This window comes from Pseudoclavibacter sp. RFBJ3 (genome assembly GCF_002931375.1).
Taxonomy (GTDB): Bacteria; Actinomycetota; Actinomycetes; order Actinomycetales; family Microbacteriaceae; genus Pseudoclavibacter.
Genome location: NZ_PSXZ01000015.1, coordinates 280,635 through 335,693, shown reverse-complemented (window position 1 = coordinate 335,693; position 55,059 = coordinate 280,635). Strand labels below are relative to the sequence as shown.

Annotated in this window: 53 protein-coding genes, 3 tRNA genes and 1 pseudogene (2 of these 57 running past the window's edge); 24 read left to right on the top strand and 33 right to left on the bottom strand. The window is 68.3% G+C overall.

Features of this window, described 5'->3' with window-relative positions:
- The 11 genes from hemL to hemE form a co-directional block, all read right to left on the bottom strand.
- Positions 1-1,296, bottom strand: partial view of a glutamate-1-semialdehyde 2,1-aminomutase gene (gene hemL, locus C5E07_RS15400; RefSeq protein ID WP_104244133.1) — the 5' portion only. Its footprint begins 57 nt before the window's first position; only the first 1,296 of its 1,353 coding nucleotides appear in the window; it begins with the start codon at positions 1,294-1,296; its stop codon lies beyond the left edge, outside the window.
- Complete coding sequence (gene hemB / locus C5E07_RS15395; protein WP_104244131.1) at positions 1,293-2,318, bottom strand: porphobilinogen synthase; 1,026 nt, start codon at positions 2,316-2,318, stop codon at positions 1,293-1,295. The genes hemL and hemB overlap by 4 nt, the downstream gene beginning before the upstream one ends.
- Before the next feature lie 96 nt (positions 2,319-2,414).
- Complete coding sequence (locus C5E07_RS15390; RefSeq protein WP_104300403.1) at positions 2,415-3,329, bottom strand: uroporphyrinogen-III synthase; 915 nt, start codon at positions 3,327-3,329, stop codon at positions 2,415-2,417.
- Positions 3,330-3,362: 33 nt separating this feature from the next.
- Positions 3,363-4,286 (bottom strand): hydroxymethylbilane synthase, encoded by a 924-nt coding sequence (gene hemC, locus C5E07_RS15385; protein WP_258063983.1) that lies wholly within the window; start codon positions 4,284-4,286, stop codon positions 3,363-3,365.
- Positions 4,283-5,476 (bottom strand): ferrochelatase, encoded by a 1,194-nt coding sequence (locus tag C5E07_RS15380; protein ID WP_258063994.1) that lies wholly within the window; start codon positions 5,474-5,476, stop codon positions 4,283-4,285. The genes hemC and C5E07_RS15380 overlap by 4 nt, the downstream gene beginning before the upstream one ends.
- A gap of 89 nt (positions 5,477-5,565) precedes the next feature.
- Entirely contained in the window at positions 5,566-6,378 is an 813-nt protein-coding gene (hemQ, locus tag C5E07_RS15375; RefSeq protein WP_104244123.1) for a hydrogen peroxide-dependent heme synthase, read from the bottom strand.
- Positions 6,379-6,438: 60 nt separating this feature from the next.
- Positions 6,439-6,735 (bottom strand): DUF3618 domain-containing protein, encoded by a 297-nt coding sequence (locus C5E07_RS15370; protein WP_104244121.1) that lies wholly within the window; start codon positions 6,733-6,735, stop codon positions 6,439-6,441.
- Positions 6,728-7,189, bottom strand: coding sequence for a phage holin family protein (locus tag C5E07_RS15365; protein WP_104244119.1), 462 nt, complete (start codon positions 7,187-7,189; stop codon positions 6,728-6,730). The genes C5E07_RS15370 and C5E07_RS15365 overlap by 8 nt, the downstream gene beginning before the upstream one ends.
- 30 nt (positions 7,190-7,219) lie before the next feature.
- Entirely contained in the window at positions 7,220-7,543 is a 324-nt protein-coding gene (locus C5E07_RS15360) for a hypothetical protein (protein ID WP_104244117.1), read from the bottom strand.
- A 97-nt stretch (positions 7,544-7,640) separates the two neighbouring features.
- A complete protein-coding gene (locus C5E07_RS15355) occupies positions 7,641-9,110 on the bottom strand; it encodes an NAD(P)/FAD-dependent oxidoreductase (RefSeq protein WP_104300399.1) in 1,470 nt (489 codons plus the stop codon).
- Positions 9,107-10,240, bottom strand: a complete 1,134-nt coding sequence (gene hemE / locus C5E07_RS15350; RefSeq protein ID WP_258063484.1) for a uroporphyrinogen decarboxylase — start codon at positions 10,238-10,240, stop codon at positions 9,107-9,109. The genes C5E07_RS15355 and hemE overlap by 4 nt, the downstream gene beginning before the upstream one ends.
- Before the next feature lie 143 nt (positions 10,241-10,383).
- Here hemE and C5E07_RS15345 point away from each other — a divergent pair, with 143 nt between their 5' ends.
- Positions 10,384-11,739, top strand: a complete 1,356-nt coding sequence (locus C5E07_RS15345; RefSeq protein WP_104300397.1) for a glutamyl-tRNA reductase — start codon at positions 10,384-10,386, stop codon at positions 11,737-11,739.
- Positions 11,740-11,816: 77 nt separating this feature from the next.
- Complete coding sequence (locus C5E07_RS15340) at positions 11,817-12,416, top strand: hypothetical protein (RefSeq protein WP_104300395.1); 600 nt, start codon at positions 11,817-11,819, stop codon at positions 12,414-12,416.
- Positions 12,417-12,497: 81 nt separating this feature from the next.
- Here C5E07_RS15340 and C5E07_RS15335 read toward each other — a convergent pair whose 3' ends face one another.
- A complete protein-coding gene (locus C5E07_RS15335) occupies positions 12,498-14,510 on the bottom strand; it encodes a M13 family metallopeptidase (protein WP_104300393.1) in 2,013 nt (670 codons plus the stop codon).
- A 142-nt stretch (positions 14,511-14,652) separates the two neighbouring features.
- On the opposite strand from C5E07_RS15335, the gene C5E07_RS15330 reads away from it, so the two are divergent.
- The 3 genes from C5E07_RS15330 (at position 14,653) to C5E07_RS15320 (ending at position 18,067) form a co-directional block, all read left to right on the top strand.
- A complete protein-coding gene (locus tag C5E07_RS15330) occupies positions 14,653-16,014 on the top strand; it encodes an MATE family efflux transporter (RefSeq protein ID WP_258063982.1) in 1,362 nt (453 codons plus the stop codon).
- A 176-nt stretch (positions 16,015-16,190) separates the two neighbouring features.
- Positions 16,191-17,309 (top strand): hypothetical protein, encoded by a 1,119-nt coding sequence (locus C5E07_RS15325; RefSeq protein ID WP_104300389.1) that lies wholly within the window; start codon positions 16,191-16,193, stop codon positions 17,307-17,309.
- A gap of 125 nt (positions 17,310-17,434) precedes the next feature.
- Positions 17,435-18,067, top strand: coding sequence for a LysE family translocator (locus tag C5E07_RS15320; protein WP_104300387.1), 633 nt, complete (start codon positions 17,435-17,437; stop codon positions 18,065-18,067).
- A 107-nt stretch (positions 18,068-18,174) separates the two neighbouring features.
- Here C5E07_RS15320 and C5E07_RS15310 read toward each other — a convergent pair whose 3' ends face one another.
- On the bottom strand, positions 18,175-19,851 hold the full coding sequence (locus tag C5E07_RS15310; protein WP_219820102.1) for an alkaline phosphatase: 1,677 nt from the start codon (positions 19,849-19,851) through the stop codon (positions 18,175-18,177).
- A 178-nt stretch (positions 19,852-20,029) separates the two neighbouring features.
- Between C5E07_RS15310 and nucS the strand changes: the two genes are divergently transcribed.
- From nucS to C5E07_RS15290, 4 genes are all read left to right on the top strand, one after another.
- Complete coding sequence (nucS, locus tag C5E07_RS15305; RefSeq protein ID WP_104244101.1) at positions 20,030-20,725, top strand: endonuclease NucS; 696 nt, start codon at positions 20,030-20,032, stop codon at positions 20,723-20,725.
- 71 nt (positions 20,726-20,796) lie between these two features.
- A complete protein-coding gene (locus C5E07_RS15300) occupies positions 20,797-21,564 on the top strand; it encodes an HAD hydrolase-like protein (RefSeq protein ID WP_104244099.1) in 768 nt (255 codons plus the stop codon).
- A gap of 51 nt (positions 21,565-21,615) precedes the next feature.
- Positions 21,616-22,098 carry a DUF3224 domain-containing protein gene (locus C5E07_RS15295; protein ID WP_104300385.1) on the top strand — a complete coding sequence of 161 codons (483 nt, stop codon included), beginning with the start codon at positions 21,616-21,618 and terminating at the stop codon, positions 22,096-22,098.
- A 17-nt stretch (positions 22,099-22,115) separates the two neighbouring features.
- On the top strand, positions 22,116-23,324 hold the full coding sequence (locus tag C5E07_RS15290) for an ATP-binding protein (protein ID WP_219819524.1): 1,209 nt from the start codon (positions 22,116-22,118) through the stop codon (positions 23,322-23,324).
- A 45-nt stretch (positions 23,325-23,369) separates the two neighbouring features.
- Here C5E07_RS15290 and C5E07_RS15285 read toward each other — a convergent pair whose 3' ends face one another.
- The 4 genes from C5E07_RS15285 to C5E07_RS15270 all read right to left on the bottom strand — a co-directional run bounded on the left by C5E07_RS15285 (position 23,370) and on the right by C5E07_RS15270 (position 26,513).
- Positions 23,370-24,068 (bottom strand): GNAT family N-acetyltransferase, encoded by a 699-nt coding sequence (locus tag C5E07_RS15285; RefSeq protein WP_104300383.1) that lies wholly within the window; start codon positions 24,066-24,068, stop codon positions 23,370-23,372.
- 101 nt (positions 24,069-24,169) lie between these two features.
- On the bottom strand, positions 24,170-24,634 hold the full coding sequence (locus C5E07_RS15280; RefSeq protein WP_219820101.1) for a peroxiredoxin: 465 nt from the start codon (positions 24,632-24,634) through the stop codon (positions 24,170-24,172).
- A 162-nt stretch (positions 24,635-24,796) separates the two neighbouring features.
- Positions 24,797-25,681 (bottom strand): CoA ester lyase, encoded by an 885-nt coding sequence (locus C5E07_RS15275; RefSeq protein WP_104300380.1) that lies wholly within the window; start codon positions 25,679-25,681, stop codon positions 24,797-24,799.
- A 124-nt stretch (positions 25,682-25,805) separates the two neighbouring features.
- Complete coding sequence (locus C5E07_RS15270) at positions 25,806-26,513, bottom strand: hypothetical protein (protein ID WP_104300378.1); 708 nt, start codon at positions 26,511-26,513, stop codon at positions 25,806-25,808.
- Positions 26,514-26,591: 78 nt separating this feature from the next.
- On the opposite strand from C5E07_RS15270, the gene C5E07_RS15265 reads away from it, so the two are divergent.
- The gene (locus C5E07_RS15265) at positions 26,592-27,521 is read left to right on the top strand and encodes an N-acetylglucosamine kinase (protein WP_104300376.1); all 930 of its coding nucleotides are present in this window, start codon (positions 26,592-26,594) and stop codon (positions 27,519-27,521) included.
- A gap of 67 nt (positions 27,522-27,588) precedes the next feature.
- Here C5E07_RS15265 and C5E07_RS15260 read toward each other — a convergent pair whose 3' ends face one another.
- Positions 27,589-28,509 carry an aldose 1-epimerase family protein gene (locus tag C5E07_RS15260; RefSeq protein WP_104300375.1) on the bottom strand — a complete coding sequence of 307 codons (921 nt, stop codon included), beginning with the start codon at positions 28,507-28,509 and terminating at the stop codon, positions 27,589-27,591.
- Positions 28,510-28,630: 121 nt separating this feature from the next.
- Here C5E07_RS15260 and C5E07_RS15255 point away from each other — a divergent pair, with 121 nt between their 5' ends.
- Positions 28,631-29,905 carry an alpha-amylase family glycosyl hydrolase gene (locus C5E07_RS15255; RefSeq protein WP_104300372.1) on the top strand — a complete coding sequence of 425 codons (1,275 nt, stop codon included), beginning with the start codon at positions 28,631-28,633 and terminating at the stop codon, positions 29,903-29,905.
- A gap of 97 nt (positions 29,906-30,002) precedes the next feature.
- On the opposite strand, the gene C5E07_RS15250 is transcribed toward C5E07_RS15255, so the two are convergent.
- Positions 30,003-31,484 (bottom strand): MFS transporter, encoded by a 1,482-nt coding sequence (locus C5E07_RS15250; protein WP_258063981.1) that lies wholly within the window; start codon positions 31,482-31,484, stop codon positions 30,003-30,005.
- Between the two features lie 230 nt (positions 31,485-31,714).
- A tRNA-Leu gene (locus C5E07_RS15245) sits at positions 31,715-31,796 on the bottom strand.
- Between the two features lie 222 nt (positions 31,797-32,018).
- Between C5E07_RS15245 and C5E07_RS15240 the strand changes: the two genes are divergently transcribed.
- The 7 genes from C5E07_RS15240 (at position 32,019) to pknB (ending at position 41,160) form a co-directional block, all read left to right on the top strand.
- The gene (locus C5E07_RS15240) at positions 32,019-32,729 is read left to right on the top strand and encodes a DUF3662 and FHA domain-containing protein (RefSeq protein ID WP_104244082.1); all 711 of its coding nucleotides are present in this window, start codon (positions 32,019-32,021) and stop codon (positions 32,727-32,729) included.
- Positions 32,726-33,316, top strand: coding sequence for an FHA domain-containing protein (locus C5E07_RS15235; protein ID WP_104300370.1), 591 nt, complete (start codon positions 32,726-32,728; stop codon positions 33,314-33,316). Before C5E07_RS15240 ends, C5E07_RS15235 begins: the two co-directional genes overlap by 4 nt.
- A 2-nt stretch (positions 33,317-33,318) precedes the next feature.
- Complete coding sequence (locus C5E07_RS15230; RefSeq protein ID WP_181058074.1) at positions 33,319-34,569, top strand: Stp1/IreP family PP2C-type Ser/Thr phosphatase; 1,251 nt, start codon at positions 33,319-33,321, stop codon at positions 34,567-34,569.
- Complete coding sequence (locus C5E07_RS15225) at positions 34,553-35,947, top strand: FtsW/RodA/SpoVE family cell cycle protein (protein ID WP_104300368.1); 1,395 nt, start codon at positions 34,553-34,555, stop codon at positions 35,945-35,947. Before C5E07_RS15230 ends, C5E07_RS15225 begins: the two co-directional genes overlap by 17 nt.
- Entirely contained in the window at positions 35,944-37,404 is a 1,461-nt protein-coding gene (locus tag C5E07_RS15220) for a penicillin-binding protein 2 (RefSeq protein ID WP_104244076.1), read from the top strand. The genes C5E07_RS15225 and C5E07_RS15220 overlap by 4 nt, the downstream gene beginning before the upstream one ends.
- A complete protein-coding gene (locus C5E07_RS15215; protein WP_104244074.1) occupies positions 37,401-39,200 on the top strand; it encodes a protein kinase in 1,800 nt (599 codons plus the stop codon). Before C5E07_RS15220 ends, C5E07_RS15215 begins: the two co-directional genes overlap by 4 nt.
- 184 nt (positions 39,201-39,384) lie before the next feature.
- On the top strand, positions 39,385-41,160 hold the full coding sequence (pknB, locus tag C5E07_RS15210; protein WP_104244186.1) for a Stk1 family PASTA domain-containing Ser/Thr kinase: 1,776 nt from the start codon (positions 39,385-39,387) through the stop codon (positions 41,158-41,160).
- Between the two features lie 85 nt (positions 41,161-41,245).
- On the opposite strand, the gene C5E07_RS15205 is transcribed toward pknB, so the two are convergent.
- Entirely contained in the window at positions 41,246-41,440 is a 195-nt protein-coding gene (locus C5E07_RS15205) for a hypothetical protein (RefSeq protein ID WP_104300366.1), read from the bottom strand.
- On the bottom strand, positions 41,440-42,330 hold the full coding sequence (locus C5E07_RS15200) for a class E sortase (protein WP_181058072.1): 891 nt from the start codon (positions 42,328-42,330) through the stop codon (positions 41,440-41,442). The genes C5E07_RS15205 and C5E07_RS15200 overlap by 1 nt, the downstream gene beginning before the upstream one ends.
- Before the next feature lie 151 nt (positions 42,331-42,481).
- Between C5E07_RS15200 and C5E07_RS15195 the strand changes: the two are divergent.
- Positions 42,482-42,715, top strand: a pseudogene (locus tag C5E07_RS15195) (cell division protein CrgA); the annotation flags it as partial.
- 154 nt (positions 42,716-42,869) lie between these two features.
- On the opposite strand, the gene C5E07_RS15190 reads toward C5E07_RS15195, so the two are convergent.
- The gene (locus tag C5E07_RS15190; RefSeq protein WP_104300362.1) at positions 42,870-43,745 is read right to left on the bottom strand and encodes a rhomboid family intramembrane serine protease; all 876 of its coding nucleotides are present in this window, start codon (positions 43,743-43,745) and stop codon (positions 42,870-42,872) included.
- Positions 43,746-43,766: 21 nt separating this feature from the next.
- The gene (locus C5E07_RS15185; protein WP_104244184.1) at positions 43,767-44,306 is read right to left on the bottom strand and encodes a peptidylprolyl isomerase; all 540 of its coding nucleotides are present in this window, start codon (positions 44,304-44,306) and stop codon (positions 43,767-43,769) included.
- 131 nt (positions 44,307-44,437) lie between these two features.
- On the opposite strand from C5E07_RS15185, the gene C5E07_RS15180 reads away from it, so the two are divergent.
- Positions 44,438-45,043: a hypothetical protein gene (locus C5E07_RS15180; RefSeq protein ID WP_104341950.1), complete on the top strand. Its 606-nt coding sequence runs from the start codon at positions 44,438-44,440 to the stop codon at positions 45,041-45,043.
- 34 nt (positions 45,044-45,077) lie between these two features.
- Here the strand turns inward: C5E07_RS15180 and C5E07_RS15175 are convergent, their stop codons facing one another.
- A complete protein-coding gene (locus C5E07_RS15175) occupies positions 45,078-45,947 on the bottom strand; it encodes a LysR family transcriptional regulator (protein ID WP_104300360.1) in 870 nt (289 codons plus the stop codon).
- Positions 45,948-46,015: 68 nt separating this feature from the next.
- Here C5E07_RS15175 and C5E07_RS15170 point away from each other — a divergent pair, with 68 nt between their 5' ends.
- Positions 46,016-46,936 carry a DMT family transporter gene (locus C5E07_RS15170; RefSeq protein WP_104300358.1) on the top strand — a complete coding sequence of 307 codons (921 nt, stop codon included), beginning with the start codon at positions 46,016-46,018 and terminating at the stop codon, positions 46,934-46,936.
- Here C5E07_RS15170 and C5E07_RS15165 read toward each other — a convergent pair.
- The 5 genes from C5E07_RS15165 to C5E07_RS15145 all read right to left on the bottom strand — a co-directional run bounded on the left by C5E07_RS15165 (position 46,933) and on the right by C5E07_RS15145 (position 51,376).
- The gene (locus C5E07_RS15165; RefSeq protein WP_104244059.1) at positions 46,933-47,391 is read right to left on the bottom strand and encodes an NUDIX hydrolase; all 459 of its coding nucleotides are present in this window, start codon (positions 47,389-47,391) and stop codon (positions 46,933-46,935) included. The genes C5E07_RS15170 and C5E07_RS15165 overlap by 4 nt on opposite strands.
- 157 nt (positions 47,392-47,548) lie before the next feature.
- Positions 47,549-48,208: a methionine ABC transporter permease gene (locus C5E07_RS15160; protein ID WP_104244057.1), complete on the bottom strand. Its 660-nt coding sequence runs from the start codon at positions 48,206-48,208 to the stop codon at positions 47,549-47,551.
- Positions 48,205-49,257: a methionine ABC transporter ATP-binding protein gene (locus tag C5E07_RS15155; protein ID WP_104300356.1), complete on the bottom strand. Its 1,053-nt coding sequence runs from the start codon at positions 49,255-49,257 to the stop codon at positions 48,205-48,207. The genes C5E07_RS15160 and C5E07_RS15155 overlap by 4 nt, the downstream gene beginning before the upstream one ends.
- A 151-nt stretch (positions 49,258-49,408) precedes the next feature.
- Positions 49,409-50,284 carry a MetQ/NlpA family ABC transporter substrate-binding protein gene (locus tag C5E07_RS15150; protein ID WP_104244053.1) on the bottom strand — a complete coding sequence of 292 codons (876 nt, stop codon included), beginning with the start codon at positions 50,282-50,284 and terminating at the stop codon, positions 49,409-49,411.
- 198 nt (positions 50,285-50,482) lie between these two features.
- Positions 50,483-51,376 (bottom strand): LuxR C-terminal-related transcriptional regulator, encoded by an 894-nt coding sequence (locus C5E07_RS15145; protein WP_181058070.1) that lies wholly within the window; start codon positions 51,374-51,376, stop codon positions 50,483-50,485.
- Between the two features lie 181 nt (positions 51,377-51,557).
- On the opposite strand from C5E07_RS15145, the gene C5E07_RS15140 reads away from it, so the two are divergent.
- From C5E07_RS15140 to C5E07_RS15130, 3 genes are all read left to right on the top strand, one after another.
- Positions 51,558-51,902: a DUF485 domain-containing protein gene (locus tag C5E07_RS15140; RefSeq protein WP_104300354.1), complete on the top strand. Its 345-nt coding sequence runs from the start codon at positions 51,558-51,560 to the stop codon at positions 51,900-51,902.
- Positions 51,899-53,530, top strand: a complete 1,632-nt coding sequence (locus C5E07_RS15135) for a cation acetate symporter (protein ID WP_104300352.1) — start codon at positions 51,899-51,901, stop codon at positions 53,528-53,530. The genes C5E07_RS15140 and C5E07_RS15135 overlap by 4 nt, the downstream gene beginning before the upstream one ends.
- 170 nt (positions 53,531-53,700) lie before the next feature.
- Positions 53,701-54,546, top strand: coding sequence for an NAD(P)-dependent oxidoreductase (locus C5E07_RS15130; RefSeq protein WP_258063980.1), 846 nt, complete (start codon positions 53,701-53,703; stop codon positions 54,544-54,546).
- A gap of 54 nt (positions 54,547-54,600) precedes the next feature.
- On the opposite strand, the gene C5E07_RS15125 is transcribed toward C5E07_RS15130, so the two are convergent.
- From C5E07_RS15125 to C5E07_RS15115, 3 genes are all read right to left on the bottom strand, one after another.
- Positions 54,601-54,673, bottom strand: a tRNA-Ala gene (locus tag C5E07_RS15125).
- Positions 54,674-54,712: 39 nt separating this feature from the next.
- Positions 54,713-54,786 (bottom strand) — tRNA-Ile (locus C5E07_RS15120).
- A 54-nt stretch (positions 54,787-54,840) separates the two neighbouring features.
- A protein-coding gene (locus C5E07_RS15115; RefSeq protein ID WP_104244042.1) for a DUF3566 domain-containing protein crosses the window boundary here: on the bottom strand, positions 54,841-55,059 show its 3' portion. The gene runs 189 nt beyond the window's last position; the window shows 219 of its 408 coding nt (coding positions 190-408); its start codon lies off the right edge, out of view; its stop codon occupies positions 54,841-54,843.

The window sequence follows — 55,059 nt, the reverse complement described above, 5'->3', positions numbered from 1 at the left end:
AACGCGGTCGATGGCCGCATCGTCGTGGGCAGCCGAGACGAACCAGGCCTCGAAGACGCTCGGCGGCAGGTTGACACCGGCGTCGAGCATCGCGGCGAAGAACGGCGGGTAGCGCCAGGCCTCCTGGCGCTTGACCTCGTCCTCGTTCCGCGGCCCGCCGCCGGTTCCGGTCCAGCCGAGCGCCGCGCCATCGCCGAAGGTGAAGCTGAAGAGGTTGCCGACGTTCTGCACCGAGTGGGCGACGCCCGCGGCGGTGAGCGCCTCGGAGGTCGCGGTGCGGATGCGCTCGGCAGCCGCGTCGACGCGAGCGTAGACGGCGTCGTCGGCGTGCGAGAGCGTCGCGATGCCTGCGGCGACCGCGACGGGGTTCCCCGAGAGCGTGCCAGCCTGGTAGACGGGGCCCTGCGGGGCGAGGTGGCTCATGATCTCGCGCGGACCGCCCAGGGCCGCGACGGGCATGCCGCCGCCGATGACCTTGCCGAACGTGTACAGGTCGGCCTGCCATCCGCTCGAGGACTCGGTCTTCTGCTCCTCGCCCCACCAACCTGCTGGCCCGGTGCGGAACCCGGTGAGCACCTCGTCGCAGACGAGCAGGGCACCCTCGGACGAGCACAGCTGGGCGAGCTCGCGATTGAAGCCAGGCTCGGGAGGGACGACGCCCATGTTCGCGGGTGACGCCTCGGTGATGACAGCGGCGATCTCGCCGGGATGCTCGGCGAACGCGGCGCGCACGGCGTCGAGGTCGTTGAACGGGACGACGATGGTCTGCGAGGTGATGGCTTCCGGCACACCGGCAGAGCCCGGGAGCGCGAGCGTGGCGAGGCCCGAGCCCGCGGCCGCGAGGAGGCCGTCGGAGTGTCCGTGATAGCAGCCCGCGAACTTCACGATGAGGTCGCGGCCCGTGTAGCCGCGTGCGAGCCGCAGGGCCGTCATGGTCGCCTCGGTTCCCGTGGAGACGAGGCGCACCTGCTCGATGGGGGCGATGCGATCGACGACGAGCTCCGCGAGCTGCGTCTCAGCGGGGGTGGGGGCTCCGAACGAGAGTCCGCGAGCCGCCGCGTCTTGGACTGCCTCGACGACGGCGGGATGCGCGTGCCCGAGCAACATGGGGCCCCACCCACTGACGAGGTCGACGTACTCGTTGCCGTCGACGTCGGTCAGGTACGGACCCGTCGCGGAGGCAGCGAAGGGAGGCGTGCCCCCAACCGAGCCGTACGCGCGGACCGGCGAGTTCACACCCCCGGGCGTGACCTCGAGCGAGCGGGCGAAGAGCGAGGCGGAGACGTCGTGGTTCATCGTGCATCCACTCTGCCATGGGCCGCCGACACTGGCGTGCCCGACTGCGACGCCAGGGTGCGCGCGAGCTCACTCGCGTAGTAGGTCAGCACGGCATCGGCGCCAGCGCGTCGAATCGACGTGATGGACTCCGCGATCGCGCGATCGCGGTCGATCCAGCCATTCGCCGCGGCGGCCTCGATCATGGCGTACTCGCCGCTGACCTGGTAGGCCCACACGGGAACGATCGATTCCGCGGCGACATCGGCGAGCACGTCGAGGTACGAGCCAGCCGGCTTCACCATGACGACGTCGGCGCCCTCATCGATGTCGATGAGCGCCTCCCGCATGCCCTCGCGGCGGTTGGCCGGGTCGAGCTGGTAGGTGCGACGGTCTCCCTGGAGCTGCGAGTCCACAGCCTCCCGGAACGGGCCGTAGAACGCCGACGCGTACTTCGCGGAGTAGGCGACGATCGCGACGTCGGTGTGCCCGGCTGCGTCGAGGGCGGCCCTCGCACTCGCGACCTGGCCGTCCATCATCCCCGACATCCCGAGCATCGCAGCACCGGAGTCGGCTTGGGCGATCGCCATCGCGTCGTACCGCTCGAGCGTCGCGTCGTTGTCGACACGACCGGCCGCATCCAGCACGCCGCAGTGGCCGTGGTCGGTGAACTCGTCGAGGCAGAGGTCGGTCTGCACGACGATGTCCTCGCCGAATTCCTCCGCGAGCTTGCGGGCCGCGACGTTGAGGATGCCGTTCGGATCGGTCGCGCCCGAGCCCACGGCGTCGCGAGTCTCCGGCACGCCGAAGAGCATCACCCCGCCGACTCCGAGCGTCGCCGCCTCCTCGACCGCGCGGCGCAGCGAGTCGAGCGAGTGCTGCTGCACGCCGGGCATCGACGAGATCGCGATCGGCTCGCTCACGCCCTCACGGACGAACAGCGGCAGGATGAGGTCGTTCGGGTGCACGCGCACCTCGCGGACCTGGCGGCGCACGGCGTCGCTCTGGCGCAGGCGACGAGGCCTGCGGCTCGGGGAGATCATGCGATCGTGTCCTTCCTCAGGAGTTCTGCGCCGGCGGTCGCGGACGCGGCCCGGCTTGTCGGCGTGTGGGTCCGATCCGCCCAGCAGGCGGCGAACTCAGCGGTCATTGGGGGCTTGACCGCGTCCCTCGTCGAGGGCCGGGATGTCTTCCTTCGGCACCGGTCGACTGTCGTGCTCGGCCTGCAGCTCGCTCGCCTCGAACGCGCGGAGCGCCTTCAGATCGATGGCCTCGGTCACCGGCATGTCGCTGCCGCTCGCAAGCCACTCGAGGCCGTCGAGCAGCGATGCGACCGAGCGCTGCTTGGCGACGACATCGACGCGGAGACCCAGCTGCCTGGCGTCCTTCGCGGTGCGGGGGCCGATCGCGGCGATGGAGATCTCATCAGGGATCGGCGAGAACTGCTTGTGCACCTGCTCCGCCACGGAGCCGCTCGTCACGAGGATCGCTCGGATCCGGCTGTTGCGGATGTCGTACTGGATGCTCTCCGCCGCCGGCACACCCACCGTGCGGTACGCGACGACCGAGTCGACGAGGTGCCCGCGCCTGGCGAGCCCTTCCGCGAGCGTCGGTCGAGCGACCTCCGATCGCAGCCACAGCACCGAGATGGGCGGCTGGCGGCGAGCCGCCTCGGCCCACTCCAGGAGCAGCCCCTTGGCGGAGTTGTCGTGCGTGGGAACGAAGTCCACCCGGTACCCGGCCGTCGTCAGCGAGGCCGCGGTCGTCTCGCCGACCGCCGCGATGAGCGTGTGGTCCGGCACCTTCACGCCGAGCGAGTGCATGACATCGGCAGCCGTGGCGCTCGTGACCGCGATCCAGTTGTAGTGCCCGCTCTCGAGCAGGCGGATCTTGTCGCTCAGCACCCGGGAGTCGTCCTCGTTCGGGCTCGCGAAGTTGATGAGCGGGGCCGTGATGGGGAACGCCGAACGGGCGCGAACGGCCTCCGCGACGTCGCCACCCCAGACGCCTCCACGGGGTACGAGGATCTTCCAGCCCTTCAGCGGTGCATCCATCGTGGTTCCTCCGTTCACGTCCGGACCCTCCGTTCAGGCCATCAGCGCGACAGCACCCTGATCGAAGAGGTCCGTCGAGATGAGCGAGACCAGTTCTGCCTGGGCGGCATCGAATGCGCCGGGGTCGGAGACCTCCACGGCACGCCTACTGGAGACCCGCGAAGATCCGTCTACTGCATACACGGTAGCCCACGCCTCGAGTTTTCCGTCGGCGTACCGGGCTGCAGCGCCGACGGGAGCCGCGCATCCGGCTTCGAGCGTCGCGAGAATGCCGCGTTCGACGAGCACCGCCGCACGCGCTTCTCGGTCGTCGAGTTCGGCGACGCCCGCTGGTGCGTCGTCGTCGCGCACCTCGATGGCCAAGCAGCCCTGACCGGGAGCGTTGGGGAAGTCGGCGAGGTCGAAGCGCTCGGTGATGGCATCCGCGAAGCCGAGCCGCTCAAGCCCGGCAGCAGCGAGCACGACGGCGTCGAGCTCGCCGTCCGTGACGAAGCGGAGACGACGCTCGACGTTGCCGCGGATATCGCGGATCTCGAGGTCGGGCCGCAGCGTCAGGAGCTGCGCCACGCGCCGTGGCGAACCGGTGCCGACCTTCGCGCCGTGCGGAAGCTCCGCGAGGGAGAGTCCGGAGGCTCCGCCGAGCGAGCAGAGCGCGTCACGCGCATCTTCCCGCACGGGGTACGCGGCCACCGTGAGGCCGGGAGCCTTCGCGGTCGGGAGATCCTTGAGCGAATGCACGACGAGGTCGCACTCCCCCGCGAGCAGCGCATCCCGCAGCTCGCTCGCGAACACACCGGTGCCGCCGAGCGACGACAGTGCGGCGCGCGTCACGTCGCCATGGGTCGTCACTCGCACCAGCTCGGTCTGCTCGCCCGTGATGCGCTCGAGCGCCCGAGCCATCGTCGACGTCTGCGCGACCGCGAGCGCGCTGCCTCGCGTGCCGATCCGCAGGGTCACGGCAGCAGTCCGGAGACCGCCGGCTTGAAGCCCAGTCGCTTGTTCGCGCAGCACCCTGGGCGGCACACGTCGAACCACGGTCCGATCGAGGTCATCGCAGGACGCTCTTCGACGGGGAGCGCGTCGCGGCGCTCCAGGACGAGGTCGACGAGCCCTTCGACGTACTTGGCGTGGATGCCGGGGGTCGGGGTGCGGCGGAACGCGAGTCCCGCATCCGCTGCCGAGTCCTTCGCCTCGTTGTCGAGGTCCCAGAGCACCTCCATGTGGTCGGAGACGAAGCCGATCGGCACGACGACGACCGCCTGGGCGCCCTTCGAGGGGAGCTCGGCGATGACGTCGTTGATGTCGGGCTCGAGCCACGGCTGCGAGGGCGGGCCGGAGCGCGACTGGTAGACGAGCTGCCAGGAGAGCTGCTCTGGCACTCGGCCTGAGATGGTCGTGTCCTCCGCGAGCTCCTGCAGGGCCGCGAGGGCCACGACTTCCGCGACGGCGAGATGCTGGGCGGCGTATGCGCCGCTCTCACCGAAGCCCGCGCCAGGAGGGCCCGAGTTCGCGGCGTCCGCCATCGGCACCGAGTGCGTCGTGAAGAGCACCTCGACCTCGGTGGCCAGGTCGAGTTCGGCGTCTTCCCGAGCGAGGCTGAGCACGGCGTCGCGAACACCCTCGATGAAGGGGGCGATGAAGCCAGGGTGGTCGAAGAAGGCGCGCACCTTGTCGATCGTGAGCTGCCCGCCGAGCCCCGTGTCCTCGAGCGCATCAGCGAAGTCCTCGCGGTACTGACGGCAGCTGGAGAACGACGAGTAGGCGCTCGTGGCGACTGCGATGAGCGTCGAGCAGCCCGCTTCGCGGGCGTCGAGCAGCACGTCGTTGAAGTACGGCTCGGAGTTGCGGTTGCCCCAGAAGACGGGCAGGTCGATGCCGCGCCGCTCGAGCTCCCGCTCGATGGAGGCCTTCAGCTGACGGTTCTGCTCGTTGATGGGGCTCACGCCGCCGTAGTGCCGGTAGTGGTGGGCCACCTCCTCGAGCCGTTCGTCGGGGATGCCACGGCCTGCCGTGACGTTGCGCAGGAACGGGATGACCTCGTCCTGTCCTTCCGGGCCACCGAAGGAAGCGAGCAGGATGCCGTCGTAGGCGACCGGCTCGGTCGTGTGCTCGGGGCCGAACTTGGCGGCGTCGGAGGCGGCGCTCACGGCAGCATTGACCTCGACGCGGGTGAAGGTCGCCGGGCCGGGCTTGCGGCCCTGCGGCTTCGAACCGGTCTGCTGTGCGGCGACGTCGGTCACTGCAGCACCTCGACGATCTCGGAGGTCTGCAGGAAGCGACCCGTGTAGAACGGCACCTCCTCGCGCACGTGGCGCCGAGCGTCGGTCTGTCGCAGGTCACGCATCATGTCGACCAGGTTGAGGAGGTTGTCGTCCTCGAGCGCGAGGAGCCACTCGTAGTCGCTGATACCGAAGGATGCGACGGTGTTGGTGAGCGTCGACGTGTACGCCGATCCGGCTCGGCCGTGCTCGGCGAGCATCTGACGACGCTCGTCCTCTGGCAGCAGGTACCACTCGTAGGAGCGCACGAACGGGTAGACGGTGACCCACTGGCGCGGCTCCTTGCCGAGCATGTACGCCGGCATGTGGCGCGCGCTGAACTCGGCGGCGCGATGCACCCCGACGATCTGCCAGGACGGCGTGAGCGGCGCGATGAGCTCGCTTCGGCGGATCTGGCGCAGGCCCCACTGCAGGCTCTCGGGCACTTCACCGTGCAGCCAGACCATGAGCTCGCCGTCGTGCCGGAACCCGGAGACGTCGTAGAAGCCGCGCACCTTGACGCCGTTCTCCGCCAGCTCCGCGACGATGCCGTCGAGTTCGTCGACGGCCTTGATGGCGTCGCGCCCGGACAGGACGAGCTCGTTGAGCGTCTCTCGTCGGAAGACCGAGATCATCGTGTACTCGGTGAGCGTCGCGCCTCCCCCCTGCTCCTCAGCGCCATGGTGGGCCTCTGGGGCGCCCTGCTGAGCAGCCGATGCGTGCTCTGCGGGGACTGCGGACGTTGCGTTGGGCTCGGCGGCGAAAGCCGGGACCTCATTCGAGTGGGTCATGGTCCTATTCTACGAAATGTCGAGGAGTGTTTGGGGTGCGGCGCACAGCCGACCACGAGCTCAGCGGGAGCGGCGGTACAGGGCAACGGCGGCGGTCACGCCACCGGCCACGACGACCGCGGCACCAGTTGCGATGCCCGCGAGCAGGAGCGGATTGTCTTCCTTCAGGCGCTGGATGCTGTGACGCGTTGATTCGAGGAGTTCGCGGCCGCGGATGCGCGGGTCGACCTTCACCTCGATCGCGTCGAGCGTCGCCGCGAGCTCACGTCGGGTGCGCTCGATGTCGGCCTTCAGCTGGCCGTCGTTGCGCTTGTCTTCCTTCTTCGCGAGGGTCGCCTCGCCGTTCTGCTCACTCATACTGTCCGAGCCCCTTCACTGCGTTGACATCCTGCTTGACGCTGGCGATCGTGCGCTCCGGCGCGAGCTTGCCCGCGCGCTTCAGCGCGAGGTAGCCGGCGAGGCCGAGCACGATGACCAACAGCAGGAACGCGCCTGCCACGATGAGCGCGGAGAGCCACGGCGCGAACACCGTGTTGAGTCCGAGGACGGCGGCGGTCACGAGCACAGCCCACAGCGTGAGCGCGAAGAACGCCGCGGCGGCGAAGAGACCGACCGCGATGCCGTACTTCGTGCCGGTCGAGATGAGCTCTCGCTTGCCCTGCTCGACCTCGTCGCGCACGAGCTTCGTGAGGAGCTTGGGGACGTCGGTCACGAGCGTGCCGAGGCTCGACCGTGACTTCGGGTTGGCCCTCGTGCGGCCGATGCCGGGGAAGGGCCCGCGGATCGGCGTCTTTTCTGACGACTCAGACATGGGTGTGTCGCTCTCTGCTGGGAGTGCTGGTTAGGACGCGTCGCTGCTCGGGTTGCCGACGGTTCCGGAGGGAGCAGGCGGGTTCGACTTGCCGGACGAGCTCTTCTTGCCGTTGTCCTTGACCGCCTTCGTGACCTGGGCCGTCACGAGCTTCGCACCGCTGACGGCCGCGTCGGCGACCTTCGGAGCCAGCTTGCGGGAGAACTCGTCGACCTCAGCGCGCTTGGAGCGGACGAGCTTCGTGTCCCACACCGTCTGCGCGACGGAGGAGATCTGCTCGTAGCGCTTGCGCCCCGCGCGAGCACCAAGGACGTACCCGGCACCGAGGCCAAGCACAAACACGAACTTCTTCATGAAAACTCCTATCGTTCGCCGGTACGCCAGCGATCGGTCAATCGGGCGCGATCAAGCCACGGAGCAAGCCTAGCCCCGCGAGGCATCTCAACTCGCGCTAAGCCTGTGCATCCTCGGGGAAGAGCTCATCCACGGCGCGCAGCACCCCTGGGATGACGCTCGCGAGCCCCGTTCCGTCGATCCAGGTGCCGGCGAGCGCGACCCCAGCCGTCCGCCGCGCCTCGTCCCGCGCACCCCGGAGCTCTGTGGATCGTCCGATGCGCGCGGCCGGGGCCGGGATGCGCCAGACGTGCCTGGCCATCGCGATGACGTCCTCGCGCTCGATGGTCGTGCCGAGCAGGCGCCCGGCATCGCCGCGCGCGAGCTCGGTCGTCTCGTCGTCGCTGAGCGAATGCGTGAGCGGCTCGCTGCCCCCGCGAGCGTGTGGACCGTAGGAGAGCCGGAGCACGTGCATCCCGTCGGCTGCCGCCTCCTGCCAGGCCCATTTCGCGGTGACGTGAGTCAGGGCCTTCGCCCGGATGGTCGTACTCGGGTCGCCGACGAGCACGCCAGTGCCTCGCGGGTGAGCGTCGAGCTGCGGGGCTCGCACGAGCAGCGCGACGACCTCGGCGGGGACTGCGGCAGCGCCGCCGATCGCAACCGCCTCGCCGGATGGCCCCTCGGAGTCGTCACCGCGGGCGGAGACGGAGCGCGGCACGGCGACGGTCGACAGGATGCGCTTCGCGAAGAGCGACCCAGCGCCCTCGAGCTCGACGCGCCAGGCCTGCTCGAGGGCGGAGCCGTCTTCGAGCACTGAGGCGACGCGAGTGGAGAGCCGGACATCGACGCCGAGCTCGGCGAGCTCGTGCTCGAGCCGCGCCACCACGCGATGCATGCCTCCCTCGACGGTGCGAACTGCGGCGCCAGGGGGCGCGCTCTTCCTGAGCGCCGCGACGGCGGCCGACAGGGAGCCGTGCTCGTGGACGCGCTCGGCGAGACCGGGGATGAGCACTCGGTGGTCGAGCTCCGCCGGGTCGAGCGAGTACACGCCCCGCGTGACCGGCGCGACGAGCCGGCCGAGCACCGCCGGCCCCATGCGCGCGAGCACCAGCGATTCGAGGTCGGAGGCGTCGGCGCCGACACGCGGGTCGAGCGTCCGGTCGCGTTCGAGCTCCGCGATGCCCTCATCGCCGATCGCGGCGTGCACCGCGGCGCGGGACTCCACATCACGCAGAGCCGCCTCCCCGGGTATGCCGAGCATCCCCCCAGCCGGCATCGGAGCAGCAGTCGCATCGGTCACGACCCAGGACCCCAGTGCTCGTGGCTCGACGATGTCATCGTGCATCCCGAGCTCGTGCAGCAGGGCCGCGAACGCGCCACCGCGCGTGGCGAACGCCTCCGCACCGATGTCGATCGGCAGCCCGCCCAGGTCTGCGCGGCAGATCATCCCGCCGAGCCGATCTCCCGCCTCGACGACCACCACGCTGGCACCGCGGCCCGCTGCCCGTCTGGCGGCGAGCATGCCCGCGATGCCCCCGCCGACGACGACGAGGTCGGGCGTCGACTGGCCGAGGGACGATCGGTTCACTCGACCCGACCGCCGTCCGGCAGCGAGTGGGCGAACTCCACGAGGCCGGTCAGCACCGCTGGATCGGCGGACGGCGGGACGCCGTGGCCGAGGTTGAGGATGTGCGCGGGCGCCGAGTTCCCCCGGCGAACGACATCTCGCACGTGCTCCTGCAGCACCGCGGCGCCCGCTCCGAGCACAGCAGGGTCGACGTTGCCCTGCAGCGGCACTCCGCCGCCGAGGCGCCGCGAGGCCTCGTCGAGCGTGATGCGGTCATCGACCCCCATGACGTCGGCCCCGATCGCGTGCATGTCCGGCAGCAGCTCGGCAGTGCCCACGCCGAAGTGGATCGTGCGGACCCGCTCGCCACCCGGCGTGCGCAGGGCCCGTACCCGCTCGAGCGCCAGGCCGCTCGAGGCGGCGATCGACTTCTGGTAGCGATCGCGACTGAGCGAGCCAGCCCACGAGTCGAAGAGCTGCACGATGCTCGCTCCCGCGCGCACCTGCGCCTCCAGGAACGCGGCCGAGAGCTCCGCGATCGCGCCGGAGAGGTCGGCCCACGCCTCGGGGTCGGCCTGCATGAGCGTGCGCGTGCGGAGGTGGTCCTTCGAGGGACCGCCCTCGACGACGTACGCGGCGACCGTGAACGGCGCCCCGGCGAAGCCGATGAGCGGCGTGGAGCCGAGCTCCGCCACCGTCAGCGAGACGGCCTCGGTGATGGGAGCGAAGAGCTCCGGGCTGATGCGGGCCCTGATGCGCGCGGCGAACTCGTGTGCCTCCTGCGAGGAGCGCACCGGGTTGTCGAAGACCGGGCCTGTGCCTGGAACGATATCGACGGCCTCGCCGATGAGCTTGAGCGGAACCACGATGTCGCTGAAGAAGACCGCCGCGTCGACGCCGTGACGGCGCACGGGCTGCAGCGTGATCTCCGCGGCGAGCTCCGGGCGCAGGCAGGAGTCGAGCATCTCGATGCCCTTGCGCAGCTCGCGGTACTCGGGCAGCGAACGGCCAGCCTGTCGCATGAACCACACCGGGAGCGTCTCAGGCCGGTCCCCGCGTGCCGCGCGGATGAGCGGAGCATCGGCGGTGAGGCCGGAGGAGAGTGGATGCGAGTCGCTGAGCGGCAGGGGTGCAGGAGCTGTTTCGGTCACCCGCCCATTCTCCACCCGGCGCCCGGACGGGGCCGTACAGCGGGCATCCGACGACGGATTCCCGGCTCTGGCGGACCGCAAGAGGTTTAAGGGAAGGTATGGCTCAGAAGCGGAAACGCGGAGAACTTCTACAATAAGTAATCGTGTTGCTGTGTCTGAGTGCCAATCACCGCACCGCGAGCTTCCCAGTCCTTGAAAAGCTCGCGGCCCGCGAAGATGGCGGACTTGAGTCCGCGCTCCGCGACGCCCCAGGCGTCGACGGAGCCATTGTGCTCGCCACCTGCAACCGCTTCGAGATCTACCTCGACATCGACACGGCTCAGCCGGTCGCTCCCGAGCTCATGCCGACCATCGCGACGGCACTCGACGTCTCCGTCGAGACGCTCCGCGCCAACATGGCCGTCATCCACGACACGCAGGTGCCCGAGTACCTCTTCGCCGTCTCGAGCGGCCTCGAGTCCGTGGTCGTGGGCGAGGGCGAGATCTCCGGTCAGGTGCGCCGCGCGCTCGAGGAATCACGTGCGGCCGGCATGTCGACCTCGCAGCTCGAGCGTCTCTTCCAGTCGGCGTCCACCACATCGCGTGGCATCAAGTCGGGCACGAAGCTCCAGAGCGCTGGCCGATCGCTCGTGCGCCTCTCGCTCGAGCTCGCCGCATCCCAGATCGCCGACTGGAGCACCGCGCAGGTCGTGCTCGTCGGCACCGGCTCGTACGCGGCAGCCTCGCTCAAGGCCCTGCAGGACCGCGGCGTGACCCGCGTCGGCGTGTACTCCCCCTCGGGTCGCGCCCACAAGTTCGCCGAGCGCGACGGCGTCTTCGTCATCGACGGCCAGAACCTGCCAGAGCACCTCTCGAACGCCGACCTCGTCGTCACCTGCTCGAGCGCCGACACGGTGGTCATCGACTACGACCTCATGCTCGGCGCGCGACTCGCGCCCGGATGCGCCGAGGCCACGCTCATCATCGACCTCGGCATGCCGCGCAACGTCGACCCGGCCGTGGGCCGCCTCGACGGCATCTCGGTGCTCGACCTCGAGACCATCCGCATCCACGCTCCCCTCGAGGAGCTCGGGGCCGCCGATGAGGCTCGCTGCATCGTGTCCCGCGCAGCCAGCGAGTTCGTCGAGCAGCAGGCTGAGACGAGCGTCGCGGAGGGCATCGCAGCGCTCCGCTCGCACATCACCGACATCGCGCGCGCGGAGACGGAGCGCGTCGCGAACAAGGACGAATCGGGCGTCGCCGAGGCTGCTCTGCGTCGCCTCGCGAACACGCTCCTGCACAGCCCGTCGGTGCGCGCGAAGGAACTCGCCCGCGCTGGTCGCGGCGACGAGTACCTCGACGCGATCGAGCTGCTCTTCGGCATCACCGTCGAGCGCGAGACCCCCGCGACGAAGCCGGCGGCCCCGGCGGCGGCATCCGTCGTGCCCACCGCCCTCCCCCGCGTCGTCACGCAGGCGGAAGACGACGGGGCGCTCGAGTGCCCCGTGCACACCTCCTAGCAGCCCGCCACCCGACGCCGAATGCGCGGCACTGCGGTCAGGCTCACCCGAATCCTCGAGCACACGGGGCAGAATCGATGCGCGCCGGCGATCTCGGGAACCGCACCTTCTCGCCCTGGGCTGAGCATCCCGAGATGACCGCCGAGTGCACGCTCCGTCGATGGGAACCCCTGCGAATGCTCCGCGAACACCGCTCCAAGCTGCTTGTCGGCACCGTTGCTGCGACCGCGCTCCTCGCGCTGAGCGGATGCTCGGGCTCCGGGCAGACCGATGGCGCCGTCCCCGAGGAGGGCATGCAGCCGCCAGGTACGTCGATCACGGATGCCCTGAGCGAGAACGAGATGGGGGCCACCCTCGATTTCGCCGCGCTTCTGCCGAGCGGCGCGACCGGCGCGGTCATCGCCTGCCCCGGCGATACGGTCGAGTCGCTTGCTGAGAGCACTGGCATCGACGCGGGGAACTACGAGCTCGCGGATGGAACCCTGCCGGTCGCCGATGGCTCGTTCGCCCTGCTCTTCGGCGATGCGGAAGACAGGATCACGACGTCGACCCTGTACACGGGGGAAGGCGTCGACCTGTGTGCAGGTGACGCCGTCGCGTCGACGTACCTGGGTTCAGGCGCCCGCATCATGCTGACGGGGTCGACCGGGGCCTGGGCACCGATCGGCGTCGAGTAGCGGCGCAGCGACGAGACGACGCCTCCCGGAGCCGTCTTGCGTCCCGGGAGGCGTCGAGGTGATGCCTGGCTCAGCGCTCGGCTACCAGATGGTGACCCGGGATTCCGGGGCGAGCCAGAGGGCATCGCTTTCGGTGACGTCGAAGGCGTCGTAGAAGGCATCGACGTTGCGGACGATCTGATTGCATCGGAATTCGGCGGGCGAATGCGGGTCGACCGCGAGGAGCAGCTTCGCGTACTCGGGGCGCGCCTTCTGCTGCCACGCCTGCGCCCAGCTGAGGAAGAACCGCTGCGCCGCGGTGAGCCCGTCGATGACGTTCTCGTCGTCTGCGTCGAAGCCGGCGTCTGCGCGGTAGGCGCGGTACGCCTTCCAGGCGATGCCGAGTCCGCCGAGGTCGCCGATGTTCTCGCCGATGGTGAGCTCGCCGTTGACCTTCTGGCCCTCGGTGCCCTCAGGTGAGAGTTCGTTGTACTGGTCGATGAGCGCCCGGGTGCGCTGCTCGAAGGCGGTGCGGTCGGTCGCGGTCCACCAGTCCTCGAGGCGCCCGTCTCCGTCGTACTTGGACCCCTGGTCGTCGAAGCCGTGCCCGATCTCGTGGCCGATGACGGCGCCGATGGCGCCGAAGTTCGCGGCGGGGTCGCGGTGCTCGTCGAAGAATGGCAGCTGGAGGATCGCGGCGGGGAAGACGATCTCATTCTCGCCTGGCGAGTAGTAGGCGTTGACGGTCTGTGGCGGCATCATCCACTCGTCGCGTCGCACGGGCGTGCCGAGCTTGGCGAATTCGTAGGCCGCCTCGTAGACGGAGGCCCGGCGCGAGTTGCCGACCACGTCGTCGTCCCTGATCTCCAGGTCGGAGTAGTCGCGCCAGCGGTCGGGGTACCCGATCTTGGTGACGAACTTCTCGAGCTTGTCGAGGGCTCGCTCACGGGTCTCTGGGCTCATCCACTCGAGTTCGGCGATGGATGCGCGGTAGGCCCCGGTGAGGTAGCCGACGAGCTCGAGCATCTTGGCCTTCGCGGTCGGCGAGAAGTGCCGCTCGACGTAGGCCTTGCCGATGGCCTCGGGGAGCTTGCCCTCAGCGTGGCCCGTGCCCCGCTTCCAACGCTCGCGCTGCTCTGGCGTGCCCTGGAGGGTCTTGCCGTAGAAGTCGAAGTTGGCCGCGGAGACCGACGGGGCGAGGATGCCCGAGTACTGCGAGACGATGCCCCAGACGAGCCAGTCCTGCCAGGCCTGGAGCCGCTCGTGCGTGAGCAGGTCAGCTGCACCCTCGAAGAAGTCCGGCTGACGGACGATGACGCGATCGAGTGCGCCGGCCGGTGCACCCCAGCGTGCGGTCCAGCCCGCGAAGTCGACGTTCGCGTAGGCCGCGCTGAGTTCCGCGAAGGTGCGCGGGTTGTACGCGAGCTCCGCCTCGCGCGACTTGACGACGTCCCAGTGGAGCTTGGCGATCTCGGTCTCGAGCGCGAAGACGCGCGCGGCCCGAGCCTCCGCGTCCGGCAGTCCGGCGAGGCCGAGCATGCGGGCGATGTGCGCCGTGTACTGCTCGCGGATCTCGGCGTACTGCTCCTCGCGGTAGTAGCTCTCGTCAGGCAGGCCGAGGCCCGACTGCTCGAAGTAGAGGGCGTACTCTGCGGGCGACTTGAGGTCGGGGTAGACGTAGGCCGAGACGAACGAGCCGAGGCCGGTGCGCTCGAGGTCGCCGAGCACGTGGAGGAACTCGTCGATCGTCGATGCGGCGAGTGCGCGGTCGATGTCGGGGCGAACGGGGTCGAAGCCGAGGGCCTCGAGCTTCTCCTCGTCCATGAACGCCGCGTAGGCGTCTGCCGCCTTGCGCAGCTCCGACCCGGGCTCCGCGTCCGTGCCGCTCTTCAGGATGTCGAGGACCGCCTTCTCGGCGTCTTCGCGCAACTGGATGAAGCTGCCGTAGGCGGGCAGGTACGCGGGCACCTCCGTGGCAGCGATCCACTTGCCGTTGGTGTGCCTGAACAGGTCGTCTGCGGGGCGGACCGAGGCGTCGAGCGCCTCCAGGTCGATGCCCGAGGGGAGCTGCTCGGTTGCGGGAGCGGTGGAGGCGAGGTCGTCCGTCTGTGACATGTCCCTCAGGCTAGAACACGCCACCGACACAGGCGCTGAGATCACCTCAGGGCGAACACGCGAGGGGACGCGGGGTCACCCACCGTGCACCTGCCCGCGTCTGGGCAACGGGCTTCGCGCTGACTCCTGGGAGGATGGATCCGTGCGCGCATCTCGGAACCCCCAACCCGCTGGACGCGCCGATGCACGCGCGCTCGACCGCAGCATCCTGACCCTCGCGGTTCCGGCGTTCGGGGCGCTCGTCGCCGAGCCGCTGTTCCTGCTCACCGACACGGCCCTCGTCGGCCACCTCGGCGATACGGCGCTCGCTGGCCTCGGGGTCGCGGCGACGATCCTGCACACGATCGTCGGCATCATGGTGTTCCTGGCCTACACGACGACCCCGGTCGTGGCGCGGCTGCTCGGCTCCGGCAACCGGCCAGGGGCCATCCGCGCCGGTATCGAGGGCATGTGGCTGGCGGCCTTCTGCGGGCTCGTGCTCCTCATCGTCGGCCTCCCCCTGAGCGCTCCGCTCGTCGGCGTCTTCACGAGCGATCCCGGCGCCATCGATGCCGCGAACACGTACCTGTCCCTGAGCCTGTGGGGTCTCCCCGCGATGCTGCTCGTCATCGCCGCCATGGGACTGCTGCGCGGCCTGCAGAACACCAAGGTGCCGCTGGTCGTCGCCATCGCGGGCTTCGCCGTGAACGGGGCGCTGAACGCGGTCTTCATCTACGGCTTCGGCTGGGGCATCGCGGGGTCTGCCCTCGGAACGGTCATCGCGCAGTGGGGCATGGCCATCGTCTACATCGTCATCGCGGTCCGGGCTGGCCGCGAGCTCGGCGTCTCGCTGCGGCCGGGGATCGGCGACCCTCGGACGGTGTTCTCGGCGAACGCGTTCATGGTGCTGCGCACCCTCACGCTGCGCGCTTCCCTCGTCGTGCTGGTCTGGGCGGCCGGACAGCAGGGGGTCGCGGAGCTGGCCTCACTGCAGATCCTCCTCTCGGTCAACAGCCTCATCGCCTTCACCCTGGATGCGCTCGCCATCGCGGGCCAGGCGATGGTCGGGCACGCCCTCGGTGCCGGTGACACGAAGCGGGTCACGGCGATCTCCCGCCGCCTCAAGCAGTGGGGGTTCTGGTTCGGCGTGATCCTCGCGGTCGTGTTCGCGGCCCTCGCGTGGGTTCTCGGGTACGTCTTCACGAGCGACACCGCAGTGCTCTCCCTCTTGCCCGTCGGGTTCCTCATCCTCGCTGCCGGGACTCCGATCGCGGGGTTCGTCTACGTGCTCGACGGCATCCTCATCGGCGCGGGTGACGTCCGCTACCTGGCGCTGGCTGGCATCCCGCCGCTGCTCGTGCTGGTGGTCGGCGTGACGGTCGTGCTGCAGCTCGGGATGCAGGGTGCGGCTGGTCTCGGAGTGCTGTGGGCGTCGTTCGCCGTTGGCACCATGGGCGCTCGGGCGCTCGTCCTGGGTGCCAGGGAGCGCGGCACGAAGTGGCTCGTTCCGGGCGCCGCGAGGTAGCGGACGCTCGGATCCGCTCGCTCGGCTTCGCGGATCCGAGCCGAGCCACGGGGAGTTCTCCCCATCGCTCCCCGGGTGATTTCCTGCAAATGTGGGGATTGCGGGTCGCCCCTGGGCTCGCAGACGCTGCGCGCATCTGACGCCGGCGCCAACAGATCCCCCTCTGGAGTTCCACCATGCGTGCATCCCTTCCCTCGAACAGCAGCTCGACCGACAAGCAGCTCCCCTCGCGGCGCGCCATCGTGACTGCCGGCGCCTGGAGCATCCCCCTCGTGACACTGGCCGTCGGAGCACCGTCGGCGTCGGCGAGCACGACGACCGCCGGGTTCGACCTCGCGATCGTCGGCCTGCAGTTCGGGGATTCCCTCCCCCTCTTCACGCCGGACTACTCCCAGCGGTACACGTCGTTCGTGCCGCTCAGCAACTTCGCCGTCGCGAACTTCGGCGACACGCCTTCCCCTGCCTCGGGCTTCCAGGCCAGCTACACGGTCGACAACGAGGTGGCCACGATCGACCGCGTCGGGTACCGGGTCGCCGGGGCCGCTGAGCCCACGTACGTCGACGATGTCGAGACGATCGTGACCGGAACGCGCACCGAGCACAGGTGGCTCGTCCCCGTCTCGGTTCCCGTCAACGAGTCCGACGACCCGATCTTCCCCACCGGTGCGGTGGTGCTCGTCGTGGAGTCGACCGTGCTCCTGCGCTACCCGAACGACGCGTACGACCCGGCGAAGATCACGGGATCCCGGGTCAGCGCCACGTCTCTGGCTCCCGAGACCAAGACCGACAACAACGTGATGCAGGGCGTCGGCGTCACCGAGCTCGAGCCGGCCGCGCCGTACGCCGCGGAGACCGAGGCGAGCTTCGAGACGGTGCCCCTCGGCACCGGGCCGGCCCGCACGAGCCGTCCGACGTCGGTCAGGATCACGTCGGTCGGCCCGAGCCCGCTTCCCGCGTCGGGCTCAGCCGTCGTCAGGTTCGACTACCGCTCGACGACGACCTTCTCCATCGCCAACGTCCGCCGCAACGGCACCGCGACGGGTGACTTCCTCCAGAACGTGACCGCACCGGAGCGTCAGGCAGGCTCGAGTGTGCAGGAGCTTGTCGCCGTGTTCGGGACACCACTCGACGCTGGCGATTCCCTCGAGTTCGACATCGTCTACGACGCTCCGGGCGCTGGTTCCTTCGACGTGGCGTCGACCGCCGGGCACGTGGGCTTCCTCCCGGCCGACAACAACGATCGCAACCAGCGCACCACCGAGTTCGCCTACGCCTACGGCGTCGTCCCGGCCTGAGCGTGAAGGGCGGGCCCCGAAGGGCTCCGGCTGAGAGCGAGGCCCACTCGGGGAGGGTCCGAACATGGGCCTGACCGGCCCCAGGACCGCTCGCGCTCGGGCCTCGGGAGCGGTACATTCTCGTCATGGTCCCACTCGACAGCCTGCTCGCCTTCGCCATCGCGTCGGTGCTGCTCATCCTCATCCCGGGGCCGAGCGTGCTCTTCGTGATCGGCAGGTCGATCGCGCTCGGCCGTCGGGCCGGCGTGCTGAGCGTCGTCGGCAACGCCATCGGGATGATCCCGGCGGTCCTCGCGGTGGCGCTCGGGGTCGGGGCCCTTGTCGCCTCGTCGGTCGTGGCGTTCACGATCATCAAGATCGTCGGCGCGGTCTACCTCATCTGGCTCGGCGTGCAGGCGATCCGCACGCGGAACGCCCACCTCGAGGCCGCACCGCCCGTTCCCGCGAGCGCCTTCAAGCTGCTCACGCAGGGCTTCATCGTCGGCAGCACGAACCCGAAGACGATCGCGTTCTTCGTGGCCGTGCTCCCCCAGTTCGTGTCACCGGCGGCCGGGCCGGCCTGGCTCCAGCTCATGGAGCTCGGCGTCTGCTTCCTTCTGCTGGCGCTCGTCTTCGACGGTGCGTGGGCGCTCTTCGCCGGCACCGCACGGGTCTGGTTCGCACGCTCCCCCAAGCGCATCTCCGGCATGTCAGCGACGGGTGGAGCCATGATGATCGGGCTCGGCGGGGCGCTCGCCTTCACCGGCGCGAAGTCCTAGAGACGCGGTCAGGCTGGCCGGTCCCGTGCATCCGGGACCGGCCAGCCATGCGCTCCGCGCGCGAGCGGCGTGCTCTTGGTGACGCCTCGCTGTTGGGAGCTCCTCCGCTACTCGCGCTCGGTCGCAGCACGCCGACGGGCGACGAGTGCAACGGTGATGCCTGCGGCCAGGAGCAGACCAGCGCCGATCGCGATGGGCGCTGCACCGTCGGCGCCGGTCGTGGCCAGCGAGTCCCCGCCCTGTCCGGTCGCCGAGGTGCTCGTGGGTGCTGGGGCCGCAGTGGCCGCAGCGGTGGCGGATGCCGTCGTGGACGCGGTCGGCACGGTCGTCGCCGTCGGTTCGGTGGTCGCGGTCGCCGTCGGCTCTGTGGTCGCGGTCGGCACGGTCGTGGCCGTCGGCTCGGTCGGCACGGTCGGAGCCGGCGGAGCGACCTCGACCCACGCGGACGTCAGCAGCCACTGCGCCATCTCGGTGTTGTCGAGGTAGTGGCCGCGCAGCGGGTCCCGCTGATCGGCGAGCGCCGTGAGCTGCTCGGCACCTGCACCCTTGTAGAAGAAGGGCACGAGCTGGTTGGTGTGGTTCGTGGAGTTCCACGAGTGGGTGGCGTAGTCGAGGTGGTTCTCGACCGTCATGGGCGTGAACTGGCCTTCGACCGGGCCAGAGAGGTAGCCGGTCTCGTGGTCGGCGGTGACGACGACGAGCGTCTCATCCCAGCTCGACTCGGTCTCGACCCAGTCGATGACGGAATCCACGGCGTCGTTGAAGTCGAGGGTCTCCTCGAGTGCTCGGTCGGTCTGGTTGGCGTGCCCGGTCCAGTCGATCGCGCCGCCCTCGACCATGAGGAACATGCCGCTGTCGTTGTTGTCGAGCACGTTCAGGGCGCCCTCGGTGAGCGCCGCGAGACTCGGCACGTCGTTCCTCGCGCCGCTGTCCGTGCGGCCCTGCTGCAGCGTCGAGCCGACCTGGGGGACCCCGAAGACCTGCTCGGGGGTGTCGCCCTCGGTGAGCGCCGCGAAGTCCTCATTCGTCTCCAGGAAGGCGTAGTCGCTCGCGCCGTTCGTGGCGGCCTCCCACTCCGCTTGGCCGACGTACTGGTAGTTCGGTGCTGCCAAGGGCTGGTTGTCGTCGTCGTAGAACGGGTGGCCCGCGCCGATCACGACATCCATCTCGCCAGAGAGCTGCTGGGCGGCGATGCCGTGGTAGTCGTTGCGCGACACGTTGTGTGCCGAGTAGGCAGCGGGTGTGGCGTGCGAGAACGGCACGCTCGTGACGACGCCCGTCGACTTGCCGAGCGAGTTCGCACGCTCCGAGAGGTTCTCGACCACGTTCTCGTCGACGTCCACTCCGATGCCCGCGTTGTAGGTCTTGACGCCTGTCGCCATGGCGGTTCCTGCCGCGGCGGAGTCGGTCGGGTCGTTCTTGTTCCACTCGAAGTCGGTCCAGGACTCCGCGGGGTCGTACGCGGGGCCCTCAGCCCAGTGCGTGGACATGCCGGCGAGGTCCCAGCTCTGGAAGCCCTCCGTCGGCCGGTCAGCGTTGCTGCCAGCGGGGATGACCTTCTTGTCCCCGCCCGTGGTGACCTGGTAGTAGGTCTCGCCGCTGGTGTGGGCGTTCGCGAGGTCGACGAAGTTGTAGCCCATGCCGTCGCCGATGAGCACGATGACGTTCTTCGGGCCGGTCTCGTCGGCGACGGCCGGCGTCGCGGCGAACGCGGTGCCTGCGATGGCGAGCGCGGTGAGCGCGACTGCGCCTCCGGCGAGTGGTCTGCGGATGATGCTGGGCATCTGGTTCCTTCCGGTCCGTCTTCGGGGTACCTCGGCGACGCTATGAGAACCATTCGCATGTCCGGCGAAGCCGCAGTTTCCCCCGGGTAGCTCCCCGGTGAATTTCGAGTGACCTCATCGCGGGCCGACACCGGCGCGCACGACCACCCGGTGCATCGGGAGCGATTACCCTCGTCAGGTGCGTCTTGTCATTGCGAACTGCAGCGTCGATTACATCGGCCGTCTCACCGCCCACCTCCCCATGGCCCCACGGGTGCTCATGCGCAAGGCCGACGGCAGCCTCCTGGTGCACTCGGACGGCGGCAGCTACAAGCCGCTGAACTGGATGAGCGCACCCTGCTCCATCGTCGAGGAGGAACCGGACGCCACCCAGCTCGAAGCTGGCATCACCGCGCTCTGGCGGGTCACGCAGACGAAGACCGGCGACCAGCTGCTCGTCACGATCGGCGAGGTCTTCGGCGACCACTCGCACGAGCTCGGCAAAGACCCCGGCCTCGAGAAGGACGGCGTCGAGGCGCACCTCCAGAAGCTGCTCGCCGACCAGATCGACCTGCTCGGCGAGGGGCATGCCCTCGTGCGCCGGGAGTACATGACCGCCATCGGGCCGGTCGACATCCTGGCGCGCGACGAGAGCGGCGCTTCTGTTGCCGTGGAGATCAAGCGCCGTGGAGGCATCGACGGCGTCGAGCAGCTGACGCGCTACCTCGAGCTCATGAACCGCGACCCGCTGCTCGCTCCCGTCTCGGGGGTGTTCGCCGCGCAGGAGATCGCCCCGCAGGCACGCACGCTCGCCGAGGACCGCGGCATCCGCTGCGTCATCCTCGACTACGACGAGATGCGCGGCGTCGACCCGCGCCACATGCGCCTGTTCTAGCCGCGCGCACCCCAACCGTTCAGCGGGCTGTCGCCTGCCGCTCGGCCAGCCCTCACTACACTGGCTCGGACATGACGCACACAAGCTCTCCAGAAACGGAAGGCCGGGTCCCGACAGACCCGCAGCCGGCACCGGCCGTCCAGCCTGCGGCGACTACGACGACGCGCAGGGTCGACCTCGAGCGCGGTACCGGCATCGCCCCGTACACGGCGGTGCTCTGGGACCTGGACGGGACGATCAGCGACTCGGCGCCGGGCATCCTGAACAGCCTGCGCACCGTCCTCTCGAACTACGGGCTGCCGATCCCGAGCGACAGCGAGCTGCTCAAGCACGTGGGCCCGCCGATCCACGAGACGTTCGCCGCCTACGGGCTCGACCCCATCGAGGCGACCGAACGCTATCGCGCGATCTACCGCGCCTCTGAGTCGTTTATCGGCGACGCGTACCCGGGGGTGCTCCAGGTCATCCGCGACGTGCACGCCGCGGGCATCCCGCAATCGACGGCGACGAGCAAGCCGGAGAGCTCGGCGAGGGTCATCCTCGAGAGCTACGGGGTCGCCGACAGATTCCTCACCATCACGGGAGCCTCCGACGACGAGGTGCGCTCGGCCAAGGCCGACGTCATCGAGGAGGCGCTTCGTCGACTCGACGTGGCGGGCGTCGACCTCAGCAACGTGCTGATGATCGGCGACCGGTTCTACGACGTCGAGGGGGCTGCCGAGCACGGCGTGCCCGCTGTCTACGTGTCCTGGGGCTACGGCCGCCTCGGCGAGGAGGCGGGCTCCGTCGCGGTCGCCGATTCGGCGGAACGACTCCGAGCCTTCCTCTCGCTCGACTGACCACGCCGGAGTTCCCGTCGCTTTGTCGGTGCGTCGTCGTATCCTCATGGCATGCGCGCAGAGAGCTCTTTCACCATCGAAGCCTGGGACGCCAACGGCAGGGCCGTCGGCATCGAGACCGCCGCACCGCTTGGCGGTGCATTCATCGTCCGTGCCATCTCGGGCGGTGACATCGAGGGGCGCAGCGAGGTGCTCTTCGCTGGTGCCTTCAACGAGAAGCACGGTTCGGGCACGTACGTCGCGATCGACGCCTTCGAGGGCTCGATAGCGGGCAGGACCGGCACGCTCGCGTTCTGGCACGCGAACACGGTCGCGAGGGGCCGTCCTGCTGCTGGCGGCGGCGTGCTGCATATCGTCCCCGACTCGGGCACCGGAGAGCTGATCGGCGCGAGCGGCACGGGGGAGATCATCGCCCGTGGCGACGACCACACGCTTGTCTTGCAGATCGAGTTCGACGATGCCGACGACGTGGAGATCGACGGCGAGGTGCTCGCGGGCGAGGTCGAGGCGGGCTCGTCGAAGAGCGAGGCCTGACCGGAAGCCGGCCGCCCGTGCCAACGAAGGCGGGAGCCGCATCCACGCGGCCGAACCCCTTCACGCCCTCATTCGGCGTGACGCCGCCGCTGCTTGTCGGCCGGTCGGCGATGCTGGCGTCGTTCGAAGCGGCGATCGACGGCACGCCGGGCGAGGTGGGGAGGGCGACCCTCGTCACCGGGCTGCGCGGCGTCGGCAAGACCGTCATGCTCAACGCGCTGGAGGACATCGCCGTCACACGCGGCTGGCTCGTGATCTCGGAGACGGCCACGAAGGGGCTGGCCGAGCGGATGACCACCGAAGCGCTCCCCAAGCTCCTGGCCGAGCACGACCCGAGGGCCAGCAAGCGCCGCATCACGGGAGTCACCCTGCCGATGGGCACCGGAGGGTTCGTGTCGACGGTCGAGGAGCGCTACCGACCCGTCGCCAACCTGCGGTCACAGCTGACGGAGCTCACGCGTCTGCTCGCCCCGAACGGCACAGGGGTCCTCATCACCGTCGACGAGATCCACCGCGGCGCGATCGACGACCTCCGCGAGATCACGACGGTCGTGCAGCACGCGTTCCGCGAGGGGCTCGACGTCGCGTTCGTCGGCGCCGGCCTCAAGCCGAACATCAACGAGCTGCGCAGCGACCGCATGCTGACGTTCCTGCGCCGCGCGCACGTCCAGGAACTCGGGCAGCTCGACTACGAGGCGTCGGCGAGGGCTCTCCGGGAGCCCATCGCGGAGGGTGGGCGCAGCATCGACGACGACGCCCTCGACTACGCGGTGCGGGGCACGCAGGGGTACCCGTTCCTCGTGCAGTTCATCGGCTCGAAATCGTGGCAGGAGGCAGGCGCCGCCGAGCGCATCCAGCTCGCGCACGCCCGCCGGGCCGTTCGGCTCGCACGGCAGGCCATGGGCCAGTACATCTACGAACCCACCCTCGCCGCACTGTCCGTCGGCGACCGGACCTACCTGGCCGCCATGGCGAGCGACGACGGGCCGTCGCGCTCGAGCGATATCCGGTTGCGGATGCGCGCGAAGGCCGGCTACGTGGGCGTGTACCGCCAGCGGCTCATCAACGCCGGCATCATCGAGCCCGCGGGCTACGGCAGCGTGCAGTTCACGACGCCGTACCTGCGGGAGTATCTGCGAGAGCACGTGGTGAGCGAGGCCATCGCGCTCCCGCAGGGGCGGGCATTCCCGCCGCCGCCCGATGAGGACGAGGACCTCGACGACTGAGCCCCTCCGGGCCCAGTCGTGAGGGCGGGGTCGGCCTCGACGGACTCAGGGAACGCGCACGCCGGTGAACGGCGTCGCTCGACGCAGCTCGAAGCCCAGCTTCTCGTACGCGGCGATGGCGCCCGTGTTGGCGGCCGCAGCGTGCATGAGCGCACGATCGCCGCGTTCCTGGATGTGGAAGGCGACGTCGAGCACAAGACGTGATGCGAGTCCCTGTCGGCGGTAGTCGGCGTCGGTCGCGACCGCGCTGATCTCCGTCCAACCCGCCGGGTGGAGTCGCTCTCCGGCCATGGCGATGAGCTTGCCGTCGCGGCGGATGCCGACGTAGCGCCCGAGCACGTACGTTCGCGGCAGGAAGGGGCCGGGCTGGTTGCGCTCCACGAGCGCCAGCATCTCGGGGGCGTCGTCTGCCCCGAGCTCGACGACCTCCTCGTCGGGTCTCGTCTGCAGACGAGGCGTCTCGACCAGCTGCACCCCTTCGCCGCGCCAGGTCTGCGCCCAGCCGGCCGGAACCTCGGGGTCCGCGTGCGAGATCGCGAGCTCGGCCCCGGAGCCGAGGAGCTCGGCGATCGCGTCCCAGACGCCGGGCTCCTCCCAGGAGCGGACGCCCACGAACGGCGACACGTCGGCCGGGTATCGCTTGACGAGGTCGCCGCCGACCGCGAGGTGCGCGTGGGCGCCCGTCAGCGAGTTCCAGGCGGGGTTGTCGAGCACGGAGGTGGAGGCGATGGTGGTGTCGGTCATGGGGTCCTCGAGACGGTGGATGTGTCTCCGATTGTCACGCACACGGCACGATGCTCTCGACGTCGTGACCGACGGTTACGACCCGTTGCCTCCCGCTCGGCTCAGATGCCGAGCTTCGCGCGCAGCTCCTCCACGTGGCCGTCCGGGTCGATGTCGTAGGCGACCCAGGAGAACTTCCCGGTGGCATCCACGATGAACGTCGACCTGATGACTCCGGTCCCCGCGATTCCCGCGACGGGACGCTCGCCCCACGCGCCCCATTCCATGGCGGTCGCCCCCGAGTCGCTGAGGAGCGAGTATGGCACCCGCTGCTCCTCGCCGAAGATGGCGAGCTCTCGCGGCTGGTCGAGCGAGATGCCGAGCACGGTGACTCCGGCGTCGCTGAGTGCGGCGTAGTTGTCGCGGAAGTCGCATGCCTGCTGCGTGCACTTGCGCGTGCCGGCCTTCGGGTAGAAGTAGACGACGACTGGCGAGCCGGCGAGGTCGCTGAGGCGGATGATCTCGCCGTGCTGGTCGGTGAGCGCGAAATCGGGGGCGCTGTCGCCAACGCTGAGAGTGGTGACCAAGATTGCTCCTCGCTCGGGAATCAGACCTGCCCGACTCTAGCGAGCGCGCATCCACCGTCGCCTGTGAACGAGTCGCGGGCCGCCCGCCCACCGGGGGCGAGCGGCCCGCGACTGCGGAGCGGGACCGAGCGATCGGCGCGAAGCCGAACCTGGCTGAACTCTCTAGGCCTCCACGGTGATGCCGAAGGCCTCTGCGAGGCGCAGGATCTTGCGTGCGCGACCGAGACGCGGGAGGTCGCTGCCGTCGCGGACCACGCCGCCGGCAGCGTCGAAGTCGGCGAGGAACTCGCGTGCCCAGAGGATGTCACTCGTCTGCGGGCAGATGACCTCGTTGACGACGGCCGTCTGCTCGAGGCGGAGGCACAGCTTGCCGGTCATGCCGTGCTCGAGCGTCCACTCGGACTCGTTGCGGAGGACGCGAAGGCTCTCGTCGGTGGTCGGTCCGTCGACGGGGCCAGGGAGGCCGGCCGCCTTGGAGGAGACGGTGAGGCGCGAGCGTGCGTAGGCCATGGCCTCGCGGGTCGCCCACATGCCGGTGTCGCGGCGGAAGTCGCCGCTGCCGAAGGCGAGGCGGAAGGAGCCGTCAGCGCGGGCGATGTTCGTGGCCTCTTCGAGTCCGAGCGCCGACTCGATGAGCGGCACCACGGGGATGCGGGCGCCGAGTCGCTGGTACGTGTTGACGACCTGCTCGGCCTGCTCCGTCTTGGCGAGCACGACTCCGAGGAGTCCGGGGACTCCCGCGAGCTCGTCGACGTCGTCGGCCCAGAAGTCGGACAGGGTGTCGTTGATGCGCACCCAGGCGGCGTTGCCGGCCTTGAGCCAGGCGATGACATCAGCCCGGGCGGCGGCCTTGTGCTTGGGGTCGACGGCGTCCTCGATATCGAGGATGACGACGTCGGCGCGCGAGGCTGCCGCAGCGTCGAAGGCTTCGGGCTTGGACGCCGGGACGAGCAACCAGGACCTGGCGTCTGCCGGGGGCACGACGTGTCCGGCGGTTGACTTGGGGTGGGGGCTCGCTGGAGCGTTCAGAACTCTCGCCTCATTCATCGACTGGATGCACGGGCCTGCTCGACCGCGTACGGCCGCGTGACACGCAGCCAAGGTGTGAGCTTAGTACGACGAAACGCGGTGTCCTCTTGCGGACCTCTACAAGAACGGCCAGGGATCCTGATCAGTAGGAGAACGGGATCAGGCCTATGAGGAAGAAGAGAACTGCGGGAACGAGGGTGATGACGCCGATGACGGAGCCGACAGCGGCTGGCATGTTGCGCCATCCGCTCGATCGAAGCGCGAGGACGCCGAAGACGATGGCGGCAGCGGAGGTCAGCAGCTGCAGGATGCCGGTCGCGGGGCTCAGCACCCCGTAGATCTCGTAGCCGCCAGTGCGCGCCAGGATGCTCATCACGAAGGAGAGGAACGTGTTGATCGCCCACCCTCCGAGCGCGCTCGCCAGCGAGATCATGCCGAAGCGGTTCGTCGAGAAGGAGAGCTCTTCGCGCAGGCTCGTGAAGCTGGCCAGCTGCGTCCGACTCGGCGCCTTGGCCTGCTGGGGGCTGCCCGGCTGCTGGTAGCCACCCGGCTGGGCGTACTCGCCAGGCTGGGCATAGCTCCCCGGCTGCTGGTGGGCATCGGGCTGGGCGTAGCCCCCAGGCTGGGCATAGCCGCCGGGCTGTGCATAGCCGCCGGGCTGCTGGTACTCGCCAGGCTGCTGAGGGTCACCCGCTACCTGACCGTATCCCTGCCCCGACGGCGCCTGACCAGCAGGACCGTAGGCGGCGGGTGTGCCGCTCGGCGGGGTGCCGTAGCCGGACGCGCCCTGGGCTGCGTTCGACTGGGGGTCGGGGCTGTGCTGTCCGTTCCACTGGCTCGGTGTCGTCATGCGTTCACCCTAGGACCGTTGGTGTGTTCGTGACGCGGGCACCTCTGCCCGTCGCCTCTCTGCAATACGATTCGGTGCATGACGACGACGTTCTCCCCCTCGCCTGTTCTTGCCATCGACGCTGGCCAGAGCGGCATCCGCTCGCAGATCGATTCTGGCGAGGTTCGCTCCTTCGCCGCGATTCGCACCGACCTCCCGTTGGCGCCCCAGCTCGCGAGCGTCGTGGAGCAGTCGCTGCGAGATTCTGGGTTGGCGGGGGTCACGGTGTCCGGTGGCGTGTCGGGGGTGACGCACGCGCAGACGGTTGCGGATGAACTCGCTCTGCTGGTCGGGCAGTTCGGCGTCGCGAGGGTCTTCATCGCGCACGATTCGATCTCGGCCTTCCTGGGGGCCCTCGGGTCCGAGCTCGGTGCGGTCGTCGCCGCTGGCACGGGTGTCGTGACGCTCGCCGTCGGCCCGGAACGCCTCGCGCAGGTCGACGGCTGGGGCTACCTCGTCGGAGACGCAGGTTCCGGGTACTGGATCGGTCGCGCCGCGCTGGACTCGGTGATGCGCGCCTTCGATGGCCGTGGCCCGGAGACGGCGCTCACCGAGGTCGTGCTCGCACACCACCCGGATCTGCCGAGCATGTACGTGTCGCTGCAGACGAACGAGGGGAAGGTCCGTCACATCGCGTCGTTCGCTCGATCGGTCGGCGACCTGGCGGAGACGGATGCGGTCGCTGCTGGAATCCTGGCGGCGGCGGGCACGGAGCTAGCCGCCTCGGTCGCGGCCGGGCTCGCGCGGGTCGGTCTGCCCGGCGGGCGTGAGGTCGTGCAGGTGCGGGCGATCGGCAACGTGTTCTCGTCGCCGCATGTGGCCGCGGCGTTCCGGCGCTCGCTGCTCGAGCGGGTGCCGGAGGCTCGGGTGGCGGTGGGCGAGAGCCACCCGCTGGACGGGGCGGCGATGCTCCCCCATCTGGAGAGGGACCACGCGCTCATCGCCTCGATCGGGGTCGTGACGCTCTAGGTCGTGACGCTCGAGATCGTGACGTTCGAGGCCCGCGCGCGGACCGCCTCCCTGAGAGGCTCGATCGTCAGATCGCGAAGATGCGCTGCGAGGTCTCCAGCTTCTCGCCGGGCTCGAGCCAGGCGAGGTCGAGGCCGGAGTTGAAGGCGTCGGGTGCGCAGGTCATGGGCTCCACCGCGACGGCCTGGCGGTCCCATTCGATGCCAGGCTGGTCGCTCGTGAAGACCTGCACCCACGGTGCATCCGTGCCCCAGGTCATGCCGACGCCCGTGCCGTCGGGGGTCGTGAGCGTCACCGTGGCGGTGTCGCCCTCGCCGAAGACATCGGTGAAGGCGTGGTCGATCTCCATCTCGCCGATGCGCCGGGCGGCGCGGAAGTCGAAGGCCCCCGCGACCTCTTCGACCGAGACGACAGAGCCGGGGAGCAGACGTGCGCCGTGGGCGTGCATGAGCTTCTGCGCGGGAGACTCGAGGGTCCATTCGTCGATCTGTCCCTCGCCGGCGACCAGGTACGAGTGCGTGGATGCGCCGGCCGGTGCGGTCCCGGCTCCGACGTTCCGCAGCTCCACCGTCGTGGTGAGGCCGTCGTCGCCGAGCACGTAGCTCGTGCGCACCTCGATGCGGAACGGGTAGCCCGTCTGCGGCTCGATCGTGGCCGTCAGCACGACGAGGTCGGGGCGCACATCCTCCGGTGTGAAGTCGAGCCAGAGGGCGAGGCCGTGCAGGGCGTGCCCGCGCTTGGGCTCGGAGAGGGGCAGCTGCAGCTCCTGCCCGTCGATGCGGTACCGGCCGTCGATGATGCGGTTCGGCCATGGGGCGAGCGTCGCCCCCTTGTACGCGGGCCGAACCTCATCCATGTCGAAGGTGTGCACGAGGTGCCTGCCGTTGTGCGTGAACTCGCGCAGGGTCGCGCCGACGCTGGAGATCGAGGCCTCGTAGGCACCGTGCGAGAGGAAGTAGGAGGAGCCTGAGCGCGGGGTGATCGACATCTGTGGGGACTCCTCGGTGCTGTCGGGGGTAGGACCAAGGCAGTCTTTCACGCCGAGGCGAGGCGGGCGGGTCGCGGGAGCTCACGGAGTGCTTCCCAGACCGCGTCACTAGCCTGAGACGATGACTCCAGCTCCTCAGCCCTGGCCGCAGACCGCACTCTGGTGGCACGTGTACCCGCTCGGCTTCGTCGGTGCGGATACGGCGGGCGCTCCCCTCTCGAGCCCGGTCGAGCACCGCCTCGATCGCATCACGGCGTGGCTGGACGAACTCGTCGCTCTCGGCCTCAACGGCTTGCTGCTCGGCCCGATCTTCGCGTCGCAGACCCACGGCTACGACACGGTCGACCATCTCCGCATCGACCCGAGGCTCGGCGACGAGGCCGACTTCGACGCGCTCATCGCCGCTTGCCGTGAACGCGGCGTGCGCGTGCTCCTCGACGGTGTCTTCAACCATGTGGGCCGCGAGCACCCGTGGTGGCGCGAGGCGGTCGAGGCGGGCCCCGACTCGGGAGCCGCCGCGCGGTTCGCGAGAGGCGCGGATGCACGCGAGGTCGATGGACTCCCCGTCGACGTGTTCGAGGGCCACGACGCGCTTGTGGTGCTCAACCACCAGCATCCGGAGGTCGTCGAGCTCGTCGAGGTCGCCATGGCGCACTGGCTGGAGCGGGGCGTCGACGGATGGCGCCTCGACGCGGCCTACGCAGTGCCGCCGCTGTTCTGGCGGTCGACGATCGACCCGTTGCGCGAGCGGTTCCCGGACTCCTGGTTCGTCGGCGAGGTCATCCACGGCGACTACGAGGGGTACGTGCGAGAGTCCGGCCTCGACTCGGTGACGCAGTACGAGCTGTGGAAGGCGCTGCGCTCGTCCGTGCAGGAGCAGAACCTCTTCGAGCTCGACTGGTCGCTGCAGCGACACAACGACTTCGCGGAGCATTTCCTGCCGATGACCTTCCTCGGCAACCACGACGTGACGCGCATCGCGAGCGCCATCGACGATGAGCGCAACCACGCCATCGCCATCGCCATGCTGTTCTTCTTCTCGGGCGCCCCGAGCGTGTACGCGGGCGACGAGCGCGGACTCGAGGCGCTGAAGGAGGAGCGGGCCGGTGGAGACGACGCCATCAGGCCGGAGTTTCCCCGCGACCCGAGGGAGTGGCCGGAGAACGCCTACTCGCAGGCGCACCGAGACGCGATCGCGTTCCGGCGCCAGCATCCCTGGCTCGCGACAGCGCGCATCCGCACGGAAGAGCTCGCGAACACGGCGGCACTGTTCATCGCCGAGGGCAGCGAGGGCGAGCGTGCTCTCCTCGCGGTGAACCTCGGCGACGACTCGGTGCTGCTCGGCGGCCGATCGGTCGACGGCCACGGTCTCGAGCGCTGGATTGACGGCAGCTAGCGACGACGACTGACCAACTTCAGTGCAGCGAAGCCCCGGATTCGCCCGAGACGACCCGGAACGACCAGATCAGCACTGAAGTTGGTCAGGGCGCGCGTCAGTGCATCGAGACGAGGGAGTCCTGCTCGGCTGGTTCCGACTGCACGAGCGGGCGGTCCTTGGTGCCTCTGATCATGAAGCCGGCGATGAGCGCCGCGAGGAGCATGGCACCCGCCGCGGCCAGGAAGACCGCCGAGTAGCCGTTCGTGAAAGCCTGCAGCTGCGTCTCACCCGCCTCCACTCCCGAAGCGACAGCGTTCGCATAGAACACGGTGAAGACGGAGAGGCCGATCGAACCACCGATCTGCATGGTCGAGTTCACGGTTGCCGCTGCGGCACCGGCGTCGTGCGGCTCGACGCCAGTGAGCGCGAGGTTCTGCAGCGGGACGAAGATCATCGAGAGGCCGATGCCGAGCAGCACGAGTCCGGGCAGGATGTGCGTGAGGTAGCTGCCGTCGACGGTCACACCGGAGAGCAGCAGGAGTCCGCCGGCGACGACGATCGGGCCGACGACCATGAACGGGCGTGGCCCGAACTTGGGGAGCAGGCGCGCCCAGACGGGGACGCACACGAGGATGACGACGGTCATCGCGACGTTCGCGAGGCCCGCGACGAGTGGCTCCATTCCCATGACGATCTGCAGGTGCAGCGCGAGGTACATGGTGGCGCCGATGAGCACGCTGCCGATGACGGCCTGGATGAGGAACGCTCCGCCGCGCACCCGGTCGAGCACGACCCGCAGCGGGAGCAGGGGCTGGGCGACGCGGGTCTCGATCCACACGAACGCGGCGAGGAGTGCAACACCGAGCGCGAGGAAGCCGATGGTCCCGAGGGATCCCCAGCCCTCCTCGGCGAGGCTGAACCCGTAGACGAGCGAGCCGAGCCCGAGCGACACCGTGACGGTGCCCCAGAGGTCGTAGGTGTTGTCGCCCTCTGCCTTGCTCTCCTTCAGGACGATGAGCGCGCCGATGACACCGGCGATGACGAAGAAGACGTTGACGAGCAGGCACCAGCGCCAGCTGGCGAACTCGGTGAGCGCTCCGCCGAGCACCAGGCCGACTGCGGCCCCGCTTCCGCCGATGGCGCCGAAGACGGCGAACGCGGTGGTGCGCTCCTTGCCGGAGGGGAAGCTGACGGTGAGCAGCGCGAGAGCGGCTGGGGCGAGGAGCGCTGCGAAGAGCCCCTGGAGTCCGCGGGCGAGGATGAGGTCGAAGGCGCTCTGGGCGAAGCCGCCGTAGACCGAGGCGACCCCGAAGCCGATCATGCCGACGAGGAAGGCGCGCTTGCGTCCCCAGTAGTCGGCGATACGACCGCCGAGCAGGAGGAGCGCTCCGAAGACGAGGGCGTACGCGGTGACGACCCACTGCCGCTGCACGTCGGTGAGGCCGAGGTCGATCTGCGCCTGCGGCAGTGCGATCGTGACGATCGTGCCGTCGAGCACGACGACGAGCTGGGTGAGGGCGAGCACGGCGAGTGCCCACCACTTGGAGATGGTGCGTGGCGCGGATGCGCGCTCGACGGAAGACGCGTCAGAAGACAAGAAAACCCTCCAGGTTCTCAGAAAGCGAGTGCTGGAGGTTTCAAGCCTCGGACCGAGGACGTCGCCGCCTCGACCTACCCGAGCGGCGACGCTCGACAGATCGGCCACCTTAGCAAGTCCTGAAGCTCGACATAAGTCCACCGGTGTGGGTTCGAGCCGGGACGACGAAACCCCCGGAACCGAAGTTCCGGGGGTTTCGCATTCCCAGTGCTCTTGCTCTGGGACCCTTGTGCGCGAGGGGGGACTTGAACCCCCACACCCGAAGGCACACGGACCTGAACCGTGCGCGTCTGCCAATTCCGCCACTCGCGCCAACCTCCGAGAGATTACCAGACACTGTCGCAGAGTGCGAAACCGAGGCGCGGATGCACGCGTTTCAGACCCGAGAACGCCCTCCGGGAAGCGCCCAGGCGGGGCACCGGAAGCCCATAGCCAAGGCACAGAAGTCGGACATCCAGCCCAGTGCCGTTAGCATGAAACAGATTCGCGCCACCCGGTGCGGGCTGTTGCGTGCCCTCGAGAACCAGGAGACATGTGGGAATCCTCGACAGATTTGAGCGTGGGCTCGAGCGTCTCTTCAATGGTGCGTTCGCGAAGACCTTCCGCTCTGGGCTCCAGCCCGTCGAGATCAGCGCCGCGCTGAAACGCGAGATGGACACCAGGGCGTCGATCGTCACACGCGACCGCGTGCTGGTCCCGAATCGCTTCAACGTGCAGATGTCGCAGGTCGACTACACGCGCATCTCGCAGATCGCTGGCATCCAGGACGAGCTCATGCGCGTCGTCGAGCAGCACGCCGCCAAGCAGGGCTACCAGTTCTCGGGCGGCCTCAGCATCAAGTTCCTGGAGAACGACTCGCTCTCCGAGGGGCGCATCGAGGTCGACTCGCGCAGCGTGCAGGGCCAGGTCGCCTGGGCTCCCATCCTGGACGTCGATGGCGAGCGCATCCACGTGGGCGTCGGATCGACGGTCATCGGGCGCGGCTCCGAAGCCGACATCACGATCGCGGACACCGGCGCCTCGCGAAAGCACGCCGAAGTCGTGTGGGACGGGAAGCGTGCGGGTATCCGCGATCTCGGCTCGACGAACGGCACGAAGGTCAACGGCCGTTCGATCTCCCAGGCGGGTCTCGAGCCCGATTCGACGATTCAGATCGGTCGTCACCGTATTGTGTTCCGGGTGATCCCCCAGGCCGACCCGAGCGACGACACCGGGTACCTCCCGCGACAGGGAGGCCTCACGTGACCAGTGAGCTGACTCTCCTCGTCTTGCGCCTCGCCTTCCTGGCCGCGCTGTGGATCTTCGTGTTCTCCGTCATCTACTCGCTTCGCAGCGACCTCTTCGGCACCCGGTCCTCCGCCTACAAGCAGGCCATGGAGAAGTCGCGCCAGCAGGTGTTCGCCTCGGCCGACAACGACGCGGCACCGGCGGCGGCACCGGCCCCCACGCCTGCTGCTCCCGTCCGCTCTTCCGACTCGGGCGATGCTGGTCCCGGCAGCCACCGGCCGCCGACCCCCGTGCCCAGTCCGGCTGCGCGCTCCGAGCGGCCGAGCAAGCTGGTCATCACCTCCGGGCCGAAGCGCGGCACGGAGCTGTCGCTGCGCAGCGAACCGCTCTCGATCGGCCGATCCGGCGACTCCGACCTCGTCATCCAGGACGACTACAGCTCCACGCACCACGCGCGCCTGCTGCTCTGGAACGATGCGTGGATGGTGCAGGACCTCGACTCGACGAACGGCACCTACGTCAACGGCAAGCGCGTCTCCCAGCCGACCCACGTACCGGTCGGCACGCCTGTCCGCATCGGGACGACGACGTTCGAGCTGCGATAGGCATGCTGGTCATCGCGCGCGCCGGCGCCGTCTCCCATGTCGGCAAGGTCAGAAGCAACAACCAGGACTCCGGCTTCGTCGGCACCAACCTGTTCGTCGTCGCGGATGGCATGGGCGGGCACGCCGGCGGTGACGTGGCGAGCGCGATCGCGGTCAAGCACTTCGCGGAGAACGACGAGCAGTACTCGAGCACCGATGATGCCGAGCAGGCCATGACGGAGATGCTCCTCGACGCGAACGCCCTCATCGCGGGTGCCGTCGAGGAGCACAGCGAGCTCCGCGGCATGGGAACCACGGTGAGCGCCCTCAGCCTCGTCGGCCAGTCCCTCGTACTCGCGCACATCGGCGACTCGCGGGTGTACCGCTTCCGCGAGGGATCCCTCGTGCAGATGACCGTCGACCACACGTTCGTGCAGCGGCTCGTGGATGCGGGCCGCATCACAGCGGAGGAAGCGCTCACGCACCCAAGGCGCTCGGTGCTCATGCGCGTGCTCGGCGACGTCGAGACCAGGCCCGACGTCGACACCGAGGTCTTCGATATCCAGGAGGGCGACCGCTGGCTGCTCTGCTCGGACGGCCTCTCGAGCTACGTCGACGAGTCGCAGATCGAGCGCACCCTGGCCCGCATGGACGAGTCGAGCCGCGAGATCAGCGATGACCTCGTGCAGCTCGCGCTCGACAACGGCGCACCGGACAACGTGACCGTGGTGATGCTCGAGATCGGCCCCGAGCCGCTCGAGCCGATGAAGACGCGAGTCGTGGGGTCGGCCGCGAACCCCCTGCGCTACTCGGCGAACCTACAGAAGCGCAGCAACCAGATCATCCCGTCCATCCTGCACCCCCTACGGCGGCCAGCTCCTCGCCCGCAGGACGAGGAGTTCGTGCCGTTCAGCGACGAGGCGCTGCAGGAGCTCATCGCGGAGGACAAGCGACGGAAGCGGCTCCGGCAGGTCTCGTGGCTCGCGGCATCCATCGTCTTCCTCGCGGCGGTCGCCGGTGCTGGGCTCCTCGCCTACAACTGGACGCAGCAGCAGTACTACGTCGGTGAGAGCGTCGGCTACGTCGCCGTCTACCAGGGCGTGCAGCAGGGCATCGGCCCGATCACCCTGCACGAGCTCACCGAGACGACCGACATCAAGATCTCGAGCCTGCCTGAATACCAGCAGTCGCAGGTCGACAAGACGATCAGCGCCGGCGACCGCGAGGCCGCCGACGAGATCGTGGAACGGCTCCGAGATGCCATTCCTGAGTAAGCAACGCGAAGAGGCGCCCGTCGTACCAGGCGCCCCGAGGAAGACGGGTCAGGGGCTCCGCAACATGGAGCTCGGCCTGCTGGTCTTCGCGTTCATCATCAACTTCTCCGCGCTGCTGCTCGTGCAGCTCGGCGTGCGCGGCACCTTCGACTTCAACGTCGTCACCCTGTCGGCCATCATCGGCGCGCTGACCCTCGGCGTGAACATCGTGCTGCGCTTCCGCGCGCCGGGCGCCGACCCGTTCATCCTGCCCATCGCGGCGGTGCTCAACGGCCTCGGCATCGCGATGATCTACCGCATCGACCTGAGCAATCCGGAGCTCGAAGGCGTCTTCTGGACTCCCTCGACGCAGCAGATCGTGCTCACGATGCTCGCGGTGGGCGTCGCGATCGCGGTGCTCATCGCGCTTAAGAACCACCGAGTGCTGCAGCGCTACACGTACGTCTTCATGGCCATCGCCATCGTGCTCCTGCTGCTGCCGCTCATCCCGGGCCTCGGGCGCACCGACGTCGCCGCGCGCGTGTGGATCAGCGTCGCGGGCTTCTCGTTCCAGCCCGGTGAGATCGCGAAGATCGCGCTCGCGATCTTCTTCGCGGGCTACCTCGTCACGGCCCGCGACTCGCTCTCCGTCGTCGGCAAGAAGTTCCTGTGGATGCGCTTCCCGCGCATCAGGGACCTGGGGCCGATCCTCGTCGTGTGGGCCGTGTGCATGGGCGTGCTGGTCTTCCAGCGCGACCTGGGAACCTCCCTGCTGTACTTCGGCCTGTTCCTGGTCATGGTCTTCGTCTCGACGGGGCGCCTCTCGTGGGTGCTCATCGGCCTCGGTCTGTTCATCGGCGGTGCGCTCATCGCGGCGAACACGCTGGGCTACGTCGAGTTCCGCGTCCACGCCTGGCTCGACCCGTTCGACGCCGAGATGTACGAGGCGGATGGCGGCAGCTACCAGCTCGTGACGGGACTCTTCGGCCTGGGGGCTGGCGGTCTCATCGGCAAGGGCCTCGGCTCGGGCAGCCCCGGCACGACCCCCCTCGCGTCGAGCGACTTCATCATCGCGGCCATCGGCGAGGAGCTCGGCATGGCCGGCATCTTCGTCGTGCTGCTGCTCTTCGTGATCTTCGTGGCGCGCGGCTTCCGCATCGGCCAGCAGGGGGTCGACGACTTCGGGCGGCTCCTCGCGACGGGCCTCGCGTTCACGATCGCCGTGCAGGTCTTCGTCGTGGCCGGTGGCGTCATGCGCGTCATCCCCCTGACGGGCCTCACGATGCCCTTCATGGCGGCAGGTGGCTCGAGCCTGCTCGCCAACTGGATCATCGTCGCGATCCTTCTCAGACTGAGCGACACCGTGCGTAACGTGCCGACGGAGGCGATCGACGAATGAGCAAGAACATCCGCCTCGTTGGCGTCCTCGTCATGATCATGTTCATGTCGCTGTTCGTGGCGTCGACGAGCATCCAGGTCTTCCAGGCCGAGTCGCTCCGGGACGACCCGCGCAACAGCCGGACCCGTGAAGAGAGCTTCGAGATCCAGCGTGGGCCGATCCTCGTCAACGGGACGCCGATCGCATCTTCGACGCCCGTCGACACTGCCTACAAGTACGAGCGACAGTACGAGAACGGCCCCCTCTACGCCGCCGTGACCGGGTACTACTCGGTCGACGGGGCATCCACGGGCCTCGAGGGCGCCCTGAACCCCGAGCTCTCGGGCAACAGCGACACGCAGTTCTTCCAGGGCCTCGAGCGTCTCTTCACGGGCCAGGATCCTGCTGGCGCATTCGTCGAGACGACGATCGACCCCGTCGCCCAGCAGACGGCGGCGGATGCTCTCGGCGAGTACAAGGGTGCGGCTGTGGCGATCAACCCGGCGACGGGCGCGATCCTGGCCATGTACTCGACGCCGACCTACGACCCGGCGCTGCTGGCGAGCCACGATCAGACGAGCGTGCTCGAGTCGTACAACGCACTCCTGGCCGACCCGAACGATCCGCTCAGCAACCGCGCGATCGGCGGTGACATGAACCCGCCCGGCTCGGTGTTCAAGCTGGTCGTCGCCGCCGCGGCATTGGAGAACGGGCTCGCGACGGCCGAGTCCCCGCTCCCGAACCCGGCGACGCTCACGCTCCCGGGCACCAACGTCTCGGTGAACAACCCGTCCGCCGGCGCGAAGTGCGGAAGCGGCGACACGACGAACCTCCGTATCGCCATCGAGCAGTCGTGCAATGTGCCGTTCGCGCAGCTCGCCATGGACCTCGGCGCCGACAAGGTACGCGCCATGGCCGAGGCGTTCGGCTTCAACCACGAATTCGAGATCCCGATGACGGCGAGCGCGAGCAGCTACCCGACGGCGCTCGACGACGACGCGCAGCTCGCCCTGACGGGCTTCGGCCAGTTCGACGTGCGGGCGACCCCACTCCAGTTCGCGATGATCTCGGCGGCCATCGCCAACGGCGGCGAGGTCATGAACCCGTCGCTTGTCGAGAGCATCCAGACTCCGACGTTCCAGGAGATCCAGGGGCCGGAGATCTCGAGCTATGGCAGGGCCATCAGCGAGGAGACTGCGGCGTCACTCCAGTCGATGATGGAGGGCAGCGTGAACTCGGGCGTTGCCAGTAATGCAAGAATTGACGGGATCAACGTGGCTGGCAAGACAGGGACCGCGGAGAACGGCCAGGGTGAGCCGTACTCGCTGTGGTTCACAGGATTCGCCGAATCGGGCGATACGCAGATCGCGGTCGCGGTAGTGCTCGAAGACGGTGGCGGAATGGGACAGTCTGGGACCGGAAACGGCCTGGCGGCGACGATTGGGCAGCAAGTGATGAAGGCGGTGCTGAGCAGATGAGACCAGCTGCAGGTGTTTCGTTCGGAGACCGATACAAGCTGAGCTCGCGCATTGCCATCGGCGGCATGGGCGAGGTCTGGGAGGCGACCGATCAGGTGATCGGGCGCACCGTTGCCATCAAGATCCTCAAAGACGAGTACATGGGCGACCCTGGCTTCCTCGAGCGCTTCCGCGCTGAGGCGAGGCACGCCGCACTCGTGAACCACGAGGGCATCGCCAACGTGTACGACTACGGCGAGGAGAACGGCTCCGCCTACCTCGTCATGGAGCTCGTGCCGGGCGAGGCGCTGTCGACCGTGCTCGAGCGCGAGCGGGTGCTGCCGCCCGACCAGGTCATGGACATCGTGTCGCAGACGGCGCTCGCCCTGCACGCCGCTCACAAGGCGGGTCTCGTGCACCGCGACATCAAGCCAGGCAACCTGCTCATCACCCCGGACCGTCGCGTGAAGATCACCGACTTCGGCATCGCTCGGATCGCCGACCAGGTGCCGCTCACGGCGACGGGCCAGGTCATGGGCACCGTCCAGTACCTCTCGCCCGAGCAGGCCTCCGGCCACGCCGCGAACCCGTCCACCGACATCTACTCGCTTGGCATCGTCGCCTACGAGGCGCTCGCCGGCAGGCGACCATTCACCGGCGAATCGCAGGTCGCGATCGCCATGGCGCACATCAACGACGAACCCCCGGCGCTTCCCGTGACGGTGCCAGAGCCGGTTCGCAACCTCGTGCTCGCTGCCATCGCGAAGAAGCCGGAAGACCGGCCGGTCTCGGCGGAGGTCTTCGCGCGAGCTGCGCGCGCGCTGCGCGACGGCAACGTCACGCGTGCAGCGCAGGCGGTCCCCGCGGTCCTCGGGCTGACCTCCGCCGACGAGGTCGGTGACGCCACCGCTCCGCTCGATCGCACCGCCATCATGGACGAGGGTGCGCGCACCACCGTGCTCGGCACGGCCGCCGGCACGACCGAGGTCATGAAGGACGACTTCGACACGCTCATCGGCGGACCCCCCGTCGAAGGCGCGGAAGAGGAGTCGACCTCGCTCGTCTCGCCGGCCGACGAAGAGCGCAAGAAGCCGGCTGCCTGGCTGTGGGTGCTCATCGGGGCGATCATCCTGTTCGCTGCGGCCCTCGCCTGGTTCGCGTTCGCGCTGGTGACCAACAACACCGACGCCGATGGGGCGACGACACCGCCGCCCTCGATCACCCAGACCACGCCGGCCGAGACTCCGTCGCAGGAGCCGACCCCAAGCGTGAGCACGCCGACCACCGTCTCGATCGCGCAGGCCGACTTCCTCGGCCTCGACTACGACACGGCGGCGAACCGCATCTCCGAGCTCGGGCTGACGCCGGCGCGAGCCGAGGGCCCTGTCGCGACGAACCAGGAAGACGTCAACACGGTCACGGCGGTGAGCCCCACCGGGACCGTCGACCTCGGTTCCACCGTGACGCTCACGGTCTACGCGAACGTGGAGACGCCGAACACCCCGACGACGGCACCTACCGTCACCGTCAACGCGGCCGGCACGCAGGCCACCATCAGCTGGCCTTCGTTCCAGTGCCCTCCAGGACAGAGCCTCTCCGCGTACAACGTGAACGTGTCCGGCGCCGAATCACCGGGCAGCGTGACGGGAACCTCGGTGAATGTCAACGTCGAAGAGGGTTCGACGATCGTCGAAGCCTCGTACAGCGCCACCTGCGGCTCGGGCAACACGAGTGCCGACTCGCCGACCGGTTCGGCGACCGTCCCCCAGCCGACGCCGACCAGTTCCACTCCCCCGACGAACGGCACGGGAGGCTGATCTCGGAGGCCCGGCGGGCGGCTCCGGAAAGCAACGAATTCGCTCAACTCCATGCATCCACATGGAATGCGCGGTTCACAGCTTCGATGGCACCGATCACTCATTCACGTCGAGATAAGATCGGCAGACTAACGAGGCTTGAGCTTGGCGAACACTGCCAAGGGGAGAGGAGCTTGCTTCCGTGATGCAGGGCGAACGCACGCTCGCTGGCCGATACGACATCGGCCGGCGTATTGGTCGTGGAGGTATGGCTGAGGTCTACCTCGGGACCGACGAGCGTCTTGGCCGCCGTGTCGCCGTCAAGCTCCTCAACACACAGCTCTCCGGCGAGCCCGACTTCCGGTCGCGCTTCCGACAGGAGGCCCAGGCCGCTGCACGGATGACGCACCCGACGATCGTCCGCGTCTTCGACGCGGGTGAGGACACGTTCGTGCGCGCCGATGGGCATGAGCTCGTCGTGCCCTACATCGTCATGGAGTACATCGAGGGACAGCAGCTCCGCGACGTCATGGCCGGTGCCCCGCTCGCCGACACGCAGATCCACGAGTACATGACGGGCATCCTGACGGCGCTCGAGTACTCGCACCGCGCTGGCGTCGTACACCGCGACATCAAGCCGGGCAACATCATGATCACGCCGGAGGACACGGTCAAGGTCATGGACTTCGGCATCGCCAGAGCCATCTCCGACACGGCGGGCACGATCGCCCAGACGACGGCGATCCTCGGCACCGCCTCCTACTTCTCCCCCGAGCAGGCCAAGGGCGAGAACGTCGACGGGCGAAGCGACCTCTACTCCGCGGGCATCGTCCTCTACGAGATGCTCACCGGCAAGGTCCCGTTCCAGGGTGACTCCGCCGTTGCCGTCGCCTACCAGCACGTCACCGAGCGCCCCATCGATGCCAACGAGATCAACCCGAAGGTCTCGAAGGCGATGAACGCGGTCGTCAAGCGCTCCCTCGCGAAGAACCGCGAGGACCGCTACCAGTCGGCTTCGGAGTTCCGTCGCGACCTCGACCTCGCAGCGCAGGGCATCATGCCGGCGTTCGCCACCAAGGTCGAGGACGACGACCGCACCCAGCTCTTCGGGCCGGCCCCTTCTGGCGTGAGCGCCACGGAGTCTGCCTTCAATTCGCTCTCCGAGACCGATGACCGCGCACCACAGGTGCAGCGGCGTCCCCCCGCGATGTGGATCTGGGGCGCCGCGGCGCTCCTCGTGGTCGTCATCGTGGCCGTCAGCATCTGGGTCTCCTCCCTCCCCGACGTCGGCCAGCTGCCCGAAACGAGCGTCGATGTGCCAGACGTCGTGGGCGAGCAATGGGATGCGGCTCGCACAACGCTCGAAGACGCGGGCTTGACGCCCGTGCGCGCGGCGCAGACGAGCGATGAGGTTCCCGAGAACCAGGTCATCAGCACCACCCCGGGCTCAGGACTGAGCGTGTCTCCCGGCCAGGAGATCACCGTCCTGGTCTCCACCGGCCCGTCCGCGGTCACGATGCCCGACATCAACGGCATGACCGTGGAGCAGGCGACTGTCGCTCTCCAGGGGGCGGGCTTGAGCGTCGGCCAGATCACGTCAGAGGACTCTCCGACGGTCACTGCCGGCACGATCGTCCGCAGCGACCCTGCGGGTGGCTCCAGCGTCGCCGCGGGCTCCAGCATCAACCTCGTGACCTCCACGGGCAACGTGGCGCTGCCTGACCTCATCGGTCAGCCCCTCGAGTCCGCCACCGCCACGCTCCGAGAACTCGGACTCCTCGCGGTCGTGAAGCAGGACCCTGGATGCCTCGCGGTCGACGGCGACCCGATCGTGAACATGTCGGTTCCACCAGGACCAGTCGCCCAGCACTCCCAGGTCGAGGTCACCTACTGCACGTCCGTGCCGGCCCCGCCGGAGACGACCGCGCCAGCACCCGAGCCCACCTCGAGCGCAGGGCCCTCCTCCTCAACGGAGAACTAGGGCCGCACGACGACCAGCGGCCACGGTCGCGGCACCCGCGCAACGCGCTCCGGCTCCTTCCGATGACCGGGAGGAGCCGTCGCCGTCAGAAGCGCAGCGCGGCCGCGGAGCCGCCGACTCCGAGGCCGACGGTGACGTCGTTCTGGGGCGTGAGCAGTGCATCCGCCCACGGGAACGCGTAGAAGACCAGGCCGTACAGGACGGCTGCGATCACGACGAGCGTGATCAGGAGCTTGACGGGCCAGGGCCCGGGGAGCACACGCCAGAGCGCGCCGTACATCAGAGACCCCCTTGCGTGGTGACGGACGCGGCGATCGACGCCGGCGGGCCGTCGGCCCGCGGCGTGAAGCTGTCGAACACCGCGTAGCCGATGATTCGCTCTGCCGTCGACCAGAACGGGTTGCAGCTCATGATCATCATGAGCCGGTCGGTGCCAGTCTGCTCCGGGTAGCGAGGCACCGAGCCGAGGACGTCGACCTGTGTGGGGGCGACGTACTCGCCGGAACGGTAGGAGTACGTGTACCAGCCGTCCGCGGTCTCCACGACGAGTTCGTCGCCGAGCTGCAGCTCGTGGATCTTCTGCATCGAAGCCCCGTAGGCAAGACGGTGGCCAGCAATGGCGAAGTTGCCGACCTCACCGGGCATCTGCGAGTCGGGGTAGTGGCCGATGTTGTTGTCGAGAACCTCGTGCTGTTCGATGCCCTGTGCGATGGGACGGGCGTAGTCGGCCCCCCAGGTGGGAACGTAGAGGATCGCGAAGCGCTCGTTCGTGACCGTCGGCGCCGAGGAGATGGGGATGCCGATCGCCGGATCTGTTGTGGTCACGGTCGTCGCTTCTTCACCGCCATCCGCGAGCACCTGGCTGAGTTCCTGCCCGGCCTGGTTCTGCTCATCGCCGACGATGAGGTCGTTGAGCCAGTACTTCCACCCGACGAAGAGCAGGACGACGACCCCGAGGGTCATGAGCACTTCACCCGAGACGCCGATGATGCTGAGCCGCCGCCTCGGCTTCGAGCCGGTGGGCTTCGAGGGGCTCCTGTGCTGCTGGGATGCGGCCCGCTGCTCTCGCAGGCGTCGCTCCGACCTGGTCTCGTAGCCGTCGTCGGCCGCGAGGAGAGACTCGATCGAGGTCGTCCCGTCGTCTCGTCCGGGCCGTTCAGCAGATGGCATAGGAGCAATCATAGATAGGATGGCCCGCATGTCTCGTGAGAAGTCCAGCGACTCCAAGTCCGACGAGCCGGAGAAGAAGACTCCGGCCGGTACGAAGAAGCACCGTTCCTCGGAAGCGTCCGCAGCTGCGGCCGCTCTCGCGGCGACGGAGAAGCAGCGTCGGCAGAAGCGCAGCTCCGGGGTGAGCGACAGCGACGAGCGCAACCCGAACCCGGTCTGGTTCAAGCCGCTCATGTTCGGCTTCCTGCTGCTCGGCTTCCTCTGGATCATCGTGTTCTACCTGACGAGCGGCGCTCTCCCGATTGCCGAGCTCGGCTCGTGGAACATCCTCGTGGGCTTCGGCATCGCGTTCATCGGCTTCATCATGACGACGAACTGGCGATAGCAGACTCCACGAGTTATCCACAGGGCCTCGAATGACAGCTGTGTAATTCATCCCCAGGTGTGCATAACCCTGTGGATAACTTTCACACAACACAGAGAAGCCGCGCATCCGACCGGATGCGCGGCTTCTCTCGTTCTGCGACGGAGACGGGGAGCTAGCCAGCTACCGCCAGCGGCAGTTGGGAGACGCTGACGGTGGCACCCACGACGATGAGGACGCCGAGTGCCGCCACTATCCAGAGCCCCTTCTGCGAGGGCTTCGCCGACTTCGACTCCCACAGGAACAGCCAGGAGCACAGTGCTCCCGTGACCAGCCCGCCGAGGTGCGCCTGCCAGGCGATACCTGGGATCACGAACCCCATGACGACGTTGATGCCGACCAGCACGATGAGTGACATGGTGTTCATCCGCGCCTGACGCATGACGACGAAGTACGCGCCGAAGAGTCCGAAGACGGCACCGGAGGCGCCGAGCACCGTGGTGTTCGGGGCAACCAGGGCGATCGCGAGCGAACCGCCGAGCGCGCTGACGACATAGAGCGCTGCGAACCTCAGGTGCCCGTAGACCTGCTCGAGCACCCGACCGAAGATCCACAGCGTCAGCATGTTGAACGCCAGGTGGAAGACGGTCGAGTGTGCGAACGCCGAGGTCAGCATGCGCCAGGGCTCGAATGCCCCGCTACCCGCGTGAGAGTAGATGCCGTGGTAGACGAGGATGCCCGTCAGCCAGTCCCCCGTCACCTGCTGCAGCAGCCAGAGGACCGCCGAGATGCCGATGATGGCGTAGGTGACGAGCGGACGCTGATCCTGCCCGAGCCGTCGCAACCGCGTTCGAGCCGAGGGCCGCTGGGCGGCCTTGGCTTTCGCGTTCGCCTCCCGGATGCACTCTGGACAGATCACGCCGACCGGCGCGAGTGTCTGGCATTCGGGGCACACGGTGCGCCCGCATCGCTGACAGAGCACGAAGCTCTGTCGGTCTGGGTGCCGGTAGCAGAAGTTCTCACGCTGCTGCGACAGCTCGGGTGATGTCATGCGGGGAGTGGCTCCTGGAGGTTAGAGCTGCTCGACGGTGACGCTCTCGATGACGACGTCCTTGAGCGGCTTGTCACGGCCGTCGGTGGGGACCTTCGCGATCGCGTCGACGACGGTGCGCGACTCATCGTCCGCGACGCGGCCGAAGATCGTGTGCTTTCCCTGGAGCCAGGGAGTTGGGTCCGTCGTGATGAAGAACTGCGAGCCGTTCGTGCCGCGCCCCATCTGCTTGCCGGCGTTCGCCATGGCGAAGATGTAGGGCTCGTTGAAGTTGAGCTCGGGGTGGATCTCGTCGTCGAACGCGAATCCGGGACCGCCGGTGCCGGTGCCCGTGGGGTCACCGCCCTGGATCATGAAGTTGGGGATGATGCGGTGGAAGATCACGCCGTCGTACAGGGGCGTGCTCTTCGTCTGGCCGTCACGAGGGTCGGTCCATTCGAGCTCACCCGTGGCGAGGCCCACGATGGTCTTGACCGTGTTCGGCGCGTGGTTGCCGAAGAGCTCCACCTTGATGGGGCCGTGGTTCGTGTTGATCGTTGCGAGTGCAGTGGCGATTGACATGCTGGTCATCTTTCCATAGCCCCCCGACTTCTCTCCCCCCTGTCCGCCGACAGCGTGCGGTGATTCAGGTTCCGTGTGGCAGAAGCGTGCCAAGATATGCAGTACCTACTTGTCAACGTCCGGAGGTACCAATGGCCCTTTCACGGAAGCAGTCGCGTGAACTCAAGCGTCTCCGCAAGGACGCAACAAACTTGTGGAGCGAGCAGCAGTCTGTCATCGAGCACGCTCGAGGCATCCTGCAGTCAGCAGGCGTGAGCGCGAAGGGCTTGGCTGAGTCCGAGCTCGTGCCAGCGCTGCAGAAGAGCTACGACAACAACGTCCGCCCCAGCTTCGACCGCAGCTACAACGCAGCGCGCGACAAGTACGAAGACGCGAGCGTCCGCTTCAACGGCAAGGTCCTCCCTGTCGTGGCCGGCCTCTCCGGCTCGCTTGCCGGCACGGTCAGCAACCTCGCTTCGAAGAACAACGACTTCAAGGACGCCGCTGGCACCGCGAAGAAGGTCTCGAAGGAGCTCAACTCGCGCGCCAAGAAGGCTTCGAAGGCGTACGACAAGAAGTACAACAGCTCCGGCGTGGGTGTCGGTGGCTGGCTGCTCATCGGCGCTGGCGTCGCCGCCGTCGCCGCCGTCGGCTATGCCCTCTGGCAGACCTTCCGTGCAGACGACGACCTGTGGATCGCCGACGAGGAGCTCGACGCTCCCGTCACGACGGTCTCGCCCGCTTCGGCAGCGAAGTAGTCCGCGCCGCACACGCGCACGACTGGCCCCGCACTCACCTGGTGAGCTGCGGGGCTTCGTCGTAGGCGGCGATGATGACCTGCGCGAGCGCGTCGGCCATCGCTGGCTTGGCGCCTCGCCACCACGCGAGTCTGACCTCGATCGTGGGGGCGTCCCGCAGCGGCCGGTAGGCGATGCCGGGCCGCGGATGCTGCGCCGCCGTGGCCTCGCTTGTCACCCCGTAGACGCCGCCGTCCGCGATGAGGGTGAGCCACTCGTCGAGTGAGCTCGTGGGGATGAAGACCGGGGCGCGTTCCGCCGGCCAGAGTGAGCCGACCGTCGTGCCTGTGCGTGCATCCACCGCCATGGTCCTGCCGGCGAAGTCGTCGAGGAGCAGCGCCCTGCGTCTGGCGAGCGGATCGTCGTTCGCGAGGACGGCGACGCGTCGTTCCTCGCCGAGGCGGACCGTCTCGATTCGGGGATCACGGGGAACCGTGCGGAACACGGCGAGCTCGACCTCGCCGTCGAGGAGCCCCGCCGTCGCCGTGTTGCTCTGCCGGAAGACGAGGTGCGACTCAGGATGCTGTGCTCGCCAGGTGCGCTGCACGGCACCGGTGTGCGCGCCGAGGGTCGACCAGGCATAGCCGACGCGCAACTCCCGGGTCGTCTCGGCGACCTCGTCGCTGATGAGACGCACCTCGAGCAGCACCCGGCGGGCGCGGGTCAGGACACGCTCGCCGAGTGGCGTGAGCGCGACGTGCCGAGTCGACCTGGAGAGCAGCTGGGCTCCGAGCTGCGTCTCGAGGGCGAGGATCGCCCGGGAGACGGCCGCCTGCGAGCAGTGGAGCTCGATCGCCGCATCGGTGAAGGTTCCCGTGTCGACGACCGCAGCGAGGGCGCGTAGGTGGCGAATCTCCAAACTCATGCGTCCAGCGTATAACTCACGCGTGTCGCGCATTTCTGGGCCTGCGCAGGCGGGTTCACCATGGGCGCATGACAGGAACCGGGAGAGCGGCCGCCGCTGCCGCACCACGCAGCGTGGTGACGGGTGCAGCGATGCTGACCGGAAGCGGACTCTCCAACCAGCTCGGCGCGGCACTCGGCGCACTGGCCTTCGGCCCCCTCGGCACGTCGGGCGTCGTGGCCATCCGCCAGCTCGTGTCCGCAGCCATCCTGCTGCCTGTCGCGCGTCCTCGCCTGCGGAGCTTCACGTGGGCGCAATGGTGGCCCGCGCTGTTGCTCGGCGTCGTCTTGGCGACCATGAACCTGTCCTTGTACGGAGCCGTCGACCGCATCGGGCTCGGCCTTGCCGTGACCCTCGAGTTCCTCGGACCCCTCGCCGTGGCCCTCTGCGCATCCCGCACGAAGGCCGATCTCCTGCTCGCGGCCGGCGCCGCCGTCGGCGTCTACGTGCTGCTGCTCCCAGACACGTCGAGCGACATCCTCGGCTACGCCCTCGGGCTGCTCGCGGCGTGCTGCTGGGCGAGCTACATCATGCTCAATCGGATGCTCGGCGGTCGCCTGAGCGGCCTCCAGGCGCCCGCTACGGCAACGCTCGTGTCGAGCCTCCTGACGCTCCCGATCACGGTGCAGCTGATCGCGGAGGGCCGAATGCTCGGCTGGCCGCTATTGCTGGCTGCGCTCTCCGGCGTACTGTGCTCCGTCATCCCGTACTCAATCGACGTCATCGCCCTCCGCTGGGTGACGACGAGGTTCTTCGGGGTGTTCATGAGCATCAACCCGATGTTCGCCGCCATCGCCGGCGTCGTGGTGCTCGGTCAGGTGCCCGCCACCCATGAGTGGGTCGGGATGGCGATGATCGTGGCCGTCAACGCCGTCGCGGTGTCCCGCAGCCTTCGGGGGTCTCGTGTCGCCCACGAGCCCCGTGACGGGGTCGCGCCCTCAAGCGCCTAGCGGGGGGCCCGAGTCGAACGCAGGTGGCCATTGGCCGGACGCTCCTCGTGGAGCCTGAGCCCCACGTCCACGAGCGACACCGTGCGGAGCGCAGCTATCTCGTCGAGGTCGAACCAGCGAGCCTCGTCCGTCGAGCCGCCCCGCTCGTTGCGGAGCTCGCCGCTCACGATGCTGGCCTCGTAGACGACCCGAACCGACTGCATGGGCGTCTTGCCTGGCTCGAGCCGGTCGCGGCCCGCGATGATGTGCGAGTCGATGCCGAGGAGCCGGTCGATGGACGCGTGGTAGCCGGTCTCCTCCCAGATCTCGCGGACGACGCCGTCGATCGGATCCTCACCGGGGTCGGTCCCACCGCCGGGCAGGGTCCAGCCGGAACGACCGCGGTCCCGCCAGTGCGCGAGGAGGATCTGCCCGTCGCGCACGATGACACCGTAGGAAGCGAGTCGTCGATGCACGGAACCCCCAAAGATCTCTGCCGAGGTCTCGAGGTCAGCGGCCTGATGCCTGGGCCGACCCGAACCACGGGCGATCGCTATCGTACGCCGCCGCGCGCCGGGCCTCCGCACAGGGAGGCGCCGACGCGCGGTCGCCGGGCACTGTCGTCTGCCCGGATCAGCGGCGCAGCGTCTTGCGCGCCGCCCAGTTCCCGAGGAACTGCAGACCCTGCACGATCACCACGATGACGATGACCGCAGCCCACGTGACGGCCGGGTTGAACTGGCGGTAGCCGTATTGGATGGCGAAGTCACCGAGACCACCTGCGCCGATCGCACCGGCGATGGCCGACATGTCGACGAGCGCGACGACCGCGAATGTATAGCCGAGGATGAGGGGCCCGAGGGCCTCGGGAACGACAACCGACCATACGATCTGGAAGCGCCCCGCTCCTGCGGACCGTGCGGCCTCCACCACGCCTGGCGACACCGTGAGCAGGTTCTGCTCGACGAGGCGCGAGATACCGAACGTCGCAGCGAGCGACATGGCGACGATGGCCGCTTCTGCCCCGATCCCCACACCGACGATCATCCGTGAGACCGGCTGCACCGCAGCGATGAAGATGATGAACGGGATGGGTCGGAAGAAGTTCACGATGATGTTGACGATCGTGCTGACGACCGGCTGCTCGTAGAGGTTGCCCTTGCGCGTCAGATACAGCAGCAGGCCGACGAAGAGTCCGCCGACGCCACCGAAGACGAGGCTCAGGGCCACCATGTAGAGGGTGGCGCCTGTGGCTTCGAAGAGCTTCGGCAGCAGGTCGATCACATCGTTCATGCGGCACCTCCAGCGTTGGTGTCCTGGAATTCCGTCACGACGGCGAGTTCCCTGATCTGGTCGAGCGCTCTGCGCTGCGCTGCGGCATCGCCCTGCAGGGCGAACGTCAGGTCGCCGAACGACCGACCGCGGATCTCGTTCATGCCTCCGTAGACGAGCTCGACGGTGATGCCGGCGTCGTGCAGGATGCGCAGCGCCTGGCCCTGGTTCGTCCGCCCGTCGCGGAAGCTCAGCGTCACGAGAGTTCCCGGGTGTCGCGCATGCAGGTCGGACCGCAGGGCAGCATCCGGAACTCCCTGGACGACCGTTGAGACGAACCGCTGGGTCGCGGGCGCCTGCGGGTTCGCGAAGATGTCGAAGACCTCGCCCTGCTCGACGATCTTGCCGTGCTCCATGACGGCGACGTGACTCGCGATCTCCTTCACGACGTCCATCTCGTGGGTGATGACGATGATCGTGACCCCGAGCTCCTGGTTGGCCTTCTTGAGCAGCTGCAGCACGTCGGCCGTGGTCTGCGGGTCGAGGGCACTCGTGGACTCGTCGGCGAGCAGGATGCTGGGATTCGTTGCGAGCGCACGGGCGATGCCGACACGCTGCTTCTGACCGCCGGAGAGCTGGTCGGGGAAGGCGCGGGCCTTCTCAGAGAGCCCGACGAACTCCAGGAGCTCGGCGATGCGCTTCTCTCGCTCCGCCTTGGGAGTCTTCGCGACGCGCAGCGGATACGCGACGTTGCCCGCGACGTTGCGGGAGTTGAAGAGGTTGAACTGCTGGAAGATCATGCCGATGCCCGCGCGCACCGAGCGCAGCTTCGTCTCGCTGAGCGTCGTGATGTCGACGCCATCGACGTGGATGCTGCCGGACGTGGTCGGCTCGAGCGCATTGATGAGGCGCACCATGGTCGACTTGCCAGCCCCCGAGTAGCCGATGACCCCGTAGATGTCGCCGGCCTCGACGTTGAGCGAGACGCCGTCGACGGCTCTGGTCGCCGGGGCTCCGCGCTTCGGCGACGGATACTCCTTGACGACGTCGGTGAGTGTGATGAGGGCCATGTGTTCGCTCTCGCCTTCTTTCACGGTCGAACCGTGTGGGTGGTGCTGGTGGACGACGTCGGGACGCCGTCCGTCGGTGCAAGCGAGATCGCCGCCCGAGGCCTGATGATCATCATCGGGTCCCGAGCGGCGAGCACGCGAGCGGTGGGTTCTAGCCCTGCGCTTCGATCTCGGCGACGAGCTCGTCGAGCGTCGTCTGCAGCTCGTCGACGGGGGTCTTGGTGAGCACGGCGGTGTCGCCGAACGTCTCCTTGACCGAAGCCGCGACTGCCTCGGAGTTCTGGTAGATCTCGACCAGCTTCAGGTAGTTCGCGTTGTCGGCGTTCTCGGCCGACGTGACGAAGATGTTGATGTACGGGAACGCGGAGGCGTTCTGGGGGTCATCGCGAGTGAGCGCGTCTTCCGTCGTGAGGCCTGCGTTCTCGACGAAGTCGTTGTTGATGATCGCACCGGCGAGGTCGGGCAGCGAGGTCGCCGTGAGCGAGGCCTCGAGCTCGGTCACCGTGACGCGCGACTCGGGGAGCACGTCGTCGAGGGTCGAGAACGGCGAGCCGCCGTCCTTGAGCGAGATGAGACCGGCTTCCTGGAGCACGAGGAGGCCACGTGCGCGGTTCGACGCGTCGTTCGGCACCGCAACCTCGGCGCCATCCGGGATCGCCTCGACGGAGTCGTACTGCGAGGAGTAGAAGCCGAGGGGGTAGATCGCCGTCGAGCCGATCGGCACGAGGTCGTCGCCGCTGGCGGCGTTGTGCTGCGCGAGGTAGATGATGTGCTGGAACGCGTTGACGTCGAGCTCACCCTCGGTCGTCGCCGGGTTCGGCTGGTTGTAGTCCGAGAAGTCGACGAGCTCGACCGTGAGGTCCTGGGCTGCGGCCTCCTCGACGAGCACCTCCCAGTACGGGTCGGATGCGCCGACGACGCCGAGCTTGATGGTGTTCTCATCGGATGCGCCGGTGGAGCACGCGGAGAGGCCTCCAACGAGGGCGATCGCGCCGATTGCTGCGGCGATCTTGGTGAGACGTGACATGGAGGAGGGTCCTTTCAATGCGGCGCGCAAGCGCCGGCCATCCTCTAAGGCTCTAGAGGGCCTCGCAAGAAGAGCCACGAGGCGTCGCAAGAATAAGAGAACAGCGGGTCTCCGCGCCGATACATCCTGACACGTTGCGTAACAGTCCACTGACGGGGTCATGAACGCAAGAATGTTGCGCTCTGATCCGCATTCAGCTCAGGGGAGGAGCCCCAGCTGCCTCGCCTTGGCAAGAGCTTGGTAGCGCGAGCTCGCATCCAGCTTCGTCATTGCCGTACCGAGGTAGCTCTTGACGGTGCTTTCGGTCAGGATCAGCTTTCCGGCGATGTCCCGATTGGAGAGTCCGAGGGCGATCTGCCCGAGCACGTCGAGCTCCCGCGGCGAGAGCCTGACTGGTGCCTCGGTCGACTCGACAGCTTTCGAGTGCTCCCGATCGCGGGGGTCGCCGTGATCTCCGGCGAATCTGACAAGCCGCTCCTCGACGCCTCGAAGGCGCGCACGGACGCGCGCGTCGCCGAGCATCGACGAGACCTCGCGCAGATCGGAGAAGGTGCCCCGCAGCTCCTCCAGCTGGGCTGCGGTGAGTCCGCCGGATCCGAGTTCGGAGATGCTCGCGGACCCCACCCGCATTCGGCGCCTCAGCTCGTCTCGGAGACGCAGCTCATCCTCGACCTTCTTGCCGAGGGCGACGGCCTGACCGAGCGACATCGATTGGGAGTCCGGAGCCGCGCGGAACCCGCCGTAGAGCACGCCCCGAACATGCTTGTCGACGATGACCGGAACCGCCATGAGGCTCTGGACGTCCTCAGACAGGACCTGCACGTCGTAGTCGTGCGTGATGCGGCTGCTACCGCGGTAGTTCGTCGTGACCTTCGCGCGACGCTCCAGCATCGCGCGGCCGCCGAGTCCTCGACCGAGCTGCACTCGCAACCCGACCAATCCACGACCCTGATTCCCGCAGATCGTGTGCACGTTCGTCGTGTCGCGATGGGTGGGTCCGCCGAACGAGAGTGAACACCCCGTGGTCTCGCGCAGGCGGGCGACGGCCTCGGCGAAGACGTCCGCCTCAGTGGCTGCCTCTGGGAACATCATGTGGTCACTACCAACTTCCGGGGGTAGTTCGATACTTCGTCGTATGCGTAGCGTGGATGCTATCACGCAGGCAATGAGGCTTTCGTGTTCGCAACGATGCGAAGAAGCCCCGCCTTTTGCCGTCGAGAACTGCACGCACATATCTGACGAACGCAGCAATGCACTGAGGCAAGGAGGCCCCATGCGACACGAAACGTCATCTCAACCGCCAGGCGGAATCGACTACGTCGCATTCGAGGAAGCGGCTGAATTCAAGGAGCTGAAGAAGCGCCAGCGCTCCTTCGTCTTCCCACTCTCGATCTTCTTCCTGGTCTGGTACGGCGCGTACATCATCGTGGCCGCCTACGCGCATGAATTCATGGCCACCCCGGTCTTCGGCAACATCAACGTGGGTCTGCTGCTCGGCATGGGCCAGTTCGTGACGACCTTCGCGATCACCATGTGGTACGTCTCCTACGCCAACCGGCGGCTCGATCCGCTCGCGAACGACCTTCGCGTTGAGCTCACCAAGGCGGACCAGGCATGAGCGGGCAGCTGCTGGCACCCCAGGCCAGCGCTGTCGCGAACAATGACCCCGTCCTGAATATCGCGATCTTCGCGGCATTCGTCGCGGTCACTCTCTTCATCGTCATTCGCGCAAGCCGCAACAGCAAGACCGCAGCCGACTACTACGCCGGCGGGCGATCCTTCTCCGGAACCCAGAATGGGTTCGCGATCTCGGGTGATTACCTGTCAGCAGCGTCGTTCCTCGGCATTGTCGGCGCTATCGCCATCAATGGCTACGACGGATTCCTCTATTCGATCGGCTTCCTCGTCGCCTGGCTCGTCGCTCTGCTGCTCGTCGCCGAGCTCATGCGCAACACCGGCAAGTTCACGATGGCAGACGTGCTCTCGTTCCGCCTCAGGCAGCGTCCGGTGCGCGTCGCCGCAGCCCTCACGACCCTCGCGGTGTGCTTCTTCTACCTGCTCGCGCAGATGGCGGGAGCCGGCGGCCTCGTCGCCCTCCTCCTCGGCATCACCGACGACATCGGGGTCGCGATCGTCGTCGCCGTCGTCGGCGTGCTCATGATCATCTACGTGCTCATCGGCGGAATGAAGGGCACCACCTGGGTGCAGATCATCAAGGCCTTCCTGCTCATCGGCGGCGCGGGGGCGATGACCATCTGGGTGCTCGTCATCAACGGCTTCGATCTCTCCGCGCTCCTCCAGGCGGCGGTCGACAAGGCGGCCCTCGACGGTGCGGAGGATCCGGCCGCGATCCTCGCGCCTGGCCTGCAGTACGGCAAGAACCCGATCGACTTCGTCTCGCTCGGACTCGCGCTGGTGCTCGGCACAGCTGGACTCCCGCACGTGCTCATGCGCTTCTACACGGTGCCCACCGCCAAGGAGGCCAGGAAGTCGGTGGTCTGGGCCATCTGGCTCATCGGCGGCTTCTACGTCTTCACACTCATCCTCGGCTACGGCGCAGCGGCACTCGTGGGGGCCCCGGCCATCAAGGATGCGCCAGGAGGCGTCAACTCTGCGGCCCCGCTGCTCGCTCTCGAGCTGGGCGGGCCGATCCTCATGGGCTTCATCTCGGCGGTCGCATTCGCCACGATCCTCGCGGTCGTCGCGGGCCTCGCGATCACGGCTGCCGCATCCTTCGCCCACGACATCTACAACAGCGTCGTGAAGCGTGGAACGGCGACCCCAGAGCAGGAGGTGAAGGTCGGCAAGTACACGGTGGTCGTCCTCGGTGTCGTCGCCATCGTCGGTGGCATCGGCGTGCAGGGGCAGAACATCGCGTTCCTCGTGGCACTCGCCTTCGCTGTCGCGGCCAGCGCGAACCTGCCGACGATCCTGTATTCGCTCTACTGGCGCAAGTTCACGACCCGTGGGGCGCTGTGGAGCATGTACGGCGGACTCGCGACGGCCATCATCCTGATCGTCTTCTCGAAGGTCGTCTCCGGCGCCGAGACGGCGATGCTCGGCGAGGGAATCGACTTCGCCTGGTTCCCACTCAACAACCCCGGCATCGTCTCGATCCCGGTCGGGTTCTTCCTCGGCTGGCTCGGCTCAGTGCTGCCGCAGAAGAAGGAAGACCCTCGGGTCGCCGCGGAGATGGATGTGCGCTCGCTCACGGGCTACGGCGCGGAGGAGGCCGTCGAGCACTAGGAAGCTCGCTGCACCGCGTTCGTCGACACGTCGCGTCCGCGAATGGTCGCTCTGACTCGCTCAGGGCGGCCATTTGCGCGTCCGCGTTGTCTCGGTGCCACAACGCACATGAGGTTCCGCAGGCGCGTGGGTAGCGTGGGCCTGTCCACGATGCACATGGAGGTGCGGATTTGACGCAGTCAGCGGAGACAGGTTCCCTCGCGGGGAAGACCATCATAATGTCGGGCGGCAGCCGCGGCATCGGACTCGCAATCGCGAAGCGCGCCGCGCGTGACGGTGCGAACGTCGTGCTCCTCGCCAAGACCGGGGATCCACATCCGAAGCTGCCAGGGACGGTGTACACGGCCGCTGAGGAGATACGCGAGGCCGGCGGACGCGCGCTGCCGGTCGTCGGCGACGTGCGCGACGACTCCGACCTGCAGCGGGCGGTCGACAGCGCCGTCGCCGAGTTCGGCGGCATCGACATCGTCGTCAACAATGCGAGCGCCATCGATCTGCGCTCGACGCTCGACATCGACGAGAAGCGCTACGACCTCATGCACCAGATCAACCAGCGCGGCACATTCATGCTCTCGCGGGCGGCCCTGCCGCACCTCCTCGAGTCACCGGATGCGCGCATCCTGTCGCTCTCGCCGCCCCTCAACCTCACCCCCCAGTGGCTCGGCGCCTACCCGGCGTACATGACCGCGAAATACGGAATGACGCTCGCCACGCTCGGTATCGCGGCCGAGTTCGCTGAACGGGGTGTGGATGCGAACACCCTGTGGCCCCGCACCACCATCCAGACAGCAGCGGTGGCCAACATCATCGGCGGCGAGGAGCTCATGCGCCGCAGCCGCACCCCTGAGCTGTACGCCGACGCCGCCCACGCGGTGCTCGCCGCCCCGCGGGGCCGGTATCGAGGACAGACGCTGCTCTGCGAGGACGTGCTCGCAGACTCCGGCGTGAGCGACCTCAGCGTGTACTCGCCGGGAGTCGACGCCTCTGAGCTCCACCCCGACGCCTTCGTCGACTAGGCAGACAAGAAAGAACCCCGGTCAGATTTCTCTGACCGGGGTTCTTTGTCACCGTGGAGCCTAGGAGATTCGAACTCCTGACATCCTGCTTGCAAAGCAGGCACTCTACCAACTGAGTTAAGGCCCCGTTCGGGTGGAAACGATACCAACCTTCAGTATCGAACCGTGGGGCTACCAGGACTTGAACCTGGGACCTCTTCGTTATCAGCGAAGCGCTCTAACCGCCTGAGCTATAGCCCCCGAAGCGACTGCCCCAACATACACGAAAAGTGCACGTCAAGGGAAATCGAGCCGCTAGCTGTTCGTGAAACCGAACACGAGGCCCCCCGTGACCTTCACAGCGAGGTTGTAGAGGAACGCCGCAACTGCGCCGAGGGCCGTGCCCGCGACGAGGTTGAGGAGTGCGACCACAAGGGAGAACAGCATCAGCTGAGGCAGGGTGACGAAGTCGTCGACTCCCACGCCGGCCGAGCCGGAGACATCATTGAGCAGGTCGTTGACGCTTCCAAGCAC

Bases quoted from the DNA above. Each gene is read 5' to 3' on its own strand.
- hemB (WP_104244131.1), bottom strand. From the start codon at position 2,318: ATGATCTCCCCGAGCCGCAGGCCTCGTCGCCTGCGCCAGAGCGACGCC.
- C5E07_RS15270 (WP_104300378.1), bottom strand. From the start codon at position 26,513: ATGACGACACCGAGCCAGTGGAACGGACAGCACAGCCCCGACCCCCAG.
- C5E07_RS15275 (WP_104300380.1), bottom strand. From the start codon at position 25,681: ATGAATGAGGCGAGAGTTCTGAACGCTCCAGCGAGCCCCCACCCCAAG.
- C5E07_RS15365 (WP_104244119.1), bottom strand. From the start codon at position 7,189: ATGTCTGAGTCGTCAGAAAAGACGCCGATCCGCGGGCCCTTCCCCGGC.
- C5E07_RS15295 (WP_104300385.1), top strand. From the start codon at position 21,616: ATGCGCGCAGAGAGCTCTTTCACCATCGAAGCCTGGGACGCCAACGGC.
- C5E07_RS15360 (WP_104244117.1), bottom strand. From the start codon at position 7,543: ATGAAGAAGTTCGTGTTTGTGCTTGGCCTCGGTGCCGGGTACGTCCTT.
- C5E07_RS15185 (WP_104244184.1), bottom strand. From the start codon at position 44,306: ATGTCAATCGCCACTGCACTCGCAACGATCAACACGAACCACGGCCCC.
- C5E07_RS15190 (WP_104300362.1), bottom strand. From the start codon at position 43,745: ATGACATCACCCGAGCTGTCGCAGCAGCGTGAGAACTTCTGCTACCGG.
- C5E07_RS15325 (WP_104300389.1), top strand. From the start codon at position 16,191: ATGCGTGCATCCCTTCCCTCGAACAGCAGCTCGACCGACAAGCAGCTC.
- C5E07_RS15335 (WP_104300393.1), bottom strand. From the start codon at position 14,510: ATGTCACAGACGGACGACCTCGCCTCCACCGCTCCCGCAACCGAGCAG.
- C5E07_RS15340 (WP_104300395.1), top strand. From the start codon at position 11,817: ATGCGCGCCGGCGATCTCGGGAACCGCACCTTCTCGCCCTGGGCTGAG.
- C5E07_RS15300 (WP_104244099.1), top strand. From the start codon at position 20,797: ATGACGCACACAAGCTCTCCAGAAACGGAAGGCCGGGTCCCGACAGAC.
- C5E07_RS15175 (WP_104300360.1), bottom strand. From the start codon at position 45,947: ATGAGTTTGGAGATTCGCCACCTACGCGCCCTCGCTGCGGTCGTCGAC.
- C5E07_RS15205 (WP_104300366.1), bottom strand. From the start codon at position 41,440: ATGTACGGCGCGCTCTGGCGTGTGCTCCCCGGGCCCTGGCCCGTCAAG.
- C5E07_RS15265 (WP_104300376.1), top strand. From the start codon at position 26,592: ATGACGACGACGTTCTCCCCCTCGCCTGTTCTTGCCATCGACGCTGGC.
- C5E07_RS15145 (WP_181058070.1), bottom strand. From the start codon at position 51,376: ATGATGTTCCCAGAGGCAGCCACTGAGGCGGACGTCTTCGCCGAGGCC.
- C5E07_RS15255 (WP_104300372.1), top strand. From the start codon at position 28,631: ATGACTCCAGCTCCTCAGCCCTGGCCGCAGACCGCACTCTGGTGGCAC.
- C5E07_RS15220 (WP_104244076.1), top strand. From the start codon at position 35,944: ATGAGCAAGAACATCCGCCTCGTTGGCGTCCTCGTCATGATCATGTTC.
- hemQ (WP_104244123.1), bottom strand. From the start codon at position 6,378: ATGACCCACTCGAATGAGGTCCCGGCTTTCGCCGCCGAGCCCAACGCA.
- C5E07_RS15160 (WP_104244057.1), bottom strand. From the start codon at position 48,208: ATGAACGATGTGATCGACCTGCTGCCGAAGCTCTTCGAAGCCACAGGC.
- C5E07_RS15370 (WP_104244121.1), bottom strand. From the start codon at position 6,735: ATGAGTGAGCAGAACGGCGAGGCGACCCTCGCGAAGAAGGAAGACAAG.
- C5E07_RS15150 (WP_104244053.1), bottom strand. From the start codon at position 50,284: ATGTCACGTCTCACCAAGATCGCCGCAGCAATCGGCGCGATCGCCCTC.
- C5E07_RS15200 (WP_181058072.1), bottom strand. From the start codon at position 42,330: ATGCCATCTGCTGAACGGCCCGGACGAGACGACGGGACGACCTCGATC.
- C5E07_RS15285 (WP_104300383.1), bottom strand. From the start codon at position 24,068: ATGACCGACACCACCATCGCCTCCACCTCCGTGCTCGACAACCCCGCC.
- C5E07_RS15215 (WP_104244074.1), top strand. From the start codon at position 37,401: ATGAGACCAGCTGCAGGTGTTTCGTTCGGAGACCGATACAAGCTGAGC.
- C5E07_RS15230 (WP_181058074.1), top strand. From the start codon at position 33,319: ATGCTGGTCATCGCGCGCGCCGGCGCCGTCTCCCATGTCGGCAAGGTC.
- C5E07_RS15390 (WP_104300403.1), bottom strand. From the start codon at position 3,329: ATGGATGCACCGCTGAAGGGCTGGAAGATCCTCGTACCCCGTGGAGGC.
- C5E07_RS15180 (WP_104341950.1), top strand. From the start codon at position 44,438: ATGGCCCTTTCACGGAAGCAGTCGCGTGAACTCAAGCGTCTCCGCAAG.
- C5E07_RS15225 (WP_104300368.1), top strand. From the start codon at position 34,553: ATGCCATTCCTGAGTAAGCAACGCGAAGAGGCGCCCGTCGTACCAGGC.
- C5E07_RS15135 (WP_104300352.1), top strand. From the start codon at position 51,899: ATGAGCGGGCAGCTGCTGGCACCCCAGGCCAGCGCTGTCGCGAACAAT.
- C5E07_RS15310 (WP_219820102.1), bottom strand. From the start codon at position 19,851: ATGCCCAGCATCATCCGCAGACCACTCGCCGGAGGCGCAGTCGCGCTC.
- pknB (WP_104244186.1), top strand. From the start codon at position 39,385: ATGCAGGGCGAACGCACGCTCGCTGGCCGATACGACATCGGCCGGCGT.
- C5E07_RS15155 (WP_104300356.1), bottom strand. From the start codon at position 49,257: ATGGCCCTCATCACACTCACCGACGTCGTCAAGGAGTATCCGTCGCCG.
- C5E07_RS15170 (WP_104300358.1), top strand. From the start codon at position 46,016: ATGACAGGAACCGGGAGAGCGGCCGCCGCTGCCGCACCACGCAGCGTG.
- C5E07_RS15260 (WP_104300375.1), bottom strand. From the start codon at position 28,509: ATGTCGATCACCCCGCGCTCAGGCTCCTCCTACTTCCTCTCGCACGGT.
- C5E07_RS15320 (WP_104300387.1), top strand. From the start codon at position 17,435: ATGGTCCCACTCGACAGCCTGCTCGCCTTCGCCATCGCGTCGGTGCTG.
- C5E07_RS15140 (WP_104300354.1), top strand. From the start codon at position 51,558: ATGCGACACGAAACGTCATCTCAACCGCCAGGCGGAATCGACTACGTC.